Annotated in this window: 57 protein-coding genes, 1 tRNA gene and 1 pseudogene (2 of these 59 only partly in view); 25 read left to right on the top strand and 34 right to left on the bottom strand. The window is 64.2% G+C overall.

All coding sequences use genetic code 11. From position 1 onward, the window contains the following. Nucleotides 1-6: the final stretch of a hypothetical protein gene (locus ROSMUC_RS10700; RefSeq protein ID WP_037272793.1), read on the top strand. 753 nt of this gene lie to the left of the window's left edge; 6 of the gene's 759 nt are visible here — the last part of the coding sequence; its start codon lies beyond the left edge, outside the window; its stop codon occupies nt 4-6. Nucleotides 7-23: 17 nt separating this feature from the next. On the opposite strand, the gene ribD is transcribed toward ROSMUC_RS10700, so the two are convergent. The 4 genes from ribD to fabA form a co-directional block, all read right to left on the bottom strand. Beyond that, nucleotides 24-1,118, bottom strand: a complete 1,095-nt coding sequence (ribD, locus tag ROSMUC_RS10695; protein ID WP_052115315.1) for a bifunctional diaminohydroxyphosphoribosylaminopyrimidine deaminase/5-amino-6-(5-phosphoribosylamino)uracil reductase RibD — start codon at nt 1,116-1,118, stop codon at nt 24-26. Then, nucleotides 1,115-1,597, bottom strand: a complete 483-nt coding sequence (nrdR, locus tag ROSMUC_RS10690; protein WP_037272790.1) for a transcriptional regulator NrdR — start codon at nt 1,595-1,597, stop codon at nt 1,115-1,117. The genes ribD and nrdR overlap by 4 nt, the downstream gene beginning before the upstream one ends. Before the next feature lie 146 nt (nt 1,598-1,743). Continuing rightward, on the bottom strand, nt 1,744-2,175 hold the full coding sequence (locus ROSMUC_RS10685) for a hypothetical protein (protein WP_037272788.1): 432 nt from the start codon (nt 2,173-2,175) through the stop codon (nt 1,744-1,746). 26 nt (nt 2,176-2,201) lie between these two features. Continuing rightward, complete coding sequence (gene fabA, locus ROSMUC_RS10680; RefSeq protein WP_008280595.1) at nt 2,202-2,711, bottom strand: bifunctional 3-hydroxydecanoyl-ACP dehydratase/trans-2-decenoyl-ACP isomerase; 510 nt, start codon at nt 2,709-2,711, stop codon at nt 2,202-2,204. 189 nt (nt 2,712-2,900) lie between these two features. Between fabA and irrA the strand changes: the two genes are divergently transcribed. From irrA to ROSMUC_RS10665, 3 genes are all read left to right on the top strand, one after another. Next, nucleotides 2,901-3,320 (top strand): iron response transcriptional regulator IrrA, encoded by a 420-nt coding sequence (gene irrA / locus ROSMUC_RS10675; protein ID WP_037273014.1) that lies wholly within the window; start codon nt 2,901-2,903, stop codon nt 3,318-3,320. Nucleotides 3,321-3,331: 11 nt separating this feature from the next. Then, nucleotides 3,332-4,321, top strand: coding sequence for an NADPH:quinone reductase (locus ROSMUC_RS10670; RefSeq protein WP_037273012.1), 990 nt, complete (start codon nt 3,332-3,334; stop codon nt 4,319-4,321). A gap of 163 nt (nt 4,322-4,484) precedes the next feature. Continuing rightward, nucleotides 4,485-5,123: a hypothetical protein gene (locus tag ROSMUC_RS10665; protein ID WP_102105931.1), complete on the top strand. Its 639-nt coding sequence runs from the start codon at nt 4,485-4,487 to the stop codon at nt 5,121-5,123. A 181-nt stretch (nt 5,124-5,304) separates the two neighbouring features. Here the strand turns inward: ROSMUC_RS10665 and ROSMUC_RS10660 are convergent, their stop codons facing one another. Continuing rightward, entirely contained in the window at nt 5,305-5,733 is a 429-nt protein-coding gene (locus ROSMUC_RS10660; RefSeq protein WP_037272783.1) for an FKBP-type peptidyl-prolyl cis-trans isomerase, read from the bottom strand. 202 nt (nt 5,734-5,935) lie between these two features. Between ROSMUC_RS10660 and ROSMUC_RS10655 the strand changes: the two genes are divergently transcribed. The 6 genes from ROSMUC_RS10655 (at nt 5,936) to ROSMUC_RS10630 (ending at nt 11,716) form a co-directional block, all read left to right on the top strand. Continuing rightward, nucleotides 5,936-6,622: a haloacid dehalogenase type II gene (locus ROSMUC_RS10655; protein ID WP_037272781.1), complete on the top strand. Its 687-nt coding sequence runs from the start codon at nt 5,936-5,938 to the stop codon at nt 6,620-6,622. Continuing rightward, nucleotides 6,622-7,455, top strand: a complete 834-nt coding sequence (locus ROSMUC_RS10650) for an alpha/beta fold hydrolase (RefSeq protein WP_037272779.1) — start codon at nt 6,622-6,624, stop codon at nt 7,453-7,455. Before ROSMUC_RS10655 ends, ROSMUC_RS10650 begins: the two co-directional genes overlap by 1 nt. Continuing rightward, nucleotides 7,452-8,426 (top strand): threonine ammonia-lyase, encoded by a 975-nt coding sequence (locus ROSMUC_RS10645; RefSeq protein ID WP_037272777.1) that lies wholly within the window; start codon nt 7,452-7,454, stop codon nt 8,424-8,426. The genes ROSMUC_RS10650 and ROSMUC_RS10645 overlap by 4 nt, the downstream gene beginning before the upstream one ends. Before the next feature lie 10 nt (nt 8,427-8,436). Continuing rightward, the gene (gene pcaD, locus ROSMUC_RS10640; protein ID WP_037272774.1) at nt 8,437-9,237 is read left to right on the top strand and encodes a 3-oxoadipate enol-lactonase; all 801 of its coding nucleotides are present in this window, start codon (nt 8,437-8,439) and stop codon (nt 9,235-9,237) included. A 66-nt stretch (nt 9,238-9,303) separates the two neighbouring features. Further along, nucleotides 9,304-10,389: a zinc-binding dehydrogenase gene (locus tag ROSMUC_RS10635; RefSeq protein ID WP_037272772.1), complete on the top strand. Its 1,086-nt coding sequence runs from the start codon at nt 9,304-9,306 to the stop codon at nt 10,387-10,389. A gap of 94 nt (nt 10,390-10,483) precedes the next feature. Beyond that, complete coding sequence (locus ROSMUC_RS10630) at nt 10,484-11,716, top strand: mandelate racemase/muconate lactonizing enzyme family protein (protein ID WP_037272769.1); 1,233 nt, start codon at nt 10,484-10,486, stop codon at nt 11,714-11,716. A gap of 3 nt (nt 11,717-11,719) precedes the next feature. Here the strand turns inward: ROSMUC_RS10630 and ROSMUC_RS10625 are convergent, their stop codons facing one another. Further along, nucleotides 11,720-12,640, bottom strand: a complete 921-nt coding sequence (locus ROSMUC_RS10625) for a LysR family transcriptional regulator (RefSeq protein ID WP_037272766.1) — start codon at nt 12,638-12,640, stop codon at nt 11,720-11,722. Between the two features lie 105 nt (nt 12,641-12,745). Here ROSMUC_RS10625 and metF point away from each other — a divergent pair, with 105 nt between their 5' ends. The 4 genes from metF to ptsP all read left to right on the top strand — a co-directional run bounded on the left by metF (nt 12,746) and on the right by ptsP (nt 17,798). Next, nucleotides 12,746-13,612, top strand: a complete 867-nt coding sequence (metF, locus tag ROSMUC_RS10620) for a methylenetetrahydrofolate reductase [NAD(P)H] (RefSeq protein ID WP_037272763.1) — start codon at nt 12,746-12,748, stop codon at nt 13,610-13,612. 61 nt (nt 13,613-13,673) lie between these two features. Further along, complete coding sequence (locus ROSMUC_RS10615; protein WP_037272760.1) at nt 13,674-14,165, top strand: PaaI family thioesterase; 492 nt, start codon at nt 13,674-13,676, stop codon at nt 14,163-14,165. Nucleotides 14,166-14,248: 83 nt separating this feature from the next. Next, nucleotides 14,249-15,487, top strand: a complete 1,239-nt coding sequence (locus tag ROSMUC_RS10610) for an aspartate kinase (protein WP_037272756.1) — start codon at nt 14,249-14,251, stop codon at nt 15,485-15,487. A gap of 67 nt (nt 15,488-15,554) precedes the next feature. After that, complete coding sequence (gene ptsP, locus ROSMUC_RS10605) at nt 15,555-17,798, top strand: phosphoenolpyruvate--protein phosphotransferase (protein WP_037272753.1); 2,244 nt, start codon at nt 15,555-15,557, stop codon at nt 17,796-17,798. A gap of 10 nt (nt 17,799-17,808) precedes the next feature. Here ptsP and ROSMUC_RS10600 read toward each other — a convergent pair whose 3' ends face one another. From ROSMUC_RS10600 to ROSMUC_RS10585, 4 genes are all read right to left on the bottom strand, one after another. Beyond that, a complete protein-coding gene (locus ROSMUC_RS10600; RefSeq protein WP_037272750.1) occupies nt 17,809-19,005 on the bottom strand; it encodes an HlyD family secretion protein in 1,197 nt (398 codons plus the stop codon). Then, nucleotides 18,998-19,372, bottom strand: a complete 375-nt coding sequence (locus ROSMUC_RS10595) for a hypothetical protein (protein WP_037272748.1) — start codon at nt 19,370-19,372, stop codon at nt 18,998-19,000. The genes ROSMUC_RS10600 and ROSMUC_RS10595 overlap by 8 nt, the downstream gene beginning before the upstream one ends. 109 nt (nt 19,373-19,481) lie before the next feature. After that, nucleotides 19,482-20,252 carry an EcsC family protein gene (locus ROSMUC_RS10590; protein WP_037272745.1) on the bottom strand — a complete coding sequence of 257 codons (771 nt, stop codon included), beginning with the start codon at nt 20,250-20,252 and terminating at the stop codon, nt 19,482-19,484. 54 nt (nt 20,253-20,306) lie between these two features. Next, nucleotides 20,307-20,792, bottom strand: coding sequence for a GNAT family N-acetyltransferase (locus ROSMUC_RS10585; RefSeq protein ID WP_037272742.1), 486 nt, complete (start codon nt 20,790-20,792; stop codon nt 20,307-20,309). An 89-nt stretch (nt 20,793-20,881) separates the two neighbouring features. On the opposite strand from ROSMUC_RS10585, the gene ROSMUC_RS10580 reads away from it, so the two are divergent. Continuing rightward, the gene (locus ROSMUC_RS10580; RefSeq protein WP_206018443.1) at nt 20,882-21,487 is read left to right on the top strand and encodes a flavin reductase family protein; all 606 of its coding nucleotides are present in this window, start codon (nt 20,882-20,884) and stop codon (nt 21,485-21,487) included. 65 nt (nt 21,488-21,552) lie between these two features. On the opposite strand, the gene ROSMUC_RS10575 is transcribed toward ROSMUC_RS10580, so the two are convergent. Both ROSMUC_RS10575 and cobT read right to left on the bottom strand, forming a co-directional pair. Beyond that, nucleotides 21,553-23,217 (bottom strand): ABC transporter permease, encoded by a 1,665-nt coding sequence (locus ROSMUC_RS10575; protein ID WP_037272737.1) that lies wholly within the window; start codon nt 23,215-23,217, stop codon nt 21,553-21,555. Nucleotides 23,218-23,294: 77 nt separating this feature from the next. Then, nucleotides 23,295-24,311: a nicotinate-nucleotide--dimethylbenzimidazole phosphoribosyltransferase gene (cobT, locus tag ROSMUC_RS10570; RefSeq protein ID WP_037272735.1), complete on the bottom strand. Its 1,017-nt coding sequence runs from the start codon at nt 24,309-24,311 to the stop codon at nt 23,295-23,297. 78 nt (nt 24,312-24,389) lie between these two features. Here cobT and cobS point away from each other — a divergent pair. Continuing rightward, nucleotides 24,390-25,150: pseudogene (gene cobS, locus ROSMUC_RS10565) on the top strand (adenosylcobinamide-GDP ribazoletransferase). 57 nt (nt 25,151-25,207) lie between these two features. Here the strand turns inward: cobS and ROSMUC_RS10560 are convergent. The 5 genes from ROSMUC_RS10560 to ROSMUC_RS10540 all read right to left on the bottom strand — a co-directional run bounded on the left by ROSMUC_RS10560 (nt 25,208) and on the right by ROSMUC_RS10540 (nt 30,279). Further along, nucleotides 25,208-25,717: a CarD family transcriptional regulator gene (locus ROSMUC_RS10560; RefSeq protein WP_008280623.1), complete on the bottom strand. Its 510-nt coding sequence runs from the start codon at nt 25,715-25,717 to the stop codon at nt 25,208-25,210. Nucleotides 25,718-26,008: 291 nt separating this feature from the next. Further along, nucleotides 26,009-26,347 (bottom strand): ferredoxin FdxA, encoded by a 339-nt coding sequence (fdxA, locus tag ROSMUC_RS10555; RefSeq protein ID WP_037272731.1) that lies wholly within the window; start codon nt 26,345-26,347, stop codon nt 26,009-26,011. Between the two features lie 52 nt (nt 26,348-26,399). Beyond that, a complete protein-coding gene (locus ROSMUC_RS10550; RefSeq protein ID WP_052115314.1) occupies nt 26,400-26,780 on the bottom strand; it encodes an RNA-binding S4 domain-containing protein in 381 nt (126 codons plus the stop codon). Between the two features lie 4 nt (nt 26,781-26,784). Continuing rightward, the gene (locus ROSMUC_RS10545; RefSeq protein WP_037272728.1) at nt 26,785-29,697 is read right to left on the bottom strand and encodes a helicase-related protein; all 2,913 of its coding nucleotides are present in this window, start codon (nt 29,695-29,697) and stop codon (nt 26,785-26,787) included. Nucleotides 29,698-29,718: 21 nt separating this feature from the next. Then, nucleotides 29,719-30,279, bottom strand: coding sequence for a tetratricopeptide repeat protein (locus ROSMUC_RS10540; RefSeq protein ID WP_052115313.1), 561 nt, complete (start codon nt 30,277-30,279; stop codon nt 29,719-29,721). Between the two features lie 71 nt (nt 30,280-30,350). Between ROSMUC_RS10540 and ROSMUC_RS10535 the strand changes: the two genes are divergently transcribed. After that, nucleotides 30,351-30,641 carry an SCP2 sterol-binding domain-containing protein gene (locus ROSMUC_RS10535; protein WP_037272726.1) on the top strand — a complete coding sequence of 97 codons (291 nt, stop codon included), beginning with the start codon at nt 30,351-30,353 and terminating at the stop codon, nt 30,639-30,641. Next, nucleotides 30,641-31,630: an alpha/beta fold hydrolase gene (locus ROSMUC_RS10530; protein ID WP_037272723.1), complete on the top strand. Its 990-nt coding sequence runs from the start codon at nt 30,641-30,643 to the stop codon at nt 31,628-31,630. Before ROSMUC_RS10535 ends, ROSMUC_RS10530 begins: the two co-directional genes overlap by 1 nt. Here ROSMUC_RS10530 and ROSMUC_RS10525 read toward each other — a convergent pair. After that, complete coding sequence (locus tag ROSMUC_RS10525; RefSeq protein ID WP_037272721.1) at nt 31,584-32,414, bottom strand: fumarylacetoacetate hydrolase family protein; 831 nt, start codon at nt 32,412-32,414, stop codon at nt 31,584-31,586. The genes ROSMUC_RS10530 and ROSMUC_RS10525 overlap by 47 nt on opposite strands. Nucleotides 32,415-32,538: 124 nt before the next feature. On the opposite strand from ROSMUC_RS10525, the gene ROSMUC_RS10520 reads away from it, so the two are divergent. After that, complete coding sequence (locus ROSMUC_RS10520) at nt 32,539-34,359, top strand: M3 family oligoendopeptidase (RefSeq protein ID WP_037272719.1); 1,821 nt, start codon at nt 32,539-32,541, stop codon at nt 34,357-34,359. 110 nt (nt 34,360-34,469) lie between these two features. Here ROSMUC_RS10520 and ROSMUC_RS10515 read toward each other — a convergent pair whose 3' ends face one another. The 4 genes from ROSMUC_RS10515 to ROSMUC_RS10500 all read right to left on the bottom strand — a co-directional run bounded on the left by ROSMUC_RS10515 (nt 34,470) and on the right by ROSMUC_RS10500 (nt 38,032). Next, complete coding sequence (locus tag ROSMUC_RS10515) at nt 34,470-34,739, bottom strand: DksA/TraR family C4-type zinc finger protein (protein WP_037272718.1); 270 nt, start codon at nt 34,737-34,739, stop codon at nt 34,470-34,472. A 63-nt stretch (nt 34,740-34,802) separates the two neighbouring features. Then, nucleotides 34,803-35,882 carry an alpha/beta hydrolase gene (locus tag ROSMUC_RS10510; protein ID WP_037272715.1) on the bottom strand — a complete coding sequence of 360 codons (1,080 nt, stop codon included), beginning with the start codon at nt 35,880-35,882 and terminating at the stop codon, nt 34,803-34,805. Nucleotides 35,883-35,949: 67 nt separating this feature from the next. Continuing rightward, nucleotides 35,950-36,846 (bottom strand): RNA polymerase sigma factor RpoH, encoded by an 897-nt coding sequence (gene rpoH, locus ROSMUC_RS10505; RefSeq protein WP_037272713.1) that lies wholly within the window; start codon nt 36,844-36,846, stop codon nt 35,950-35,952. Nucleotides 36,847-37,003: 157 nt separating this feature from the next. Continuing rightward, nucleotides 37,004-38,032 (bottom strand): RluA family pseudouridine synthase, encoded by a 1,029-nt coding sequence (locus ROSMUC_RS10500; RefSeq protein WP_037272711.1) that lies wholly within the window; start codon nt 38,030-38,032, stop codon nt 37,004-37,006. Here ROSMUC_RS10500 and ROSMUC_RS10495 point away from each other — a divergent pair. Then, complete coding sequence (locus ROSMUC_RS10495) at nt 38,031-38,342, top strand: DUF6476 family protein (RefSeq protein WP_052115312.1); 312 nt, start codon at nt 38,031-38,033, stop codon at nt 38,340-38,342. The genes ROSMUC_RS10500 and ROSMUC_RS10495 overlap by 2 nt on opposite strands. A gap of 14 nt (nt 38,343-38,356) precedes the next feature. Here ROSMUC_RS10495 and ROSMUC_RS10490 read toward each other — a convergent pair. Together ROSMUC_RS10490 and ROSMUC_RS10485 are read right to left on the bottom strand one after the other, a co-directional pair. Continuing rightward, nucleotides 38,357-38,433 (bottom strand) — tRNA-His (locus ROSMUC_RS10490). Nucleotides 38,434-38,474: 41 nt separating this feature from the next. Next, entirely contained in the window at nt 38,475-38,960 is a 486-nt protein-coding gene (locus ROSMUC_RS10485; RefSeq protein ID WP_037272708.1) for a GNAT family N-acetyltransferase, read from the bottom strand. A 78-nt stretch (nt 38,961-39,038) separates the two neighbouring features. On the opposite strand from ROSMUC_RS10485, the gene ROSMUC_RS10480 reads away from it, so the two are divergent. Continuing rightward, complete coding sequence (locus ROSMUC_RS10480; RefSeq protein ID WP_008280662.1) at nt 39,039-39,227, top strand: DUF6324 family protein; 189 nt, start codon at nt 39,039-39,041, stop codon at nt 39,225-39,227. Here the strand turns inward: ROSMUC_RS10480 and ROSMUC_RS10475 are convergent. The 6 genes from ROSMUC_RS10475 to ROSMUC_RS10450 all read right to left on the bottom strand — a co-directional run bounded on the left by ROSMUC_RS10475 (nt 39,222) and on the right by ROSMUC_RS10450 (nt 43,551). Further along, nucleotides 39,222-39,665, bottom strand: a complete 444-nt coding sequence (locus tag ROSMUC_RS10475) for an MmcB family DNA repair protein (RefSeq protein ID WP_037272704.1) — start codon at nt 39,663-39,665, stop codon at nt 39,222-39,224. The two genes, ROSMUC_RS10480 and ROSMUC_RS10475, sit on opposite strands and share 6 nt — an antisense overlap. A gap of 267 nt (nt 39,666-39,932) precedes the next feature. Then, a complete protein-coding gene (locus ROSMUC_RS10470) occupies nt 39,933-40,262 on the bottom strand; it encodes a hypothetical protein (RefSeq protein WP_037272703.1) in 330 nt (109 codons plus the stop codon). Between the two features lie 149 nt (nt 40,263-40,411). Next, on the bottom strand, nt 40,412-40,894 hold the full coding sequence (nusB, locus tag ROSMUC_RS10465; RefSeq protein WP_037272701.1) for a transcription antitermination factor NusB: 483 nt from the start codon (nt 40,892-40,894) through the stop codon (nt 40,412-40,414). Further along, on the bottom strand, nt 40,891-41,436 hold the full coding sequence (locus tag ROSMUC_RS10460) for a 6,7-dimethyl-8-ribityllumazine synthase (RefSeq protein WP_037272699.1): 546 nt from the start codon (nt 41,434-41,436) through the stop codon (nt 40,891-40,893). Before ROSMUC_RS10460 ends, nusB begins: the two co-directional genes overlap by 4 nt. A gap of 4 nt (nt 41,437-41,440) precedes the next feature. After that, on the bottom strand, nt 41,441-42,592 hold the full coding sequence (ribB, locus tag ROSMUC_RS10455) for a 3,4-dihydroxy-2-butanone-4-phosphate synthase (RefSeq protein ID WP_037272698.1): 1,152 nt from the start codon (nt 42,590-42,592) through the stop codon (nt 41,441-41,443). Nucleotides 42,593-42,660: 68 nt separating this feature from the next. Beyond that, nucleotides 42,661-43,551, bottom strand: a complete 891-nt coding sequence (locus tag ROSMUC_RS10450; RefSeq protein WP_037272697.1) for a LysR family transcriptional regulator — start codon at nt 43,549-43,551, stop codon at nt 42,661-42,663. Nucleotides 43,552-43,652: 101 nt separating this feature from the next. Between ROSMUC_RS10450 and ROSMUC_RS10445 the strand changes: the two genes are divergently transcribed. Beyond that, nucleotides 43,653-44,969: a serine hydroxymethyltransferase gene (locus ROSMUC_RS10445; RefSeq protein ID WP_037272696.1), complete on the top strand. Its 1,317-nt coding sequence runs from the start codon at nt 43,653-43,655 to the stop codon at nt 44,967-44,969. A gap of 116 nt (nt 44,970-45,085) precedes the next feature. Here the strand turns inward: ROSMUC_RS10445 and ROSMUC_RS10440 are convergent, their stop codons facing one another. The 4 genes from ROSMUC_RS10440 to ROSMUC_RS10425 form a co-directional block, all read right to left on the bottom strand. Next, complete coding sequence (locus tag ROSMUC_RS10440) at nt 45,086-46,366, bottom strand: DUF3422 family protein (RefSeq protein WP_037272695.1); 1,281 nt, start codon at nt 46,364-46,366, stop codon at nt 45,086-45,088. A gap of 227 nt (nt 46,367-46,593) precedes the next feature. Continuing rightward, entirely contained in the window at nt 46,594-48,027 is a 1,434-nt protein-coding gene (locus ROSMUC_RS10435) for an NAD(P)(+) transhydrogenase (Re/Si-specific) subunit beta (protein WP_037272693.1), read from the bottom strand. Between the two features lie 13 nt (nt 48,028-48,040). Next, nucleotides 48,041-49,615: a Re/Si-specific NAD(P)(+) transhydrogenase subunit alpha gene (locus ROSMUC_RS10430; protein WP_037273004.1), complete on the bottom strand. Its 1,575-nt coding sequence runs from the start codon at nt 49,613-49,615 to the stop codon at nt 48,041-48,043. 127 nt (nt 49,616-49,742) lie between these two features. Next, entirely contained in the window at nt 49,743-50,195 is a 453-nt protein-coding gene (locus ROSMUC_RS10425) for a methyltransferase family protein (protein ID WP_037272691.1), read from the bottom strand. 74 nt (nt 50,196-50,269) lie between these two features. Between ROSMUC_RS10425 and ROSMUC_RS10420 the strand changes: the two genes are divergently transcribed. From ROSMUC_RS10420 to ROSMUC_RS10410, 3 genes are all read left to right on the top strand, one after another. Beyond that, nucleotides 50,270-51,022 (top strand): SDR family NAD(P)-dependent oxidoreductase, encoded by a 753-nt coding sequence (locus tag ROSMUC_RS10420; RefSeq protein WP_037273002.1) that lies wholly within the window; start codon nt 50,270-50,272, stop codon nt 51,020-51,022. Nucleotides 51,023-51,214: 192 nt separating this feature from the next. Further along, entirely contained in the window at nt 51,215-53,461 is a 2,247-nt protein-coding gene (locus ROSMUC_RS21560; RefSeq protein WP_037272689.1) for a Hint domain-containing protein, read from the top strand. A gap of 332 nt (nt 53,462-53,793) precedes the next feature. After that, nucleotides 53,794-54,520: the start of a Hint domain-containing protein gene (locus ROSMUC_RS10410; protein WP_037272687.1), read on the top strand. 4,928 nt of this gene lie beyond the right edge of the window; 727 of the gene's 5,655 nt are visible here — the first part of the coding sequence; it begins with the start codon at nt 53,794-53,796; its stop codon lies off the right edge, out of view.

Genomic DNA, 54,520 nt, shown 5'->3' with positions numbered 1-54,520 from the left:
GAATAAGGCACCCACGCGGGGGATCAGGCGCGCGTCCAGCGGTGCATGACATCGCCGCCTAGGTCGCGTGTTTCGACCAGCCGGTAGCGCACAGCCTCGTCGAGGCGGGCAAGGCCCAGTGCCCCCACCCCCGGCAGCCCTTCGGCGCCAATGGCCAGACCGGCGGTAAAGCCGATCAGCTCATCCACAAGCCCCGCCGACAGGAGCGAGGCCGCGAGCGCGCCGCCGCCTTCGCAGAACACACGGGTCAACCCTTCGGCCCCCAGTGCATTGAGCACCGAGGCCGGATCGACCTGGCCTTGGGTCACCTCACAAGGCAAGAGCCGCGCGCCGATACCCTGCCAGGCCGTGACCAGCGCCGGATCGACATGCGGCCCGTGACAGAGCCAGAGCGGCACATCGCGCGCCGTGCGGGCGAGATTGGACAAGAGCGGCAGATCGAGGCGGCGCGATACCACGACCCGCACCGGCTGACGGCGCGGGCCCATGTCACGCACCGTGAGTTGGGGATCATCGGCGCGCGCCGTGCCCGCCCCCACCATCACCGCATCGTGGCGCGCGCGCAGGCCGTGGACCACGCGCCGCGCCTCTGGTCCGGTGATCCATTGGCTATGGCCGGTGGCGGTGGCGATGCGGCCATCAAAGCTGGACGCGAGTTTGAGCGTCACCAGAGGCCGCCCGATTTCATTGCGCATGAGAAACCCGGCCAGATCGCGCCCGGCCTCATTGGCCAGAACCCCGGTGCGCACCTCGATGCCTGCCGCGCGCAGCATGGCAAAGCCCCGGCCCGCGACGCGCGGGTCATTGTCGTCAAAGGGGGCCACCACCCGCGCGATACCTGCCGCAATCAGCGCATCGGCGCAGGGCGGGGTCTGGCCGTGATGCGCGCAAGGCTCAAGCGAGACATAGGCCGTGGCCCCGCGCGCCAAGGCCCCGGCCTGTGCCAGCGCCTGTGGTTCGGCATGGGGTCGCCCGCCGGGCGCGGTTGATCCGCGCCCAACGATGCGGCCATCCTTGACGATGACACAGCCCACGGCGGGGTTGGGCGCGCATTGGCCCATGCCCCGCCGCCCCAGCGACAGGGCCAGCGCCATAAAGCGGGCGTCGGCGGCGCTCACGCGTCCGGTTTGGGATTGAGGGCCGCGTCCTCGGGCCGCAATTCGCTGACGAAGCGGTCGAAATCATCCGCTTCCTGGAAATTCTTGTAGACGCTGGCAAAGCGGACATAGGCCACGGTGTCGATCCGCGCGAGGCTCTCCATCACGATCTCGCCCACGGTTTTCGAAGGAATGTCCGTCTCGCCCATGCTTTCCAGCCGCCGCACGATGCCGGAAATCATCTGTTCGATGCGCTCGGGCTCGATGGGTCGTTTCTGGAGCGCGATCCGGATCGAGCGTTCCAGCTTGTCGCGGTCGAAATCCTCGCGGCGGCCATTGGATTTGACGACGACCAGATCGCGCAGTTGCACCCGCTCATAGGTGGTGAAACGCCCGCCGCAACCGGGGCAAAACCTGCGCCTGCGGATCGAGACATGCTCTTCTGCGGGGCGCGAGTCCTTGACCTGTGTATCTATATTTCCGCAAAACGGGCAGCGCATTGGCCGTCCCCCTTTTCTGTCCTTGCCTCTTGGGTCATGGGTCTGATGCCCAGTTATCCACAGCCACTATAGGACAGCCGCAAGGTTTTGGGTAGGGGGGATTTTAGCGCCCCAGATCATGGGGCGCAGGCATCGGCAAAAAGGACTCAATAGGTGTATTTCACCGTTCCTGCACGGCATTTCAGATGCGCTATTTCGCCCTTGCCGTCCTGCAACACAACCACGCCGCCAAAGCGGCTGTCGGGTTTGTCGGGGTCCACAGCGTCAAATTTATCAAAGCCTGCGTAGACCTCATAAATCACGGCATTGTTGCGCAGGCGGATCGCCTCCCAGATGGTGCGGCCGATACCGGGCCAGGGCACGATGTCGGCCCCTGCGCCAATCGGGCGCGTGAGGGCGAGGTCCGGCGCGCCCATCCTGGGACCAAAGCTGTAGCTCACATGGGTCTCGTTCCGGCAGACACGCAGCGCCTTGCCGCCCCGTTCCATGTCGCAACCGAGGAAAAGCGTCTGGCCCTCCGGGCAGGCGGTGGCGGGCAAGGCGATGAGGCTCAGGAGTGCTGCTATCCATCTGCGCATCTGCGGCCCCCTGCCTTTGTGCCTGCTCAGTTTTCCGAGAGAGCCACCTTCATATCGGTGACCTGATAGATCACCTCGCCATCTGCCTCGACCCGGCCATTGGCGACCCCCATGGTCAGGCGCCGCGTCTGCACCGCCTTGGTGAAATCCACATAATAGGTCAGCATCTTGCGGTCCGGCCGCACCATGCCGGTGAGTTTCACCTCGCCCACGCCCAGCGCATAGCCGCGCCCCTGCCAGCCGCGCCAGCCAAGGTTGAAGCCGGTCAGTTGCCAGAGCCCATCGAGCCCGAGACAGCCGGGCATGATCGGGTTGCCGGGGAAATGGCATTTGAAAAACCACAGGTCCGGGGTGATGTCGAATTCCGCCACCACATGCCCTTTGCCATGCGCGCCGCCATCACCGGAAATCTCGGTGATGCGGTCCATCATCAGCATGGGTGGTTCGGGCAATTGGGCGTTGCCCGGTCCGAACAACTCGCCTCGGGCACATTTAAGCAGGTCGTCACGGTCGAAGCTGCTTGGATAATCGGCCATGCAGGCGGCCCCCTTTATTGCAAATACCGGTCTCTGCCCCCTCTATCATCCCGCAAAAGGCGCATGCAAGCCTGCGACAACACCGCCCCTCGATTTGGCCGGCGCAGGAAATTAATTGAAACCACCCCCATGCAGGCCCTATATTGGTGGAAACACGGGATGAACGACACGATGACAGCCAATGCCACGATGCCCACTGAGGCCGGAACGATTGCCGGAAAATGGCTTTCTGATGCAGGATTGAGGCCCACGCGGCAGCGCATGACGCTGGCCACGCTGCTGATCGGCGATGGCAAACACCGCCACGTGACCGCCGAGAGCCTCTATGCCGATGCGCAAAACAGCGATGAGGCGGTGTCCTTGGCCACCGTCTACAACACCTTGCGCGCCTTTTGCGACGCGGGTCTCTTGCAAGAAGTGACGGTGGATGGCTCGAAGAGCTATTTTGACACCAACACGGTCGATCATCCGCATTTCTACTGGGAAGACGAGAACCGGCTGAGCGACGCCCCGGCTGCCGAGTTGGAAATCGCCCGCCTGCCCAAGGCCCCGGACGGGGCCGAGATCACCTCGGTGGATGTGGTGATCCGCCTGCGCCGCACCAAGTGATCCCGCGCAGCATGCGTGCTGTCAGCTACACGCGCTTTGGCGCGCCCGGCGATGTTCTGGAATTGAGCGAATTGGAAACCCCCGCCCCCGAGGCGGGCGAGGTTCTGGTGCGACTGCATGTCTCGGGGGTCAACCCGTCGGATGCCAAGGCGCGGGCGGGCAACCGGCCCGGCGTCACGAAACCCGCCTATCCGCGAATCATCCCGCATTCGGACGGGGCCGGCGTGATCGCGGCGGTGGGGACGGGCGTCAATCCGGGCCGCATCGGTCAGCGCGTCTGGGTCTGGAATGGCCAGTGGCAGCGCAGCCACGGCACCGCCGCCGATTTCATCGCCCTGCCCGCAGAGCAAGCCGTGCCTTTGCCAGAGGGCGTGTCGTTCGACGTGGGTGCCACGCTCGGAATTCCGGGGCTGACGGCAGCGCAAACGGTGTTTGGCGGCGGCGATGTGGCGGGACAGACACTCCTGATCTCGGGGGGCGCGGGGGCGGTCGGGCATAATGCCGTGCAATTGGCCCATGCCGCCGGGGCTGAGGTGATCGCAACCTGCTCAGCCCCGGCGATGGAGCGGGTGCGCGCGGCGGGCGCGCGCCATGTGTTCGACTACGCCGATCCCGATCTCGCGGCGCAGATCATGGCGGCGACGGCTGGGCGCGGTGTTGCCCGTGCCATCGAGGTGGAATTCGGCCAGAACGCCGCTTTGCTGGCCGAGGTGATGGCCCCCAACGGCACCATCGCCGCCTATGGCTCGGGCAAGGACATGGCCCCGACGCTGCCCTTTGGCCCCTATCTTTTCAAGGCGCTCAAGATCGACATCACGCTGATCTATATTCTGCCGTGGCCCGCGCGCGAGGCGGCAATTGCACGTCTGCATGCCGCCCTTGAGGCGGGCACGCTGCGCCCGGAGATTGCGATGCGCCTGCCGATGGCGGACTGTGCCGCGGCGCATGAGGCGGTGATGACACCGGGACGCGCGGGCGCGGTGCTGCTCGATATCGGCTAAACGGCCCTGAGCGGCGGGCGCGCCGCAAACCGCCTTGATACGCTTACATTTTATCAAAATTTGACAAGAATCCGCTCCCCGCCCGGGAATATGTTCCGGGGCGGCACGTTTCCACACAACGAGATCATCAACACGCTCATTGAATGACGAAGAGGAACGGATCATGACGACATCAGAACTCAGCAGGCGCTTTTTTCTTGCGGCGCTCGGCGGCGGCGCGTTGACGGGGGCCGCCGGATGCATTCCGGATATGCCGGTGACGCGCCTGCCGGGGGCCTCGGCGCAGCTTGGGTTTGGTCTATGGGCGGGGGTGCCGGGCGCGAAATTCGGGGATCGGGTAGACCGGACCGTCGGGGTGCGCCGGATCGTGGGGCCGCGCACATGGACCCATCCGGTGACAGGCCAGCGGATGACGGTCTATGTGCGCACGAAACAGGAAAGTTCCGGCACCAAGACAAGCTATTATACGCTGCGCCCGGATGGCACGGCGCTGGCGCGGGTTCTGGACAAAAGACCGGGGGCCGCCGACAGGTACTTCACCGGCGATGCCTTTGTGCCGGTCGGGCCATGGCGGAGCGGGATGGCCAAGAGCTATGCGATGGCGCAACACTCAAGCGGCACGGCGACGCAGTTCACGGTAACGATCCGCGTGACGAAAGCGACCTTTACCCACAAGGGGCGTTCCGGTTCGATGGAATATATCTGGACCGAGCGGAACCAATCGGGGCGCAAGACAAAGGAACTGCGCTATGTCTACAGCCCCGGCATCGGCATGGCGGATGTCAAAAACCTGATGAAATGAGCGGGGGCGCGACCGGGATCAGAGCAGATTGCGCATGATCGGGGTCACATCGCCCCGGCCGTCGAGCCGGGGCCTCCACGCTGCTGCGGTGAGGTCCCGGGTCAAGTCCGGAACGGGTGTGGGTTCGATCAGCGCAACACGCCCCGGAAAACTCCGGTCGCGCCCCTTGGCACGTGGAGGCCTAGGCGATGGCCACCAGTTCGATGGCAAAGGTCAGGTCCTTGCCCGCGAGCGGGTGGTTGGCGTCGAGCACGACCTCGGTGTCGGACACTTCGGCCACCGTCACCGGCAGAACCTGACCCTGCGGCGTCTGCATCTGCAACTGTGTGCCCGGATCAAGCGGGATTTCCGCCGGAATGTCCGCGCGCGGCACGGCCTGACGGGCGTTGGGATCAGGCTGGCCATAGGCCATGTCGGCGGGCACCTCTACCATCTTCTTGTCACCCACGACCATGCCGGGGATCGCGGCATCGAGGCCGGGGATGATCTGGCCGGAGCCCACGGTGAATTCGAGCGGATCGCGGCCCGCGCTCGAATCAAAGGTGGCACCATCGGCCAGCGTGCCAGTGTAGTGAATACGGACGGTATCGCCCGGTTTGACCTGCGTCATGGGATTTCCAATCTGTTGGGGGGGATGGGTTTGCAAGGCCACGCAGAATTGCGCGGGTGCTTGATGCGACTGAGGGGTAATTTAGGCAACCCGATCCGGATTTGCAAACCAAAGCCTGCCGCTCACGCGCCCGTGTGCGCCGGGCCCTTCCCTTTTCCTGCAAATCCGTGACAGTCTGCGCGCAACCATCGAGGGGGATACCATGCCGATTACCACCTGCATTTTCGATGCCTATGGCACGCTCTTTGACGTGGCCGCCGCCGCGCGCAATGCCGCGACGGAACCGGGCCGCGAGGTCTTTGCCCGGCATTGGCCCGCGATTGCGGAAAAATGGCGGCTGAAACAGTTGCAATACACCTGGCTGCGCGCGGTGATGGGCCAGCATACCGGGTTCTGGCAAGTGACACAGGACGGGCTGGATTGGGCGCTGGAATCGGAGGGGTTGCAAGACGATACCGACCTGCGCGACCGCCTCCTGCAGCTCTATTGGGAGTTGGAGGCCTATGCAGAGGTGCCCGCCATGCTGCGCGCCCTGAAAACGGCGGGGATGAATACCGCGATCCTGTCGAATGGCGCGCCGGATATGTTGCAGGGGGCGGTGAAATCGGCCGGGATTGGCGATCTGCTCGACGATGTGCTGTCGGTCGAAAGCGTGGGCATCTTCAAGCCTGCGCGCGTGGTCTACGATCTGGTGGGGCAGCGGTTTGGCTGTGCGCCGGACGAGGTGCTTTTTGTCTCGTCGAATGGCTGGGATGCCTCTGCCGCGTCGGGCTATGGGTTCACAACCGCATGGGTCAACCGCGCGGGCGATCCGGTGGACCGCCTGCCCGCGACACCGCACCGGCAGCTGCGCGACCTGACCGGCATTCCCGATCTGGTGCGCGGCTGATGGCGCGGTTTACCACGTCCGATGGTCTCTCGCTGTATTTCACCGATGAGGGTGCCGGCGCGCCGGTCCTCTGCCTGGCCGGGCTGACACGCAACAACGCCGATTTCAGCTTTGTCTTGCCCCATCTGGCGGGGCATCGCGTGATCTGCATGGATTATCGCGGGCGCGGGCAATCGGATCATGCGCCCGATTTCATGTCCTATAACATCCTGCGCGAAGGACAGGATGCGATCGAACTGATGGATCACCTGGGCCTGGATCGCGTCACGCTGATCGGCACCTCGCGCGGCGGGCTGATCGGCATGGCGCTGGCCTATGGGCACCCCGCGCGCCTGAGCGGTGTCGTGCTCAATGACATCGGGCCAGAGGTGGCCCCGATCGGGATCGAACGGATCATGGATTATGTGGGCAATGAGCCGGCGCAGCCCGATCTGGACAGTTGCGCCGCCGCCCTTGCCCATGTCCATGCCGAAGGATTTCCCGGTGTGCCGCTGGATCGCTGGCGGCAACAGGCAGAATTCATGTTCCACGAGAAACCGGGCGGGGGCCTTGGCCTGCGCTATGATGCGCGGCTGCGCGATGCGCTGGTGGGCCAGGCGGGCGCGGGCGAGGCGGTGGACCTCTGGCCGCTGTTCGACGCGCTCAAGGATATTCCCACCGCCGCCATCCGGGGGGCGAATTCCGACCTCTTGAGCCTTGAAACCTTTGCCAAAATGCAGGAGCGTCATCCGGGGCTGATCACCGCCACGGTGCCCGACCGGGGCCATGTGCCCTTTCTCGATGAACCCCACGCGCTTGCCGCAATTCACGCCCTCCTGGACCAGATAAAATGACCGACATCACGATGATCCGCGCCGCCGCCGCCCGTCTGGCGGGCCATGCAAGGCGCACGCCGCTTTTGTCCTCGCCCTTTCTCGACGAGATCGCCGGACGGCGCGTATTCGTCAAACCAGAGTGCCTGCAGCACACAGGCAGCTTCAAGTATCGCGGCGCGCGCGCGGCCGTTTCGGCACTCGATGAGGGAACCCGCGCGCGGGGCGTGATCGCCTTTTCCTCGGGCAACCACGCGCAGGGCGTGGCGCTGGCGGCGCGGCAATTCGGGGTGCCCAGCGTGATCATCATGCCCGCCGATGCGCCGCGCATGAAGATCGACAACACCCGCGCGCTGGGGGCAGAGGTTGTGCTCTATGACCGCGCCACCGAGGATCGCGACGCCATCGGCGCCGCGCTGAGTTCTGAACGCGGTCTGACGCTGATCAAACCCTATGACGAGCCGGAGGTGATCGCAGGCCAAGGCTCTGTCGGTCTTGAGATTGCCGAGGATGCGGCAGCCATGGGCATCACCCGCGCCGATGTGCTGGTCTGTTGCGGCGGCGGCGGGCTGACCTCGGGCATCGCCCTTGCGCTGGAGGCGGAAGGCCCGGGGCTTCGCGCGCGCCCCTGCGAGCCGGAGGAGTTCGACGATGTGACCCGCTCACTGGCATCGGGGCAGGTGATGCGCAACGCGCGCACCTCAGGCAGTCTCTGCGATGCCATCGTGACACCGCAACCGGGCAATATCACCTTTCCGATCCTGCGGCGGCTCTGTGGCCCGGGGCTGGTCGTGAGCGAAGACGAGGCGCTGCACGCCGTGGCGCTGGCCTTTGCCCGGCTCAAGCTGGTGGCGGAACCGGGCGGTGCCGTGGCGCTGGCGGCGGCGCTCTTTCGCCGTGACGAGATCGAGGGCGACGCGGTGTTCGTCACCATTTCGGGCGGCAATGTGGATGCCGATGTGTTCCAGTCGGCGCTCACCCGATTTGCCTGAGGGGGGGACAATGGCATTTCTCGAACTGGACGATGTGACCCTGCATTACCTCGACGAGGGCGACCCCGAGGGCGCGCCCCTCGTCTTTGCCCATGCGCTGGGCACTGGCACATTTCTCTGGGATGCTGTGGTGCCGCTCTTGCCCGCCGGCCTGCGGATCATCCGTTATGACGCGCGCGGGCATGGGCAATCCTCGACCCCGCCCGCGCCCTATGCCATGGGCGCGCTCATCCGCGATGCCGAGCGGCTGTTGGATCATTTGCAGGTGCGTGAGGCGATGTTCGTCGGCCTCTCGATTGGCGGCATGGTCGCGCAGGGGCTGGCGGTGAAGCGCCCGGACCTCATTCGCGCGCTGGTGCTGTCCAACACCGGGGCCAAGATCGGCACGCCCAAGCTCTGGGCCGAACGGATCGCCACGGCGCGCCGTGCGGGTGGCATGGCAGAGCTGGCGCGCGGATCGTGCGAGCGCTGGTTCACGCGCAGCTATCTCAAGGAAAACAAGCACCTGCCGTGGTTCGAGCGGCTCTGCCAGCACGACCCGGAGGGCTATGCCGGTTGTGCCGCCGCGATTTCCGGCACGGATTTCTACACGCCCACCTCGGGCTTGCGTATTCCGACGCTGGGCATTGCCGGGGCCGAGGATGGCTCGACCCCGCCGGACCTTGTGCGCGAGACGGTGGACCTGATCCCCGGCTCGCAATTCGCGCTGATGCGCCGAACCGGGCATGTGCCGCCCGTGGATCAGCCTGCGGACTATGCGCGGCTGCTGTCGGACTTCCTGCACGCCACCGGGCATATCGGTGCTGCCTGACAGAAACCCGCTTGCGGTGGTGGGCGAATTCGGATCACCTGCGCATAGCATCGGAAGGGAGGCCCCATGCAGACCATAAAAGCCGCCGTTTGCCATGAGTTTGGCGCACCCCTCGTGATCGAAGAAGTGCATCTGCGCGCCCCCGAGGCGGGTGAGGTGCAGGTCGAGATCAAGGCCGTGGCGATTTGCCACTCGGATATTTCCTATGCGATGGGTGGCTGGGGCGGCGCGCTGCCCGCAGTCTATGGCCATGAGGCCGCAGGCCGGGTCAGCGCCGTGGGCACGGGCGTCAGCGGTTTTGCGCCGGGCGATCCGGTGGTGGTCACGCTCATTCGCGCCTGCGGGCAGTGCGCGCCCTGTGCGACAGGCCGCCCCACGGGCTGCGAGACACCGCAGGACGACGGCAATGGCCCGCTTTCGACCCTTTCGGGCGGCGCGCTGCATCAGGCCATGGCCTGCGGGGCCTTTGCCGCATCCGTGGTTGTGCATCACAGCCAGATCGTGAAGATTCCGCAAGGGATCGACATGGCGGCAGCCAGCCTTCTGGCCTGCGGCGTGATCACTGGCGTGGGGGCCGTGATCAATGCGGCGCAGTTGCGCGCTGGGCAGGACGTGGTTGTGATCGGCGCGGGCGGTGTCGGGCTCAACGCCATTCAGGGCGCGCGCATCGCGGGCGCACGGCGCATCGTGGCCGTGGACATGACAGAGGACAAGCTGGCCGCCGCCCGTGAATTCGGGGCGACCGATGGTGTCTTGGCGAGTGAAGAAAAGCCGTGGCGCAGCGCCAAGGCGGCGATGGGGCGCGGGGCCGATGTGGTGCTTGTGACCGTGGGCGCGGCCAAGGCCTATGATCTGGCGCCGCGCTATCTGGCAAACGGGGGCCGGGTGATCATGGTCGGCATGCCCCACAGCGGCCACGCCTCGAGCTATGAGGCCGCGAGTTTTGCCGCCATGGGGCAATCCATGATCGGCTCCAAGATGGGCGAGGCGGTGATCCGCCGTGACATCCCTTGGATGGTCGATCTTTATGCCCAGGGGCGGCTCAAGCTCGACGAGTTGATTTCGCGGCGGTGGCGGTTTGACCAGATCAACGCCGCCATCGAAGACACCAAATCCGGTCACGCCCGGCGCAATGTAATCGTATTCGAATGACCGGCCTTCATCTGGCCTGAAATACCTCGGGGGTCGGGGGGCAGCGCCCCCCGCGCTCTCCACCTCGACCACCCTCCACGGAGTCTGACAAGACATGAAGCTTAAAGACCTCGATATCATCGTGACCTCACCCCCCGCGCCCGGCTGGGGCGGGCGCTATTGGATCCTCGTCAAGCTGACCACCGATGACGGGATCACCGGCTGGGGGGAGTGCTATGCCGCGAGCGTCGGGCCGGACGCCATGCGCGCGGTGATCGAGGATGTGTTCGCCCGCCATATGGAGGGCGAAAACCCCGAGAATATCGAACTGATGTTCCGCCGCGCCTATTCGTCCGGCTTCACGCAGCGCCCGGACCTGACGGTCATCGGGGCGTTCTCCGGGCTGGAAATCGCGTGCTGGGACGTCTTAGGCAAGGCGCGGGGGCGTCCTGTCTGGGCGCTCTTGGGCGGCAAGATGAACCCGCGCATCCGCGCCTATACCTATCTCTATCCCCTGCCCCATCATCCTATCACGCCATTCTGGACCTCGGCCGATATGGCGGCCGAGAGTGCGGCGGACTGCGTGGCGCGCGGCTATACGGCGGTCAAGTTCGACCCCGCAGGCCCCTACACCCTGCGCGGCGGCCATATACCCGCGATGACGGACATATCGCTCTCGGTCGAGTTCTGCCGCAAGATCCGCGCGGCGGTGGGCGACAAGGCCGATCTGCTCTTTGGCACCCATGGGCAGTTCACCACGGCGGGCGCAATCCGTCTGGGCCAGGCGCTCGAACCCTATTCGCCGCTCTGGTACGAAGAGCCGGTTCCGCCCGACAATGTGGGCGCGATGGCGCAGGTGGCGCGGGCGGTGCGCATCCCTGTGGCCACAGGCGAGCGGCTGACCACCAAGGCCGAATTTGCGCCTGTGCTGCGCGAGGGTGCGGCGGCGATTCTGCAACCGGCCCTGGGCCGTGCGGGCGGTATCTGGGAGATGAAGAAAGTCGCCGCCATGGCCGAGGTCTATAACGCGCAGATGGCCCCGCATCTCTATGCCGGGCCGGTGGAATGGGCGGCAAACGTGCATTTTGCCGCCTCAATCCCCAATATCCTGATGTGCGAGAGCATCGAGACCCCGTTCCATGACGCGCTGATCAAGGGCAGCATCCGGGTTGAGGGCGGCTATATCACCCCGCCCGAGACCCCCGGTCTGGGGATCGAAGTGGATGAGGATCTCGCGCGCGCCAACCCCTATCGCGGCACCGGCCTGCATCTGGAAATGCAGGAGGCGCCTTGCGATTATACCAATGGCAACGCCTTTGCCGGAGGGGCACCACACGAAGAGGGCTGATGCTCAGCCCCCGATCTTGTCGCCACGTTGCAGGCGCACCGGGATTTCGCGGGCGAGTTTCAGCAGATGGGCCATATAGGGTTTGTCTGCGTCATCGTCGCGGATCGCGGCATAGAGGCGTTTGGTCTTGCCTGTCGCGGTGAGCGGGCGGGTGACATAATCCGTGCTGGTCTTGACCTCGCGCACCACCCAATCAGGCAGCACGGCGACACCGCGGTTGGAGGCGACGAGCAGCAGGATCACCGCCGTCAGTTCGACCTGTCGGATGCTCTTGGGTTCGACCTTGGCGGGGGTCAGCAATTCGGTAAAGACATCCAGCCGCGAGCGGTCCACCGGATAGGTGATCAGCACCTCGTCGCGAAAATCCGCCGCCTCGACATAGGGTTTCTGCGCCAGAGGATGCTGGCTCGAGGCGACAAAGACCGGCTCGTAATCAAAGAGCGGCTTAAAGCTGATTCCCGGCAGATCCTCGGGGTCGGACGAGACCACAAGATCCACCTCTTCCTTTTGCAGCGCGGGCAGCGCGTCAAAGGCCAGACCGGGGCGAATATCGACATCGACCTCGCCCCAAGTCTTGCGAAAGCGCTCCAGCACGGGAAAGAGCCATTCGAAACAGGCATGACATTCAATGGCGATATGCAGCCGTCCGGCGCTGCCTTCGCGTAGCCCGTCGAATTCAGCTTCCAGCGCCTCGATCTCGGGCAGGATTTTTTCCGCCAGCCGCAGCAGGCGCTGACCGGCAGCCGAGAGGCGCAAGGGCTTGGAACGCCTCACAAAAAGCTCGACGCCGGTCTGATCCTCAAGCCCCTTGATCTGGTGGCTGAGCGCCGATTGGGTGATGTGCAGCAGGTCCGCCGCCCGCGCCAGCCCCCCGGCCTGATGAATGGCACGGATGGTTTTCAGGTGCCGGAACTCGATGTGCATTATTAGCGAACCTCATTCAAACCATGAATTTAATGAAGTTGTCTCACATTGCTGCGCCTGCAACAAGGGGACAACAGATAGCACGCCTGCACAGGATGACCCCAGATGAAAACGCCGCGTATCTCTTTTGAATTCTTCCCGCCCAAGACCTTGGAGGCCTCGTTTCGCCTTTGGGAGACGATCCACACGCTTGCCCCGCTCGATCCGCGCTTTGTCTCTGTGACCTATGGCGCAGGCGGCACCACCCGCGAATTGACCCGCGAGGCGGTGGGCACGCTGCACAAGGCCACGGGCCTGAATGTGGCGGCGCACCTGACCTGCGTCGATGCCAGCCGCGCCGAGACACTGGAGATTGCCGAGCAATTCGCCGCAGCAGGCGTGTCCGAGATTGTCGCCCTGCGCGGCGATCCGCCCAAAGGCGCGAACGGGTTTGTGCCCCACCCGCAAGGCTTCGCCAATAGCTGCGACCTGATCTCGGCCTTGGCCGACACCGGCAAGTTCACCATTCGCGTCGGCGCCTACCCTGAAAAGCACCCCGAGGCTGCGGATCGACGCGCCGACATCGACTGGCTCAAGCGCAAGATTGACGCAGGCGCGTCCGAGGCGATCACGCAGTTCTTCTTTGAGGCCGAGACCTTCTTTCGGTTCCGCGACGCCTGCGCGGCGGCGGGGATCAATGCGCCGATCATTCCGGGCATCCTGCCGATTGAAAACTGGGTCGGTGCGCGCAAATTCGCGCTCTCCTGCGGCACGCAAGTGCCGGCTTGGCTGGATGAGGCGTTTGACAAGGCCATCCGCGACAACCGGCATGACCTTTTGGCAACCGCGCTCTGCACGGAACTGTGCAGCGACCTGCTAGAGGGTGGGGTCGAAGACCTGCATTTCTACACGCTCAATCGCCCCGAATTGACCCGCGACGTCTGTCACGCGCTGGGCGTGACACCCAAGGTGACGCTGCGCGACGTCGCCTGAGCGCTTGCCGCCCGCGTCGGCCCCGCCTACCCTGAGAGGAGCAGGGACAGGAGGGGCCGACATGCCGTCACATCACGCCACATCGCTGGAAGAGCTGCCGGATCTGGCGGCGGTCTTGGTGCGGTCCGGCCTGGACTTCATCCAAGACATGATCGCAGGCCGCCTGCCCGGCCCCCCGATCGGAGCCACGCTGGGATTTTCGGCCATCGAGGCCATGCACGGGCATGTGGTGTTCGAAGGGGCAGCACGGTTTGACGTGACCAACCCGATGCGCGGCGTGCATGGTGGCTGGTACGGGGCGATCCTCGACAGTTGCATGGGCTGTGCGGTGATGACGGCACTCGAGCGCGGCGAGACCTACACGACCCTCGAATACAAGGTGAACATCATTCGCGCCCTGCCGCTTGACGTGCCGGTGCGGGCCATTGGCACGCTCGAGCACAAGGGGCGCTCGACCGCCGTCGCGCGGGGGGAATTGCGCGGGCGGGACGATGGGCGGCTCTATGCCACGGGCACGACCACCTGCCTGGTGATGCGCCCGGACAGCGCATAGGTGCCCGCCTGCGCAGCACCCCCTTGCACAGCGCCTTGCCCGCGCGTAAACCGCGCCCGATACATCGGCTCAGGACTGCACCCATGCCCGTTCTCGTGATGAAATTCGGCGGCACATCGGTCGCCAATATCGACCGCATCCGCCGCGCTGCCAAGCGCGTGGGGCTGGAAGTGGCCAAGGGCTATGACGTCATCGTCATCGTCTCGGCCATGTCGGGCAAGACCAACGAACTGGTGGGCTGGGTGAACGAGATTTCGCCGCTGCATGACGCGCGCGAATATGACGCCGTGGTCAGCGCGGGCGAGAATGTGACGGCGGGCCTGATGGCGCTCACGTTGCAGGAAATGGACATCCCGGCGCGCAGTTGGCAGGGCTGGCAGGTGCCGCTCAAGACCAATTCCGCGCATTCCGCCGCCCGGATCGAGGAGATTCCGACCGACAACATCAATGGCCGCTTTGCCCAAGGCATGCGCGTGGCCGTTGTCGCCGGGTTCCAGGGCATCAGCCCCGAGGGGCGGATCACCACGCTGGGCCGGGGCGGGTCGGATACCACCGCCGTGGCCTTTGCCGCCGCCTTTGACGCAGAGCGCTGCGACATCTACACCGATGTGGACGGGGTCTATACCACCGACCCACGCATCACCTCCAAGGCGCGCAAGCTCGAAAAGATCGCCTTCGAGGAAATGCTGGAACTGGCCTCGCTGGGGGCCAAGGTGCTGCAAACCCGTTCCGTGGAACTGGCGATGCGCTATAATGTGAAACTGCGCGTGCTCAGCAGTTTCGAGGAACCATCTGATGAAGCCGGCACACTGGTCTGCGCCGAGGAGGAAATCATGGAATCACAGGTTGTCAGCGGCATCGCCTATTCCCGAGACGAGGCGAAAATGACGCTTATCTCGGTGGCGGACCGTCCCGGCATCGCCGCCGCCATCTTTGGACCCCTGTCCGAGGCGGGGGTCAATGTCGATATGATCATCCAGAATATCGCCGAAGAGGGGCGCACCGACATGACCTTTTCCTGTCCGACGGATCAGGTCATACGCGCCGAAAAGGCGCTGCGCGAGGCCAAGGAACGCGGCGACATCAACTATCACGACCTGATCGCCGATACCAATGTGGCCAAGATTTCGGCCGTGGGCATCGGCATGCGCAGCCAATCGGGCGTTGCCGCCAAGATGTTCAAGACGCTCAGCGATGAAGGAATCAACATCAAGGTGATTGCAACCTCCGAGATAAAGATTTCCGTGCTGATCGACCGGAAATACATGGAACTCGCGGTGCAGGCGCTGCATGATGCCTTCGAGTTGGACAAAGCGGCCTGACCCGGCCCCAATTTTATCCCTGCCGGGTCTGGCCAATCCCTGAATCCGCCCCGGGGGACCGCCGCCTATGACCGAGCATTTCAAGACCGACAGCCGCCAGATGCTGGGCCGTTTGCGCGCCATCATGGCCGAGGATGCGGGCGGGCAGACGCGACTTGACCAGATCACGCGCCTCATTGCCGAGGAAATGCGGATCGAAGTGTGTTCGATCTATCTCTTCCGCGATGAGGATACGCTGGAACTTTGCGCGACCGAGGGTCTGAAGGCCGAGGCCGTGCACCAGACCCGGATGCGCATGGGCGAGGGTCTGGTGGGCCGTGTGGCGCGCACCGGCGAGGTGATCAACACCGACAATGCCCCGGCAGAGCCCGGATTTCGCTACATGCCGGAAACCGGGGAAGAGGCCTATTCGTCCTTTCTGGGCGTGCCGGTCCAGCGGCTTGGCGAGAAACTGGGCGTTCTGGTCGTGCAATCGAAACAGGCGCGGCTCTTTTCGGAAGAGGAGATCTATGCGGTCGAGGTGGTCGCCATGGTTCTGGCGGAAATGGCCGAACTGGGTGCCTTCGTGGGCGAAGGGGCGGCCATGTCGGCGCGCCACCAGCAAGCGGTGCTGTTTCGCGGCACCAGCGCGCAGGAGGGCACGGCGCAGGGCCGCGTCTGGCTGCACGAGCCGCGCGTGGTTGTCACCAACCCCATCGCCGACGATCCGGTGCGCGAGCTGGCGCGGCTGAATGAGGCGGTCGAGACGCTGCGCGTGGGCGTGGACCGGATGCTGAGCTCCGCCAAGGGTGGCGACAAGGATCAGACCGAAATTCTGGAAGCCTACCGCATGTTCGCCAATTCCAAGGGCTGGATGCGCCGGATGGAGGCCAATATCGACAGTGGTCTGTCGGCAGAGGCCGCCGTGGAAAAGGAACAATCCGCCGCCCGCGCCCGCATGACCCAAGTGACCGATGCCTATCTGCGTGAGCGTCTGCACGATCTCGACGACCTCTCGAACCGGCTGTTGCGCATCCTGACCGGACAGGGCAACGAGACCGGCGCCGACATGCCTCCCGATCCCATTCTCATCGCCCGCAACATCGGCCCGGCGGAGTTGCTCGATTATGGCCGCAGCCTCAAGGGGATCGTGCTGGAAGAGGGATCGGTCGGCTCTCATGCCGCGATTGTCGCGCGGGCGCTGGCGATTCCGCTGGTGATCCATGCCAATCGCATCACCACCGAGGCGCTGAATGGAGATCCGATCCTTGTTGATGGCGATCAGGGGATTGTCCATCTACGGCCCGACGATACCGTGGTATCGGCCTTTCGCGACAAGATGGCGATGCAGGCCGAAGCGCAGCAGCGCTATGCCTCGATCCGCGACAAGCCTGCCGAAACGCTGTGTGGTCAGCGGATAAAGCTCAAGATGAATGCGGGCCTCATGGCCGACCTGCCCAGCCTTGTCGGGTCGGGCGCCGAGGGCGTTGGCCTTTTCCGCACAGAATTGCAGTTCCTGATCCGCAACCACATGCCCAAACGGGCCGAATTGTCAGAACTCTACGCGCGGGTGATGGATGCCGCGGGGGAGCAGCGCGTGGTGTTTCGGACGCTCGACATCGGCTCGGACAAGGTGCTGCCCTATATGAAGCCCAATGACGAACCCAACCCTGCGATGGGCTGGCGGGCGATCCGGGTGGGGCTGGACAAGCCGGGCGTCATGCGGATGCAGCTTCAGGCGCTCATTCGCGCGGCCAAGGGGCGCCCCCTGACCATCATGTTCCCGTTTGTGGCGCAACGCGACGAATTCACCGCCGCCCGCGCCGAAATGGACAAGGCACTGGAGCGCGAGCGTATTCTTGGCCATCCGATCCCCGAACAGATCGAAGTGGGCGCGATGCTGGAAACCCCGTCGCTGGCCTTTGCGCCGGATACCTTTTATTCCGAGGTGGATTTCATCTCGGTGGGGGGTAACGACCTAAAGCAGTTCTTTTTTGCCGCCGACCGCGAGAACGAGCGCGTGCGCCGCCGCTATGACACGCTCAACATCAGTTTTCTCAATTTCCTCGAAGGTATTGTCTATCGCTGTGCAACGCTGGGCACACCGCTGAGTTTTTGTGGCGAGGATGCGGGTCGCCCCATTGAGGCCGCCTGTCTGGCCGCCATCGGATTTCGCACCCTGTCGATGCGCCCCGCCTCGATCGGTCCGGTCAAAAGCCTGTTGCGACGGATTGATTTGGGGGGATTGCGGGATGTGATCCATGCCGAGCGCGCCGGCGGCGCGCAGACCGTGCGCCCGGCGGTGATGGACTATCTGCGCGAACAGATGTGAGGTGTTTACCTCAGTGGCCCCCACCCCCGGCAAGGCCCACGCCCGACACCAGCGATCCCCAAACCTTGATGCGCAGCCCCGCTGCCTTGACCACCCCGGTGGCCGCGATGACATGGCCGAAAAAGCCGGGCAGATTGGTGGTATAGGTCTGCACCATGCAGCCGCTGCCATCGAGCATGATTTTTTCATGTTCGGGATGGACCAGTTCGAGATAGACGAGGATCGAACCGCGCCGCAGCATTTCTGCGGGGTCCATCAGGCGGCCACCGGGTACGATTTGCCCCGTGGAAATCGCCGGCTGGACCGAGACCACCCGCGCAGGCAGGACCGCATTGCGGAACGAAAGGCTGAGGTTGCTGTCACAGGCAATCTCGGCGGGCATGCCGGGATAGATCGTGTTGTTCGCTGCCTGCGCGAAACCCGCTACCGTCCGCACTGGCACCCCCTCGTCGCGATCCGGGATGATCACCATTGCCGGGCTGAGGATCAGGGTCGACGCGGGGCTGCCCACGCTCAGCGCGAGCTGAGTGATCACGCCACCCGTGTAGCTATGGACTTCGGTCTGCGCCAAGGCGGCCTCTGCGCTGTGTAATGCGGCCTCGGCCGCACGGCGCTGCGCCGGAAGAGTTTCGGAAATATCGGTCTCGGCCAGTGCCACCTGTGCCTCTGCCGCCGCAACCCCGGCTTCGGCAATGGCAACCGAGGATTCCAGTTGGCGCACCGCATCGCGCGTGCCCACATTGCGTGTGACCAGCGTCAGTGCATTCTCCAGATCGACCTTGAGCTTTTCAAGCGACGCCTCAGCCTCGACCACCGAGGCCTGCGCCACCTTGAGCGTCTCGGCGGCCTTGCTCTCGGCGGCCTTGATCTTGGCGAATTCCGCCTCTGCCTGCTCTAGGCTGGCGCGCTGGCTGCGGTCGTCGACCCGGAACAGCAGATCGCCCGCCTCGACCCTCTGACCATTCCGCACGTTCAGCTCTGTCACCGGCCCGCTGGCCTGAGCCACCACGGAAATGGTGCGAAAGGGAACGATGCCCGAATAGGATTTGGGGTGGAAATAGAAGATGACGAGGAACAGCAGAAACGCCAGCACTGCCCAGATCAGGACTGCCGTGCGCATGTTCCAGACGCTCATCGCCTCACCCCGGCGCTTGAGCTGGAAATAGCGGATGATGACCGGGAAGGACGTCAGGAGAAGCTCAAGCATGGTCTCCCCCGTCTGTTTTGGAGGTCTCTGCGTGGGGCTCGTCTTGGCCCAGGCCACGCAGGTTGAACCGCGACCAATCTGCCATGAGCGCAATCAGAATGGCGCTGATCGGCAAGAGAATGTTGAAATGCCCGAGCGGAAAGATCTCGTAGAGCAGGGCGATTGTCAGCATGGTAGGGATGGTCTTGGCCAGTGGCGTGCCGTGCGATTGTCGCTCTGCCCAGCGATCAAAGGCCGCGTAGAGCGTGACCAGCCCGTAGATGACGCCAATCATCAGCGCGAGCGAGACCCAAGCCAGCGTGTCACCCTCGCCCGGTGACGCGAACCATCCGGGCAGCGCGGCACCATGTTCCCCTGTCGTTGCCATAGCTGAAATCCATAGTGACCAATGGATTCAGCCTATGGGCTGCGCTCACAAGATCAAGAAAATTATCGGCGGGGCTGCTCTTATTTGGGTCCGTGCGGCAGGGCCTGGATCAGGTGACGCGCCCCTGCGCGTCTTCGGCCCGGGCGCGAAACTCGGCGATCAGCGCCGCGTGGTCGCGGCCCGAGTCTATGGCCAGCCGCCGCAGCCCGAAATGCACCTGCGCCATATCCTGATAATAGCGGGTATAGGCATAGTTGGTCGCGGCCCCCGCTGCGGCCCCCAGAATGGGCACCGTCTGCGCCGCAAGCTTTTGCCCCATGACCGCCGCCAGACGCGGAGCCACCCGTGCAATCAGCGCATTGAGCGCGGGGCCCGTGACCGTCATCCGGCTGCCCAGAAAGCCCAGATTGGCCCCATCGTCACGCTCAAGCGGCCCTGCCGCCCCAAAGACCTGCACCGAGTCGAATCGCACGCCCGGCTCGGACGGATCAAACCCATGTTCCGCCGCCACATCCTGAATGGCGCGCAAGAGCACCGTGACCGTGACCGGCAATTCCGCCAGCGCCGTGGGCAGTCCGCCCATGCCGCCCATCGCCCCCATCGAGGTGGTCAGCGCGCGGGCCATCCAGCCTGGCTGATCGCCCACCACCCCGCGCGTGCGGTGCGCCATTTCGGCGGCCCGGCGCAGCGCCTCTTCGGTGCTCTCGTTGAGCCGCGCGCGTAGGGCAGGCGGCAGACGGTCGAGCAGCCCCTCGGCGCGGCCGCCCACGAGGTTGAGCAGGTCGATCACGCCATTACCCGCCTGCGCGTTGCGTGCCACCAGCGCGCGCAAGCGCCGCTCGGTCTCGGCCTCGTCAATCGGTCGGCCCAAAAGCTCCATTCGCGTGCCTCACCCTTGTTGTCCCGATTGAACTGGCCACCGCAGAGCCTGAATTCAAGCGTCGCGGCCCACTTTACCGGCCACATCCTCCCACGCGCCGGGGCGCAATTCCAGCCCCAGAACGCGCTCGGGGTTGGTGGGGGGCGGCATTTCCACGGCCTCCAGCTTGGTGAAACCAAAGCGGCTGTAATAGGGCGCGTCGCCCACGAGGATCACCCGCTCCCAGCCCAGCGCGGCCGCACGTTCCAGACTGTCGCGCATCAGCAGCGCGCCCAGCCCCTCGCCCTGATGGGTGGGATGCACCGCCACCGGCCCCAGCAAGAGCGCCCGCGCCGGGCCGATCCGAACGGGCCAATAGCGGATCGCCCCCGCCAGAATGCCCGCACCATCACGCACGACGCGGCACAGATCGCGCACGGGCGGCACATCGTCGCGCAGCCGGTAGGACGACAGCGCCTCGCGCCCCGGCGCGAAACACAGGTCATAGAGGGCCTCAACCTCCCAGTAATCAACGGGTTGCTCCGTCTCGAGGGTGAACATGCCGCGCGTTGCCCTTGCCAAAAATCGACTGGCCATGCGCCTAGCACGACGTTACGACAGGCACAAACCCGATGACCAAGGAGAAGCGGATGTTTTACCGACCCGAAGAGGGCCATGGCCTGCCGCATAACCCGTTCAATGCCATCGTGACACCGCGCCCGATTGGCTGGATTTCGACCCGTGGGGCCGATGGGCAGGACAATCTGGCGCCCTATTCATTCTTCAACGCGGTGGCCTATGTGCCGCCACAGGTGATGTTCGCCTCGACCAGCGCCAAGCCGGATCGCGGCGATACCAAGGACAGCGTCGCCAATATCCGCGAGACAGGCGTCTTTTGCGTCAATATCGTGAGCGAAGCGTTGCGCGATGCGATGAACCAGACCTCTGGCGCATGGGGGCGTGAGGTGGATGAATTCACCGATGCGGGGTTGGAAAAGGCGACCTGCGAAACCATCGCGTGTTCCCGCGTGGCGGCAAGCCCGGCCAGTCTGGAATGCAAGCTGACCCAGATCGTGCAATTACCGGGTGAGGCGAATTTCGTGGTCTTTGGCGAGGTGACAGGCGTGCATATGCGCGATGACTGCATGGCCGAGGGCCGGTTCGACGTGACCCGGTTCAATCCGCTGACGCGGCTCGGGTATCAGGATTATTCCGTGATCCGCGAGACCTTTAGCCTGAAGCGACCGGGGGAGTAATGCCGCAGAACGTTGGTTTCAGGAAAGTTTAAAACTTTCCTGACCGGAATTTTTTAAAAATTCCGTCACCCCGCCGAAATCGCTGTGCCAAGCTTGGCCGCGCGCCGCCCCATGCTCTCGCGGCCCAGCGTGCGGCAGAGGATCAGCACCGGAATGAGGCCAAAGCCCACCAGCACCAGCGAGGGCACCGCCGCCTCTGACAGACGTTCATCGGCGGCAAGGCGATGCGCCTGCACCGCCAGCGTCTGAAAATCGAAGGGATGCAGGATCAGCGTGGCGGGCAATTCCTTCATCACATCGACAAAGACGATCAACAGCGCCGTCAGAACCGAAGTGCGCGCCACCGGCAGATGCACCCGTGTCAACAGCTTGGGTCCCGGCTGACCCAGCGAACGGCCAATCGCATCGAGATGCCCCGGCACCGTCGCCATGCCACTGTCATAGGCGTTGAGCGCCGCCGCCATGAACCGCACCACATAGGCCATGATCATGAGCCAGATTGATCCGGTGATCAAAAGCCCGGTGCGGATGCCGAATGTCTCGTCCATGAAGGCGTCAATGGCGTTGTCCAGCCCCGCCATCGGCACCATGAGGCCCACCGCAATCACGCCGCCGGGCACCGCATAGCCCAGACCCGCCCCCATCACCAACCAGCGCGCGCTGCGCCCCGGACGGGTGCGGGCGCGAAACCCCACGAGGATGGCCCCCGCCACCGTCAGCACCGCCGCCACACTGGCCAGGAGCACGGAATTGGACATGAACCCCAGGTAGCGCGCCGAGAGGATATTCTGGCCCGAGCCGATGGCCATTTCCCCCAGCATGATCACCGGGATGATGAACCCCAGCAGCACCGGCAGGAAACAGAGCGTAAAGGCCCCCCAGCCTGCCGCACCGCGCAATTCGGGGCGTTCCATCGTCTCGAACCGCGCGCCGCGTCCAGCGGTGCGTGATCGCCCCCGGCTTGCCCGCTCCAGCCCCGCCAAGAGCAGCGCGAAACTGAGAAGGCAAAGCGCCAGTTGCGCCGCCGCTGCCCGGTCGCCCAGGCTGAACCACGCCTGATAGATGCCGGTCGCAAAAGTCTGGACGTTGAAAAACGCCACCGTGCCGAAATCGGCGATGGTCTCCATGATCGCCAACAGCGCGCCGCCCGCAATCGCCGGGCGCGCCATCGGCAGGGCCACGCGCCAAAACGCCTGCATCGGCGAACGGCCAAGCGTGCGCGCCACGAGGAAGGCATTGCCGGATTGCTGCCGGAACGAGGCCCGCGCCAGCAGGTAGACGTAGGGGTAAAGCACGATGGTCAGCATCAAGGCCGCCCCACCCAGGCTGCGCACCTCCGGAAACCAATAGTCGCGCGGCCCCCAGCCGGTCACGGCACGCAGGGCGGTTTGCACCGGGCCGGGATGATCCAGAAAATGCGTATAGGCATAGGCCATCACATAGGCCGGAAAGGCCAACGGCAGCGCCAGCGCCACCTCCAGCACTCGCACACCGGGAAAGCGGTAAACCGTCACCAGCCAGGCCGTGACCGATCCGATCACAGCCGTGCTGACGCCGACAATCGCCACCAAGGTCAGCGTCGTTGCGGTGTAGCGCGGCAGGACCGACGCCAGCACCTCGCGCCAAGTCTGCAAATCCCCCGCAAAGGCCGCAAGCGCCGCAGCGAGGATGGGCGCCACGCAGAGCGCGACCACGACCCAGGCAAGGCGGTGCAATAGGGTTTCGCTCATGGGGCTGATGCTCCGACATAATCCGACGGTTTTTATCAGTATTCCGCGGCGACAGGCGGGTCAAGCCGATGCGGCGCTTACGCGCCCGATACGCCCGCCTCGGCAAAAGTGGCCATGCCGGAATGACAGGCGAGCGCCGCCTGCACCACGCCGATGGCCAACGCCCCGCCTGATCCCTCGCCCAAACGCAGACCCAGCGACAAGAGCGGCACCTTGCCCAGTTCCTGCAACAGACGCGCATGGCCCGGCTCGGCGCTGACATGGCCCGCCACCGCGTGATCCAACGCTCCGGCGAAGTCCGCCTCCAGACAGGCGGCGGCAGCGGTGCAGATAAAGCCGTCGAGAACCACCGGAATGCGCAACTGTCGCGCCCGCGCCATCGCCCCCGCCATCGCCGCCAGTTCGCGCCCGCCCAAGCGGCGCAAGATCTCCAGCCCGCCCGCGCCGTCGGCGGCGTTGACAGTGACCGCCCGCGCCACGATCTGTGCCTTATGCGCCAGCGCCGCATCCGCGAGGCCCGTGCCGCGCCCTGTCCAGTCCACGGCCTCCCCGCCATAGAGCGCCAGCGCAATCGCCGCTGCGCTCGTGGTGTTGCCAATGCCCATTTCCCCCACGACCAAGAGATCGCAAGCAGGGTCCACCGCAGCCCAACCGCTGTTGAGCGCGGCGACAACCTCGGTCTCGGACATGGCCGCAGAGAGGCTGATGTCGCCCGTGGGCCGCTCGAGATCGAGCGCCACCACATCCATCCGCGCGCCGACCTGCGCCGCCAATTGATTGACCGCAGCACCCCCTGCGCGGAAATTGGCGACCATCTGCGCGGTGACGGCTGCGGGAAAGGCGGACACGCCCTGCGCCACCACCCCGTGATTGCCCGCAAAGACGATCACTTGCGGGGCTGTCACCCGCGCCCGCGCATCGCCACGCCAACCGCAATACCAAAGCGCCAGCTCCTCGAGCCGCCCCAGCGCGCCGGGGGGTTTGGTCAATTGCACATCGCGCGCTTGCGCGGCCTGCGTCGCAGCTGCATCCGGGCCGGGTGCCCCGCGCAAGAGTGCGCCGAATTCCGAGAGCGAAGAGAAGGCGGGCACCATGCAAAGCCTCATTGATTGTGCTGCCCCCATTCTGTATCGCAGGCAGAGCCCCCGCCCCAGACGAAAAAGGGCACGCCCATGGCAGAAAACGACAAGGCCTTGATCCGGCTTGGGGATATGCCCCTTGCGCTGAGCCTGCTCAGCCGTTTGCCGGTGCCGCTGCGGCGGTTCGACCGGGGGGCACGTGCGGCCTGGGCCTATCCGCTGGCGGGGCTGGTGCTGGGCGGAATTGCGGGCCTTGGCGGGATAGCGGCCTTGGCGCTGGGACTGCCCACGCCGCTTGTGGCGCTGATTGCCCTGACCCTTCCGATCATTCTGAGCGGCGCGATGCACGAGGACGGGCTGGCCGATACCGCCGACGGTCTCTGGGGCGGCTGGACGCGCGCGCGGCGGCTGGAGATCATGAAGGACAGCCATATCGGCAGCTATGGCGTGATCGCGCTTATCCTGTCGTTGGGCGCGCGCGGCGTGGCGCTCTGGCTGCTTTTTGAGGCCAGCCCGGCCACGGCGGCAACCGCCCTTCTGGCGGCCGCCCTCTTGTCGCGCGCCATGATGACGGGGGTCATGTGCGCCCTGCCCCATGCGCGCGCCACTGGGCTGTCGCAGGCGCAGGGCCGTCCGCCGCGGACCACGGCCCTCTTGGGGCTGGGCGTTGCGGTGGTGTTGACCTTTGGCCTTGTCGGGGGCGGCGGGGGCTGAGCGCTCTTGTTGCCGCCGGGATCGTCACCTGTGCAATCGCCCTCATTGCCCGCGCCAAGATCGGCGGGCAGACGGGTGACATCCTCGGCGCCACGCAGCAACTGGCGGAAATCGCGGTGCTGGTCAGCCTCTTGCCGTGAGTGACGAAAAAAGCCGCGTCCTCGGACGCGGCCCTTTCCAAATCTTTGTGGTGTGGTTCACGCGGCGCGCGATACCAGCACCTCGTCCACTTTGCGTGCGGCAAGCACCTCGTCCCCGCCCGAAACGGCAGCGACTTCGCGCGTCAGACGCTCGAGCGCGGCCTCGTAGAGCTGGCGCTCGGAATAGCTCTGCTCGCGTTGATCATCCGAGCGGTGCAGGTCGCGCACCACCTCGGCAATGGCAATGAGATCGCCGGAGTTGATCTTTTGCTCGTATTCCTGTGCCCGACGCGACCACATGGCGCGCTTGACCTTGGCTTTGCCCTTGAGCGTGCTCATCGCCTTGGACACGACATCGGGGCTGGACAGGCCACGCATCCCGATTTCGGTGGCCTTGTTGGTGGGCACCCGCAGGGTCATCTTGTCCTTTTCAAAGGAGATCACGAAAAGTTCCAGCGTGATGCCGGCGATTTCCTGCTCTTCGATCGAAACGATCTGGCCTACGCCATGGGCGGGGTATACAACGTAATCATCGGGGCGAAATTCGGACTTCTTGGTCTTCGACATTCAGGTCTTCCTCGCAGGGCTGCCAGCTCGGACGCACAAAAACACATGCCAAGGGCCAATACGGTCCACGGAATATGTGTATCTGTCGCAGAGAAATCCACCCCCGGGCAGCAACGCGGGTGAATGGATATCAGGCACATTTGATCTTGTCATGAAACTGTATCACAAAAAACCGCCCAATGAAAGGGCGGTGTTCTGGCTGGGGGCATTCCACCCCGCAAATCAAGGGCTTATCCAGTTCACGTTTTCGCGCGCAGCCAGCTTTCACCGACTCGCCGCGCGAATCGGATCTTAGCCGCCCTGTCCGGGTGCCTCGGAAAAGTATTTCTCAAGCTTACCGGCCTCGCCGTCGCGCTCTTCCGCCTCGGGCAGCGGGTCTTTCTTGGTGATGATCACCGGCCATAGTTCCGCGTATTTGCGATTGAACTCGACCCATTTTTCCATGTCCGGTTCTGTATCCGGGCGGATCGCATCGGCGGGGCATTCCGGTTCGCACACACCACAGTCGATGCATTCATCGGGATGAATGACCAGCATGTTCTCGCCCTCGTAAAAACAGTCGACCGGGCAGACCTCGACACAGTCGGTGTATTTGCAGGCGATACAGGCGTCGTTCACGATATAGGTCATGGCCGTCTCTCATTCTTGCCGAATTGCGCCTCACCTAATCCAGTGGGGCGGATCAATCAAGCGGTCCCGATTCATTGAGGTCGAGTTTGCGACGGTCGCGCTTGGTCGGGCGTCCTTTTCCCTCATATTTGGGCGCGGGTGGAACGCTGTCCTGCGTCACCGGGTCGCTGAGATCGTCATAGAGCGTCTGTGCCTCGGGGGCGGGGCCGCGCCGCGTGCCGATCTCGACAATCCGCACCACCCGGACGCGCGTCGCCTGCGCAAAGGTCAGAACGTCGCCCGGTCCCACCGCCTGCGCAGGCTTGGTCGCACGCACACCATTCACACGCACATGCCCGGCGGTGATTTCCTTGGCCGAAAGCGTGCGCGTCTTGAAGAACCGCGCCTGCCAGAGCCATTTGTCGAGGCGGATCTTGGCGGTGATTCCGTCCAAGACCTCAGCCCTTGGTCCTCAGCCCCATCAGTGCTGCGGCAAAGGGATTGTCCGGGTCGATCCGATCATTGCGTTTCTCGGGCTTGGCGGCGTAGGTCTTGGGCTGCTCGTCGCGGGTCTCGCGCGGTTTGCCCTTGCCGGGTTTGCCGCGCGGTTTGCCACCTTGGCGTTGCGGACGATCGCGTTTCTGCGCCGCGTCGCCATCGCCTTGGGCGGGCTGTCCACCCTGAGCACCACGCGGGCCGCGCCCGCCCTGTGCCGGGCGCTCGCCACGCGAGCGATTGGCGCGGGGGGCCCAGGTAAAGGTATAGTAGACCTCGAGTTCGGGGGTCGCGACCTCTGGGCTTTCGCCGGGGAGCACCTCTTCGGCCGGGGTCTCGTCGAGCGCCGCAGGCACTTCGGCCTCGCCAACAGGCTCTGCCGCGACGGGGGCAACGCCCTCGTCGGGGATTTCGTCCACGACATCCGCGACCGGCGTTTCTGCCTCCGTCGCCTCCGCCGCATCGGCAGGGGCATCCACGATGGCCTGATCCACCGGCTTGACCTTTTCACGCTCCCCGCGCTCGGCCTTGTAGCCCAGCCCCTGCATGAGCAGCGCGAACTGCTCCAGCGTCATGCCGGTGATCGAGAGCATGTCGGGCTTGGCCTCGAACCCGGCGCGGGTATCCTCGCTGCGCAGCATGTCGGCCAGACGTTCCAGCATGTCGATGCGGATCGCCCGATCCCCTGCGGCGCGGTAGCCCGCCATCGTGAAATAGCCCTTGGGCGCGTCGCTACGCGCGGGCACCGTCACCAGACCAGGGGGCGGTGCCTCGGGGAAGTCGTCCATACCTTGTGCCAGCGACCACAGCACCAGCCGCAGGCGTGTCGGCGCAGGCTTGAGCAGGAGCGGCAGGAAGACCGTGAACTGGCCAAAGCGGATGCCATGCTTGCGCAATGCGCCACGCGCCTCTTGATCCAGCGCCTTGACCTCGTCAGCCACCTCACCGCGCGGAATGAGGCCCATCGCCTCGACCATGCGAAAGCCAAAGCCGCGCGCCAGACCGTTCAGTGTCTCGTCGCGCTGGATGTTCAGGAGCGGCTCGAACAGGGTGGCAATCCGGCGGTCGATGTAATGCTGCAAGCGGCGCTGCACCTTGGCGGCGACATCCGGACCCGCCTCGTCATCGACAAAGGCCACGATCTGCGGCTTCAAAGGATCGGCACCGGGTGTGAGCTTGCCCACCGCCTCCTTGCCCCACAAGAGGCCGCCCTGCTCGGTAAAGTCGATCTCGGTGTCGGGGGCGTTGTAGAACCGATCCGCCTTGAGATGGAAATGCGGGGCCAAGGCCGCAACGCTCGCCTGTTGCAGCGTCCGGGCCTCTTTGCCCACTGCCGCGCGGTCCTGCATGAAGCGGAACCCTTCGAGCCGTCCGACGAATTCGCCCTCGACGGTCACATCACCTTGATCGTTTACTTCGGCCACCATGGCTTCCTTCTGCTTGAGCCGGCGCAACAAAACCGAGGTGCGCCGATCCACAAATCTCTGGGTCAGAGCGCCATGAAGCGCATCCGACAGGCGGTCTTCTACAGCGCGTGTCGCGCCGCGCCAATGGTTTTCGTCATCCAGCCAGCCTTTTCGCTGCGCGACATAGGTCCATGTGCGGATATATGCCAACCGTTTGGACAGCGTGTCGATGTCGCCATCGGTGCGGTCGATGCGCGCCACCTGCTGTGCCAGCCAGTCATCGGGCACGCGGCCATAGTCGGTCAGATCGCAATAAATCCGCTCCAACAGGCTGGCATGTTCTGCGGCGCTGATGCCGCGAAAGTCGGGAATGCGGCACACATCCCACAAGAGTTTCACCGCGTTGCCGCCGATTGCGCGCTGTGCCACGTCGGGCTGTTCCGCCAGCGTCTTGAGCGCGCCCAGATCGTCCGCTTCGCGGGCGCGCACCAGCAAGTCGTGATCCGGTCGCGCCTCGAGGCTGCCGATGAGTGCCGCCGTGGTGCCGAATTGCAGACGCGCATTGCGCCATTCCAGCTTGCGGATGGGGGCAAAGCGATGTTCCATGATCGCCTCGGCCAACTCGGGATCGAGGTCCGGTGCCTCGCCGGTCACACCAAAGGTGCCGTTGTTCATCCCCCGCCCCGCGCGCCCCGCGATCTGCCCCAACTCATTGGGCTGCAAATAGCGCATCCGCCGCCCGTCGAATTTGCTGAGCGACGAAAAGGCCGCGTGGCTGATGTCGAGATTGAGCCCCATGCCGATGGCATCGGTCGCCACGAGATAATCGACATCGCCATTCTGATAGAGCTCGACCTGCGCATTCCGGGTGCGCGGGCTGAGGGCGCCCATGACCACCGCAGCGCCGCCCTTTTGCCGGCGCAAAAGCTCGGCCATGGCATAAACGTTTTCCACGGAAAAACCCACGATGGCGCTGCGGGCGGGCATCTTGGCGATCTTGCGCGGGCCGGTATAGGTCAGTTGCGACATGCGTTCGCGGCTCAGGAACTCCACCCCCGGCACCAGCGCGGCAATGGTTTGGCGCATGGTGTGGCTGCCCAGAAACTGCGTCTCGCGCAGCCCGCGCATCCGCAACAGACGGTCGGTAAAGACATGGCCGCGCTCGGGATCGGCACAAAGCTGAATTTCGTCCACCGCCACGAAATCCGCACCCATCCCCTCGGGCATCGCCTCGACGGTGCAGACCCAGTATTGCGCGCGCTCGGGCATGATCCGCTCTTCGCCCGTGACCAGCGCCACGACAGAGGGTCCGCGCACCGCGACGATCTTGTCATAGACCTCGCGCGCCAAAAGGCGCAGCGGCAGGCCGATGATGCCCGTGCGATAGCCCAGCATCCGCTCAATGGCATAATGCGTCTTGCCGGTATTGGTCGGGCCCAGAACCGCGAGGGTTCTTGACTGCTCGGACATCCAGAGCGCTCCTTGATCGTGTCAGAGATCCGCGCCGCCCAGGTCCCGGGCGACGCTCTCCCGGGCCTTGGTTACGTCCTCGTGATGGGGATGTATAGCCAGCGCGCGCGAAAACGCCTCTTCTGCCAGATCGGGCTGCCCCAATTCCTTGAGCAGGACGCCCAAGCCGTAGATCACGTTGAAATGGCGCGGTTCAATCGCCAGCGCCCGCTCGATGTCATGCAGGGCAAGACCATATCGCTCTTGCCGGAAAAACGCGACCGACCGCAAATGCCACGCCTCGGCAAAGTCCGGCGCATGGTCGATGGCGGCGCTCAGATGTTCGACCGCCGCCGCCAGATCGCCCGCCTCGATCGCGTCCTCGCCGCGTCGCAACAAGAGGTCCATCGCGGGCGACCCGGACCGCGACAACTCGAGTTCGATCTCTGCGGCAATCTTGCGCGCCTCGGGGGCTTCGGCCTGAGAAAGCTGGGCAAACAGCCCATCCAGCCGCGTCTCCTGTGCCAGCGCAGGTAGGGAAAACGTGACTATCGCGACAATTGCCGCGACGATACGGTTGAGATTGAGGTTCGCTGCACCCATAACAGGGCTGAGTTTAGCGCAGATTGTCCGGTTGCACAGCCCCGGCATCGCAAATGTGAAAGGAAGCGCAGATGAGCGACGTGATCACCGCAGCGGTAACCGCCTTGAATGAGAAACTGGGCGGCGAGGGCCTGGAGGGAAGCGCGAAATTCGTAATCGAGGACGAGGGGTCCATCGTGATCGACGCAGGGGGCGCGCGCGCAGGCGATGACGACACCGACGTGACCCTCAGTGCCAGCCGCGACACGTTCGAAGCGATTCTCGCGGGCGATCTCGATCCTGCCGCCGCCTTCATGTCGGGCCGCCTCAGCGTGGATGGCGATATGGGCATGGCGATGAAACTGGGCAGCGTGCTGGCCTGATGCACGCGGCGCCGCTCTTTGACGATGTGGCCCAAGGGCCGGAGGGCGGCACCGCATGGTGGATTTCGGCCTCGGACGGGGTGAGCCTGCGGGTAGGCCTATGGAACCGGGATGCAAAGGGGGGCACGGTGCTCCTCTTTCCCGGTCGGACCGAATATATCGAGAAATATGGGCGCGCCGCAGCACATTTCGCGGACTGCGGCTATGCCACGCTGGCCCTTGACTGGCGCGGTCAGGGTCTGTCGGACCGCCTGACCACCGATAGCATGGCGGGCCATGTGCATGAATTCGCGGACTACCAGCGGGACGTGGCCGCGATGGTCGAGGCGGCGAGACGCCTTGATCTGCCGCGCCCTTGGCATCTCTTGGCGCATTCGATGGGCGGCTGCATCGGCCTGCGCGCGGTGATGCAGGGGCTCGACGTGCAAACCTGCGCCTTTTCCAGCCCGATGTGGGGCATCCACATGGCGCAGGCCCTGCGGCCCGTTGCCTGGTCACTTTCCTGGGGCAGTCGGCAGTTGGGGATGAGCCATCACTACGCCCCCGGCACCGCAGGCGCGCATTACGTGCTGGAAGAGCCGTTCGAGACCAACAAGCTGACCAATGACCGCGAGATGTATGAGTACATGGCTCAGCAATTGAAGGCCCATCCCGAATTGGGACTGGGCGGGCCCAGCCTGCGCTGGCTGCACGAGGCGCTGCGCGAGACCCGCATTCTGGCGCGCGCGCCCTCTCCCTCCCTGCCCTGCCTCACCATTCTGGGCAGCGACGAGCAGATTGTGGATGTGCCCCGCGTCATTGACCGTATGGCGCATTGGCCGGGCGGGCATCTCGAAATGGTCCCCGGCGGGCGGCACGAAACGCTGATGGATACGCCCGACACGCGCGGGCGACTGCTGCGCCAGCTCTGCGATTTCTACGGCGGCGCGTGGCGCGCGTCGGCTACGGATCGCGCCTCACGGGCGAGCGCTGTTCCCCAAGCCCGCTGATCCGCACCACCATTTCATCGCCCTCGGTCAGATAGCGCGGCGGCTTGCGCCCCATGCCCACGCCCGGCGGCGTGCCAGTGGCGATCACATCGCCCGGCTCGAGCGTCATCAACGCGCTCAGATAGGCCACGATATGCGCCACGGAAAAGATCATCCGCGCCGTCGTGCCAGTCTGCATCCGCGCGCCACTGAGGTCGAGCGAAAGATCAAGCGCCTGCACATCCCCCAACGCATCGGGCGTCACCAGCCACGGCCCCATGGGCGCGAAGGTGTCACAGCTTTTGCCCTTGGTCCATTGCCCGGCCCGCTCCATCTGAAAGGCGCGCTCGGACACATCGTTGACGATCGTGTAGCCCGCGACATGGTCCAAGGCCTCAGCCTCGGTCACATATTTGGCGCGTTTGCCGATCACCACGCCCAATTCCACCTCCCAATCGCCCTTATCCGCGCCGCGCGGCAGGTATACGGGGTCTTGCGGCCCACAAATGGCAGAGGTCGCCTTGAGAAACACCACCGGCTCTGGCGGGGCGGCCACGCCCACCTCTTCGGCATGGTCAGTGTAGTTGAGACCGATGCAGATCAGCTTGCCCACCTGCCCCACCGGCGGCCCGATCCGGGGATTGCCCGCTACGAGCGGCAGACTCTCGGGGTCGATCCGGGGCAGATCGGCAAGCACCGCCCCGGCCAAATCGGGCACCACACCCGACAAATCCCGCAGGCGTTCCTGATCGTCCAGAACCGCCGGGCGTTCCTGACCAACATCTCCATATCGTGCAAACTTCATCTGCGCGTCCCCTCTCGTATCGCGCCCCACCCTAGTCAGCCGCACACGAAGTGCAAGCACCGCGCCCCTTGTGGCCCCCGCCCCCCCGGCCTATGTCTGGGCCATGTCAACACGAGGTGCCCCCATGCTCAACCTGCCGTTTCCCGTCCGCGATGCCAATGCCAGCTCTGGCAACAAGAACCTGGGACAGCTGCCGGAATGGGACCTGAGCGATCTCTACACCTCCGAGACCGCGCCCGAACTCAAGCGCGACCTCGACTGGCTGCACAAGGCCTGCGCCGACTTCGCCGCCGATTACGAGGGCAAGCTGGCCACGCTCGACGCGGCAGGTCTCTTGGAGTGTATCCGCCGCGACGAGGCGATCAGCACCACGGCGGGGCGCATCATGTCCTACGCGGGCCTGCGCTATTACCAGCTGACCACCGATGGCGGGCGGGCAAAATTCATGTCCGATTGCCAGGAGAAGGTGACGAATTCGACCACGCCGCTGGTCTTTTTCTCGCTCGAACTCAATCGGCTCGACGAGGGCGCGCTGACGGCGATGTATGCCGAGAATGCCGAACTTGCCCGCTACAAGCCGGTGCTCGACCGCATCCGCGCGATGAAGCCCTATCAGCTTTCGGATGAGCTGGAAAAATTCCTGCATGACCTCGGCGTTGTCGGCGACGCCTGGGAGCGCCTCTTTGACGAGACCATCGCGGGGCTGACCTTTACCGTGGATGGTGACGACCTCAACATCGAGGGCACGCTCAACCTTCTGACCGAACAGGACCGCTCCAAGCGCGAAGCCGCCGCGCGCGAACTGGCACGGGTCTTTGGCGAGAACATCCGCACCTTTGCCCGCGTCCACAACACGCAGGCCAAGGAAAAAGAGGTGATCGACCGCTGGCGCAAGATGCCCACGGCCCAGACCGCGCGGCACCTCTCGAACGATGTGGAGCCGGAGGTCGTCGAGGCGCTGCGCAATGCGGTGGTCGCGGCCTATCCGAAGCTGTCGCATCGCTATTACGAGCTCAAGCGCAAATGGCTGGGGCTGGAGCGTATGCAGGTCTGGGATCGCAACGCGCCCCTCCCGATGGAGGCCCCGCGCCTGGTCGATTGGGACGAGGCGCGCGACACGGTGATGGGGGCCTATGCCGCATTTGATCCGCGCATGGCCGATCTGGCGCAGCCGTTTTTCGAGCGGGGCTGGATCGATGCCGGCGTGAAACCGGGCAAGGCGCCGGGGGCCTTTGCCCATCCGACCGTGACGACCGTGCACCCTTACGTGATGCTCAACTACCTTGGCAAACCGCGCGACGTGATGACGCTGGCGCATGAGCTTGGGCATGGCGTGCATCAGCGTCTGGCGGCGGATCAGGGCGAATTGCTGTCCTCCACGCCGCTCACCCTGGCCGAGACCGCCAGTGTTTTCGGCGAAATGCTGACCTTCCGCCGCATGCTCGAGGGGGCCAAGACCCAGGCCGAACGCAAGGTCCTGCTCGCAGGCAAGGTCGAGGACATGATCAACACGGTCGTGCGCCAGATCGCGTTCTACGATTTCGAATGCAAACTCCACGCCGCGCGCCGCGAGGGCGAACTGACCCCCGAGGACATCAACGCCCTCTGGATGAGCGTGCAAGCCCAGAGCCTGGGCGACGCCTTTGATTTCATGGAGGGCTACGAGACCTTCTGGGCCTATATCCCGCATTTCATCCACTCGCCCTTCTATGTCTATGCATATGCCTTTGGCGATGGCCTCGTGAATGCGCTCTACGCGGTCTACGAGGAAAACCCCGACGGCTTCCAGGACAAGTATTTCGACCTGCTCAAGGCGGGCGGCTCCAAACACCACAAGGAGCTTTTGGCGCCCTTCGGCCTCGATGCCAGCGATCCCGCCTTCTGGGACAAGGGCCTCAGCATGATCTCGGGCATGATCGACGAGCTGGAGGCGATGGAGGGCTGAGCCTCAGCCCCGGCAAGAATGAGTATTTGAGCCATAAAGAAGCGCCTGCGCCTTCATCTGGCTGAAAATACCTCGGGGGGCACGGGGGGCAGCGCCCCCCCGCCGATGCCTCATTTCAACTGGCTGTCCTTTGATCCGCGCCGGTTGATGCCGCCGCGCTGGGCCTGAACCGAGTCACGCTCTTGCTGGCAGTCGATGCAGAGCTTGACGCCCGGAATGGCCACGCGCCGCGCCTCGGGAATGGGTTCCTCGCATTCCGCGCAATGGGTCAGGCTCTCGCCCTGCGGTCCGCGCCGCGCCTTGAGCCGCGCCAATTCATCCGAAATCGACGCCTCGATCTGTTCGCTTACCGCGCCGTCGCGCGCCCATCCACCGGCCATGGCCTCTCTCCTCTGACAAGGCTTAGTCTACGCCTTGTACGCAGCCCGTCAATTCCGCTCCGCTCAGGGCAGCAAGACGCGGGGCTTGGGCAAGCTCAGCGTCATGTCGCGCACGAAGTCCCCGCTGAGACCCGCGGCTCCAGCCATGATGTCCCGCAGAAAGTCGATCGCGGCGGGCGAGGTCACCGGCACAAAATGATTGAGACCTGACCCATCCGAGAGCGCCGTAAAGTCGATCACCATCACATCGGGGCGCTGCACCTTGTCGGCGCGGTAGATCATGCCGAGGCGCGGCTTGCGCCCGGTGATGAAGCCCGAGAGCGACAGGGCACGATCCGCCTTGGTGATGAAAATGAGAAAGGGTTGCGGCAGGCGGCCAATCGTCTCGGCCTGCCGGTCGAAGACATCGGGATCAATGTCGGGTGACATCAGCACCACACCGCTGATCCGGGTCAGCAGAGCGCGATCCTCGCTGAGCGCAATGCTGCGCAGCGCCTCCATCACCAGACTCGATCCCATCGAATGGGCCAGCAGAAACACCTTGTCGCCCGGCCCGCCGGTCAACTGGCGCAGCACCGCCGTCAGATCGTCGCGTGCATAGAGCACCGAATCGCGGTCATAGATATAGCCGCGCGGATCACCGGCCGAGGGCCAGGAAAAGAGAACCCCCGGCATGGCCGTGTCAAAATCGGTCTGGATTTGAGCCAGCCGATACATCGCCTCGGAAAGGGTGTTGTTATAGCCGTGCACGAAGAGCAGCGTCTCGCGCGTGCCGGGATGGTTGCGTCGCATGGCGCGTTGCATGTCGGCCACCCCGTCAAACACCTCGGTGCCTGTGACCACGAAATCGGTGGCGGCATCGGGCGGACCTTCGGGCCATTCGATCTGTCCCGGCGCATGGGTTGGCGGCACCGACACATCAGCACGGAAGAACCGCAGCCCCTCGGGCCGCTCCAGCCCAAAGATCGGCCCGGTCTGATCCAGTTTGCGCCCGGTGGCCACATAGACCGGCTGTATCGTGGCGGCGGGGTTGGGGGCCGCACGCTCGGCGGTGACACGCGGCGCACAGGCCCCAAGAAGCACAATCGCGCCGCCCAGCATGGCGCGCCTGACATTGCCTGCCCAGTTGTCACCCAGTCCCATGCCACACCTCACCCGCACTCATTTCGCAGTGAGAGATACGCGCAAAGACCGCCCGCGCCAAGGGACCTCAGGCGGAGGTGAGCATGCCTTTTTCCTGCGCCAAGGCGCGCATACGCTTTTGCAGCTTTTCAAAGGCGCGCACCTCGATCTGGCGAATACGCTCGCGGCTCACGTCATAGGCGGCGCTCAGATCCTCGAGTGTCACGGTCTCGTCACTCAGCCGCCGCTGGGTGAGGATGTCGCGCTCGCGCTCGTTGAGCACATCCATCGCCTGAACCAGCAGTTCGCGGCGTGCATCAAGTTCGTCGCGCCGCTCATAATCGCCGGCCTGATCGGCATCCTCATCCTCGAGCCAGTCCTGCCATTGCATCGAGCCTTCGCCCTCTGCGCCGACCGTCGCATTGAGCGAGGCATCGGCCCCCGCCATGCGCTGATTCATGCTGATCACTTCGGCCTCGGTCACGCCCAGATCGGTCGCGATCTTCTTGACCACTTCGGGGCGCATATCACCGTCTTCCAACGCGCCGATCTTGGCCTTGGCCTTGCGCAGGTTGAAAAAGAGTTTCTTTTGCGCCGAGGTGGTGCCCAGCTTCACGAGGCTCCAGGACCGCAGGATATATTCCTGGATCGAGGCGCGAATCCACCACATCGCATAGGTCGCAAGCCGAAAGCCGCGCTCGGGGTCAAAGCGTTTGACCGCCTGCATGAGGCCCACATTGGCCTCGGAAATCACCTCGGCCTGCGGCAGCCCATAGCCGCGATAGCCCATGGCGATCTTGGCCGCGAGGCGCAGGTGGCTCGTGACCATCTTGTGCGCGGCCTCGGTGTCCTGCTCTTCGGCCCAGCGCTTGGCCAGCATATATTCCTCTTCCGGCTCCAAGAGCGGAAACTTGCGGATTTCCTGCATATAGCGGTTGAGGCCACCTTCCGGCGTCGGGGCTGGCAGATTGTTATAATTTCCCACGCTGTCGTCCCTCCAGATGTTTGCATCGTTAACATTCAACTAGGTAGAAGCGGGCACCCTTTCAAGGTGCTTACACTGATGTAACTAACGCAGAGTTAGGATGGTTCCGTCGCCGCGCTCGTTTTATGACAGAAAGTCACGCGATCTTGCGCCGCTGTCACGCAGCGCGCAAGGCAGAGAGCAGCGATTGCATGTCCTCGGGTAGCTCCGCCTCGAACCTGAGCGCGGCCCCGCTGACCGGGTGCGTGAACCCCAGCACCGCCGCATGAAGGGCCTGACGGGGAAAGTCCTGCGCCGCCGCCGCACCCGCAGGCGCCAGCGCCTTTTCCTTGAGCTTGCGGCGCCCGCCATAGACCGGATCCCCGATCAGCCCATGGCCCGCATGGGCCATATGCACCCGGATCTGATGGGTGCGCCCGGTCTCCAGCCAGCACTCCATCAGCGCGGCAACGGCGGGCGTGCCGAAACTCTCGATCACCCGCGCCCGCGTCACCGCATGCCGTCCGCCCTCGAACAGGACCGCCTGCCGCTGCCGGTCGGTCTTGTGCCGCGCAAGGCGGGTGGCGATGCGCAGGACATTGCCAGCCTCGAAACTGATCCCCGGCAGGCCACGCAGCCGTGGATCGCTCGCATCAGGCACACCGAAAACCACGGCCAGATACTGTCGCGCGACGCTATGCGCCTCGAATTGCGCGGCCAGACCCTGATGCGCGGCATCCGACTTGGCCACCACCAAGAGGCCACTGGTATCCTTGTCGATGCGGTGGACAATCCCCGGCCGCTTGGCCCCGCCCACACCCGAGAGGCTGTCACCGCAATGATGCAAAAGCGCGTTGACCAGCGTGCCCTCGGGGCTGCCGGGGGCGGGATGCACCACCATGCCCGCAGGTTTGTTGATCACGATGAGGTCGTCATCCTCATGGACCACCTCGAGCGCAATGGCCTCTGGCATCATATGGCTCTCGCGCGCCTCCGGCAGGGCAATCTCGATCAGGTCGCCCGCCTGCACCCGCGCCTTAGCCTCGGTCACAACCGCGCCATTGACCCGCACCGCCCCCTCTTCCAAGAGCCGCGCCAGTCGCGTGCGCGACAGGACCGCCGCCTCTGGCACATCCCGGACAAGCGCCTTATCAAGGCGCTGAGGCGGATCATCCCCGATCCGGAAAACAAGCGGGTCCAATCCCATGGATGACAACTCTCCGCCGGTCGCCCCGGCCACACTGAAGTTTCTGGCGCGGCTGGTCACGCTCTTGACCGCCACGATGGTTGTCGGCCTCATAGTGATGATCGGCCTCTTTGTCACCCGCTTCTGGGGCGACGAGGCGGGTACGCTGGCCCTGCCCGACAGCGTCACCCTTCCGGCGGACACGCGCGCCACCGCCGTGACTCAAGGGGCGGACTGGTTTGCCATCGTGACCGAGGACAACCGCATCCTCATCTACGACCGCCAGAATGGCAGCCTGCGGCAAACCGTGACCATCGAGACGCAAAACTGATTTTTTTTGAGGGATGGTACCGCCTCCCTGGCTTGAACAGGGGACCTCTGGATCCACAATCCAGCGCTCTAACCAACTGAGCTAAGGCGGCACTGGGGGGCGATTTAGCTTTACCGTGTTGGGATTGCAAGTCTAATGCAACGCGATTTCCCAGGTTTGTTCCACCAGATCACAGCCATAGGCGCGCACCGGGCGCTCCGCTGCGATCCGCCAGCCGTTGCGCGCGTAGAGCGCACAGGCGGCGCGGTGGCTCTCGTGGGTGGCCAGCGTCATCCGCGCATAGCCTTTGGCCCGCGCAAAGGCCATGCAATGCCCCAGCATCCGCTGGCCAAGCCCCTGCCCCCGCGCCTCTGGCTCCAAGAGAAAGAGCCGCAGCTTGGCCACCTCCGCGCTCTGCGCCACGCAGAAAATCGAGCCAAGCGGCCGCCCATCCGCCTCGGCGATCCACCCCGCCTCACGCGCAGGGTCATGGCGCGCCAGATAGTCCGCGATAATCTCGGCCACCAGCGGCGCGAATGTGGCGTCAAACCCCGCCTCACGCGCGTAGAGGGTCCCGTGGCGCTCTGTCAGCCAAGGGGCGTCCTCTGCTCGAAACAGGCGCAGCGCGATCTCATCCATAGCGCCCAGCAAAGCGCTAAGACGCTTGTCAATCAAGGGGGAAACAGATAGCACGCCCTCTGTTGCAAGGAGAGCGCCATGGGTATCAATTCAGAGAGCGACATCGAGGCCAACCTCCAGATCGGGCCGACCGATCAAGGCATGGTGCGCCTCTATATCGAGGCGCAGGGCATTGACCTTCCTATGGATTTCACCCCGGAAGAGGCCGAAGAAATCGCGCAGGAAATCATCGCCTCCGCGCAGGCGGCGCGGGCCAAGGGCTCATAGGCGCGGATCAAGCACCGATTGCAACCGCCGCGCCGCATGGCGGGCAAACTTGCGTGTGAGCGCCGCGCGCCGCGCGCCCGCAAGGCGGGTCTCCGGCCCCATGCGGATGATTTCCGCGCCATAGCCATCCGCGAGAATCAGCCCCGTGCCCTCGGGCAACAAATCCACCGGAAAATCCGCGTCCACCGCCCAGAAATAGCGGTCACACCATTGCAGATAGCCCTGCCACTTGGCATCGCCCATGAAATCGGCGCGGCTCGACTTGCACTCGATCACCCAGATTTCGCCCTTGGGGCCAAGCGCCATCACATCCACCCGCCGCCCCCGTTCGGGCACGAATTCCACAATCGAATCAAAATCATGGCTGCGCAGGTGGCGACACACCCCGCGCGCCAGAACCTGCCCCGGTTGCAGCATCTGATCTGTCCCAAACTCCATGGGTGGAATTATGAACAAACCGCGAACGCGCGCAACCCCTTGTCGAAGGCTCGGGAAAGACTTACCTGTGGGGCGTGACGGGTGCTGTTCTTCTCGACAACGGTTGCATTCCAGTGGCCTTAAGCAATTCCGAGGGAATTGGCTCTGTCTGGACCCTGGTCCAGTTATCCGATGCCCACCTGTACATACAGGTCCTCGGGAATCATACCACCGAACGGTTGCTACGGGCCCGTCACACCCATCGACCGTGTTGGAATTGCGCCGCGCTCAGCGCCGCTGAACCGGGCGCCGCCGGCCATCAACCCGCACCGGAATCGCCATATATTCCCGCACCATCGCCCGCTGACGGTGCCCGCCACGCGGCTCATCGTCGTCGTCATCCTTCATCCGCATCACCGCGATCGCGAATTGCACGCCGGCAAACACAATGCCATTGGCGAACCACAGCACGACCACCGCCAATAGGCCCTTGTCGGAATGCGTCACCAAGTGCCACAGGTTCGCGACATTGAACCACAGAAGCATGGCCACAAAGGCCCCGGCGATGCCGAATCCGATGGCAACCTGCGTGATATAGAGGCGGACAAGCTTGGGCATATTACGACTCCTTTGCTTAGGGTCCGATTCTACGCCTTTGCCACAGGATTACAAGTCAGCGCCCCGCGACCCTTTCGCCCGATGGCATCATCTGGCCCAAAATACCTCGGGGGTTTGGGGGCTGGCCCCCAATTTGTGCAATCCGCCGATCAAAACGCCTCGGGTCGCGCCTCGTGTGCCATGTGATCCAGTACGGCATTGACGAATTTCGATTCCTTGCCGGACGGATAGAAGGCTTTGGCGACGTCGACATATTCCATGATCACCACTTTGGGCGGTGTGTCGGATTGCACCAATTCTGCCCCTGCCGCCCGAAAGAGCGCACGCAGTGTGGGATCAATCCGCCCGATCGGCCATTTCGCCACCAGCGCCCGGTCGGTCATCTGGTCGATCTTGGCCTGCCAGCTGACCGCATCGTCAAGCAGCTTGCGAAAGAGATCGACATCACCCTCGGCCATATCGACGCCCTCATCGACCTCGGCCCCAAAACGGAAGTCGACAAATTCCTCGCGCACCGCGTCAGAGGTCTGGCCGGAATGTTCCATCTGAAACAGCGCCTGCACCGCGTATAGGCGGGCGGCGGATTTCATCTGGCGCTTGCGATTGCCCGAGAGGGCGGGATCGGTGGTCATGCGACGGGTTTGCCTTTTGCTGCGCCTGCGATCTGGATCTCCTCGGTCGCGGGCTTGAATCCCACGCCCTTGCGCGGGCCGCCCCATTTACGGGCGAGCGCCACCAGATGCAAGGCCGCCGCCGCCGCACCCGCGCCCTTGTTCATGCGCGCGGGATCGGCGCGCACCTCGGCTTGGGCGCGGTTTTCGACCGTCAGGATACCATTGCCGATGCACAGGCCTTGCAAGCCCAGCAGCGTGATACCGCGCGAGCTGTCATTGCAGACGGTGTCGTAATGCGTGGTCTCGCCCCGGATCACACAGCCCAGCGCCACATAGGCGTCGAAATTGGCCACGCGTTCCGCGATACCGATGGCTGTGGGCATTTCCAGCGCGCCAGGAACTTCGGCAATCTCGTAGGTGCCGCCCGTGGCCTCGATCTCGGCCGTGGCCCCGGCAATCAGATTGTCGGCAATGTCGCGATAAAACGGCGCCACCACGATCAAGACCTTGACGGGCTTGTCAAACTCAGCGCGCGGCAGGGAATATTCATGCTCGGCCATGCTCTTACTCCTCGGTCAGGGGGCGGGTGCCGGTGATCGAAATGCCATAGGCATCAAGGCCCAGATAGCGGGTTTTCGGGCTATCTGTCAGCAGGATCAGCTCGCGAATGCCCATGGTTGACATGATCTGCGCGCCAAGGCCGGTGTGCTTGATGGTACGCGGCGCATCCTCATCCTCCATCTCACCCGCCAGTTTGGGCCGGGGTTGACGGAATAGAAACACCGCGCCGCGCCCCTCGCGTGCGATGATCTCCATCGCGCGCGGCAGCTTGCCGGTCGGCCCATCACTGCGCTTGCTCAGGCCAATGCCCAGCACATCTTCCAGCGCGTTCAGCGCATGGGTGCGCGCCAGCACGGGGCGGCCATCGGTTACATCGCCCTTGATGAGCACGACATGCTCGGTCTGGGTGATCTGATCGGCAAAAATCCGCATCTCCCAATCGCCCCCATGGCTTGAGGAGACGGAGTCCCGACCCACCTCGGTGATCAGGTTGTCATGCTTGTGGCGATAGGCGATGAGATCGGAAATCGTGCCGATCTTGAGGTCATGCTTGGCGGCAAATTCGATCAGGTCGGGCAGCCGCGCCATGCTGCCGTCCTCTTTCATGATCTCGCAGATCACCCCTGAAGGGTTCAGCCCCGCCAGCCGCGCGATATCCACCGCCGCCTCTGTATGGCCCGCGCGCACCAGCACGCCCCCGCGCCGCGCCCGCAAGGGAAAGACATGACCCGGCGTGGCAATCGCCGCCATGGTGTTTTGCTCGTTTATCGCGGTGGCAATGGTCAGCGCCCGGTCGGCTGCGGAAATACCGGTGCTCACCCCCTCTCGCGCCTCGATGGACACGGTAAAGGCGGTCTCATGCCGCGAGGAATTGTTGACCGCCATCATCGGCAGGCCCAGCCGGTCGATCCGCTCGGCGGTCATCGGCAGGCAGATCAGGCCGCGGCCATGCATCGCCATGAAATTTACCGCCTCCGGCGTGGCGAACTCGGCGGCGATCACCAGATCGCCCTCGTTCTCGCGGTCCTCGTGGTCCACGAGAATGAACATCCGGCCCTTGCGCGCCTCCTCGATGATCTCTTCGGTGGGCGCAATCGCATGGCGCAGATCGGCCTCGACGGGGCCGGGTTTCTCGAATGGAACGGTGTCGGACATGGGCGCGCCCTCCGGGGTGTTGCAACCCGGCCCGGATACCGCAGCCGCGCGGCAATGGCCAGAGGGGATCAGCCCGTGACCTGTTCGCCAAGCAGCGTGACCACCCGCGCCAGATCGGCGCGCGGTGGATCAAAGGCGGGATGTTCCAGCATCAATGCCTTGCCGGACGGCACAGATACGGTAAAGGGCGCGATCAGGCTCCCCTCGTCCAGTGCGCTCTGAACCAGGCTCTGATGCCCCATCAGCACCCCTGCCCCGTGCCGCGCCTCTTCCAGCGCAATGGCATAGAGCGAATAGCGCGGCCCGTCGGTGGGCAGGCGGAGATCCGGCATCATCACCCGCGCCCAGAGCGCCCAGTCCTCGGGCCAGAGTGCATCGTGCAACAGGGTCTCTGCTGCCAAATCGGCGGGGCTGCGCAACCGCGCGGCAATCTCGGGCGCACAGACCGGCAGGATCATATCCTGCGCCAGCACCCGCTCGCCCCGCGCGCCGGTCGGCGGGCGGATAAAGAGGCTGAGATCAAAAAGATCACGCGCCAGGTTGGGTGGGGCCTCGATGGCTGAAACGGAAATGCGCAGCTCTGGCAAGGCCGCGCGCACCGCCGGCAGGCGCGGTGATAGCCAGAGCTGCGCCACCGATGGCAGCGCCGCGATATGCAACGTCCGATGCCGGGCCGCCCCCCGCAGGCCATGCACCGCCGCCCCCATCGCGTCAAAAGCCGCGGCGAATCCCGGCATCGCCTCTGCCCCCAGCGCCGTCAGCCGCACCCCCTGCGACCGACGCTCAAAGAGGTCCGCGCCGATCCAGTCCTCCAATGCCCGGATATGTTGCGATACTGCGCCAGGCGTGACGCACAGCTCTTCGGCAGCATTGGCAAAACCGCCCAATCGGGCGGCCGCCTCAAACGCGCGCAACGCATTGAGCGGCGGCCCCTTGGGGCGTGGTGGCGACACGGACATTTTCTAGCCTTAGTTTTTCTATGCTGATTTTTACATAATCTCGTTTGCACCGTCCATCCCCGCGCGCCATCTTGCCGGGAACAAACCCGCAGGAGACCACCATGACACTTGCCCGCCGCCCTTGGGTGCCCAGCCTTTGCGAAGACCTGATCCAGACCCTTGCCACACGCACCGCGCATCAGGACGCGGGCACCATCGCCGCGCGCATCGAGGCGCTGGCAAGTGACAACCGGCGCATCCACGAGGCCCAGTGTTTCAACCTCAACCCCGCCACCAATGTGATGAACCCGCGCGCCGAGGCGCTTCTGGCCTCGGGGATAGGCTCGCGCCCGTCGCTGGGCTATCCGGGCGACAAATACGAAATGGGGCTCGAGGCGATCGAGGAAATCGAGGTCATCGCGGCGGAACTCGCCGCCGAGGTGTTCGGTGCGAAATACGCTGAAATCCGCGTGCCGTCGGGCGCGATTGCCAATCTCTACGCCTTCATGGCCACCTGCCGCCCCGGCGACACGATCATCGCGCCCCCCGCCTCTGTCGGCGGCCACGTCACCCATCATGCACCGGGCTGCGCCGGGCTCTATGGCCTGCGTATCCTTGAGGCGCCGGTGAATGCCGATGGCTACACGGTCGATGTCGCGGGTCTGCGCGCGCTGGCCCTGGCCGAACGCCCCCGGCTGATCACACTGGGCGCAAGCCTCAACCTACAGGAGCACCCCGTGCGCGAGGTGCGCGCGATTGCCGATGCGGTGGGGGCCAAACTGCTTTTCGACGCCGCGCATCAATGCGGCATCATCGCGGGCGGCGCGTGGAAGAACCCGCTCGATGAGGGCGCGCATCTGATGACAATGAGCACCTACAAGAGCCTTGGGGGCCCTGCCGGGGGGCTCATCGTCACCAACGAGGCGGATCTGGCGGAACGTCTGGATGCCATCGCCTTTCCTGGCATGACGGCCAATTTCGACGCGGCGAAATCCGCAGCACTTGCCATCACGCTCTGCGATTGGCGCAGCCATGGCCGCAACTATGCCGCGCAGATGATCACGGTGGCTCAGGCGCTTGCAACGGCGCTCGAAGCCGAAGGCCTGCCCGTCTTCAAGGCCGGGGGAATCGCCACCGCCTCGCACCAATTCGCCATCGCGGCGGCGGGGTTCGGCGGCGGTCAGGCGGCGTCCAAAACGCTGCGCCGCGCGGGCTTTCTCGCCTGCGGTATAGGCCTGCCGATTGCGCCCGTGGCGGGCGATATGAACGGGTTGCGCATCGGCACGCCCGAACTGGTCCGCTGGGGTGTCACACCAGAGCATGCCCCGCGCATGGCGGCGCTTATCGCGCGGGCGCTGCGCGGCAATGACCCCGATGCGCTCTTGCCCGAGGTCTCAGGCTGGCGTCAGAGCTTTGACCGGCTGCATTACATCACCTGAACCGCATTAGAGCGGGTTCACATCGCCCCGGCCCCCGCGCCGGGGCCTCTACCCTGCCTCGGCAAGGTCCCGGATCAGGTCCGGGACGGGTGTGGTTTGATGGGGCGCCACACGCTCTAATGCAGCTTCTTGCGAATGCGCTGCACCATCCACCACACGAGGGCGATGACAGGTAAAGTCACGGCAGCGGTCACGCTGCCCTTGCTCATGCCCAGCACCTCCGCCAACGGATAAAGCAGATAAGAGGCCAGCGACACCGCGTAATAGCTGATCGCCACCACGGACAGACCCTCGACCGTCTTTTGCAACCGCAGTTGCAGATCGGCGCGCTTGTCCATGCTCTCGAGCAGCGCCTGATTCTGTGCGCTCCGCTCCACATCCACCCGCGTGCGCAGCAATTCGCCCGCCCGCATCGCCCGGTCGGCCATGGCGGCCAGCCGATCCTTGGTGGCGCGCACGGTGCGCATCGCCGGATCATAGCGGCGCATCATGAATTCCGCGAAGGTCTGCCGCCCCTCAAAGCGTTCCTCGCGCAAGACCGCAATCCGCTGGTTGACGATCTGCTCATAGGCCGCCGTCGCGCCAAAGCGGAAGGACGAGCGCGCCACCAGCGCCTCCAACTCGGCCGAAACCCGCAAGAGGCTTTGCAGCGTTTCCTCCGCTGGTTGGCTGCCCCCCGTCATGTCATTGATCAGGCGGCTCAACTGGCTATCGGTCTCGCCCATCTGGCGGCCCATTTCGCGCACGCGGGCAAAGCCCAGCATCGACATCGCCTTGTAGGTCTCGATCTCGCACAGGCGCTGCACCACGCGGCCAATCCGCCGCGCGCCGGTGCTGGGGGCCACGTGCAGCGAGAACCGCAGATGCCCCGCCGGATCAATCCGAAAATCGCCCGCCATAACGGCCGCATCATCCAGCACGCGCGCCACCGCCACGCTCTCGGACACGAACCACTGGTCAATCTCGTCACGCGTCGCCTCGCGGCTCTTCCACGGGATCACCCGGATCATCGCCGAGGTTACGCGCAGCCCTGGCGCGTCCGCCAGCCAATCGGCCGGAAACACCTCGAAATCCGCCGGATCAAAGGGCCGCGCGCTGACCCCGTCGGTAAAGACGGTATAGGTCACCATCTCGGTATGGCTTTCCCATTTCAGGCTGTGCCGCCCGATCTGGCCGGAATAATGCGTGGCCCCCGGCTGCGGATGCTTGGCCCCGTAGCGATCGAGAAGTGCGATCAGATGCGCCAAATCCGCCGCCCGGTCCCGCTTGGCAGCGTCATGCGGCTGCTTGACCGCCAGATAAACGGCGGTGCAGGGCGCATTGAGCGAGGGAAAGGGGCGCGCATGCAGCTCATTGGCCAACTCATAGCGCAGCGGGTGGTCCTGAATGGGGGGCATGCGCCGTTCTCCTGTTCCTCCGCGCTCCATACCGCGTGCCGCGCCCGCGAAAAAGAGGTTTTTCGTTCAAACCCAATGATTTAGCGGAACACAAGTGTATACCGCGCAAGCTTTGGGCGTCATCGTTCCCAAAATACTCAAATTCCAACCTTTGCCAAAGGGAAAGCAGAACACGAAAGGGCGCAGCCTCTCGGCCGCGCCCTCTGCATTCTCACATCCCGAAACGATCAGTCGATCTTCGGCAAAAGGCTCGACAGGCTCGCCTTGGCATCGCCATAGAACATCCGCGTGTTGTCCTTGTAGAAGAGCGGGTTCTCGATCCCCGAATAGCCGGTGCCCTGCCCGCGCTTCGAGACAAACACCTGCTTGGCCTTCCAGCACTCCAAGACCGGCATCCCGGCGATGGGGCTGTTGGGATCGTCCTGCGCCGCCGGGTTCACGATGTCGTTGGAACCGATGACGATGGCCACATCCGTGTCGGGGAAATCCTCGTTGATCTCGTCCATTTCCAGCACGATGTCATAGGGCACCTTGGCCTCGGCCAAGAGCACGTTCATATGCCCCGGAAGACGGCCCGCAACCGGATGGATGGCGAAACGCACGTTCTTGCCCTTGGCCCGCAGTTTCGCGGTCAGTTCGGAAACCGCCCCCTGCGCCTGCGCCACCGCCATGCCATAGCCCGGAATGATGATGATGCTGTCGGCCTCGTTCAGCGCCGTGGCGACACCATCGACGTCAATCGCCACCTGCTCGCCTTCGACCGCCATCTGCTCGCCCGCCGGGCCGCCAAAGCCGCCCAGAATGACCGAGATGAACGACCGGTTCATCGCCTTGCACATGATGTAGCTCAGGATCGCACCAGAGGAACCGACCAGCGCCCCCACCACGATCAAGAGGTCATTGCCAAGGCTGAAGCCGATCGCTGCCGCGGCCCAGCCCGAGTAGCTGTTGAGCATCGACACCACCACGGGCATGTCCGCGCCGCCGATCCCCATGATCAGGTGATAGCCGATGAAGAACGCCAGAAGCGTCATCACCACCAGCGTCCAGATGCCGGCGTCATTGAAATACATGATCCCCAGCACGGTCGACAGGATCGCCGCCCCGGCATTGAGCATGTGCCCGCCCGGCAGCTTCTTGGCGGCGGTATCAACCTTGCCCGCCAGCTTGCCAAAGGCGATGATCGAGCCGGTAAAGGTCACCGCCCCGATAAAGACGCCCAAGAACACCTCGACCCGCAGGATCGCCACCTCGACGCTGGTTTTCTTGGCCAGCACGGCGGCAAAGCCCTCAAGCCCCTTACGCGCGGTGTCGTCCATCGCCAGCACGCGCCCCAGTTCGATATCGGCGTTAAAGCCGACAAAGACCGCCGCGAGGCCCACAAGGCTGTGCATCGCCGCCACAAGCTGCGGCATCTCGGTCATCTGCACCCGCGTGGCCACCACATAGCCAATCGCACCACCGGCCGCGATCAGCACCAGCGACAAGAGCCAGAGCCCGGCACCGGGGCCAATGAGCGTGGCGACAACCGCCAACGCCATACCGGCCATGCCATACCACACCGCGCGCTTGGCGCTTTCCTGCCCCGAGAGCCCGCCCAGAGAGAGGATGAAGAGGATGGCCGCCACCACATAGGCGGCCGTCGTGAAACCGTAATCCATGATCCTCTACTCCTTATGACTTCTGGAACATGGCGAGCATGCGCCGGGTGACGAGGAAGCCACCGAAAATATTGATCCCGGCCATGAAGACCGACAGCGCCGCCAGCAGGATGACCAGGAAAGACCCCGATCCGATCTGCATGAGCGCACCCAGAATGATGATCGACGAGATCGCGTTGGTCACGGCCATCAGCGGCGTGTGCAGGCTGTGCGACACGTTCCAGATCACCTGGAAGCCCACGAAAACGGCCAGGACGAAGACGATGAAATGCTGCATGAAGCTGGCCGGGGCCACCAGACCCACCCCCAAGAGCAACGCAGCACCGACCACCAGAAGCGTGACCTGTTGCTTGGTCTGCGCCTTGAACGCCGCCATTTCCGCCGCGCGCTTTTCTTCGGCCGTCAGTTCCTTGGCCTTTTCCTTGGGCTTGGCAGCAGCAATCGCCGCAACCTTGGGCGGCGGCGGCGGGAAGGTAACGGCACCCGCATGGGCCACAGTGGCCCCCCGGATCACGTCATCCTCCATGTTGTGATTGACCTTGCCATCCTTCTCGGGCGTGAGGTCCGACATCATGTGGCGGATGTTGGTGGCATAAAGCGTCGAGGATTGCGCCGCCATCCGGCTCGGAAAATCGGTATAGCCGATGATGGTCACGCCGTTGTCGGTGACGATCTTTTCATCCATCACCGTCAGCTTGCAGTTGCCGCCCTTTTCGGCGGCCAGATCCACGATGACCGAGCCGCGCTTCATCGCCTTGACCATATCCTCGGTCCAAAGCTCGGGCGCTTCGCGGTTGGGGATGAGGGCGGTGGTGATGACGATATCCATCTCCGGGGCCAGTTCGCGGAACTTGGCCAACTGCGCCTCGCGGAATTCCGGGCTAGAGACAGAGGCATAGCCACCGGTGGCGGCCCCATCCTGCTGCTCTTCCTTGAAATCGAGATAGACGAACTGCGCGCCCATGGATTCGACCTGCTCGGCCACTTCGGGCCGCACGTCAAACGCATAGGTGATCGCACCGAGGCTGGTCGATGTGCCGATGGCCGCAAGCCCCGCCACGCCCGCGCCGACGATCAGAACCTTGGCCGGGGGCACCTTGCCCGCCGCGGTGATCTGCCCGGTAAAGAAGCGGCCAAAGTTGTTGCCGGCCTCGATCACCGCGCGGTAGCCCGCGATATTGGCCATTGAGGACAGAGCGTCCATCTTCTGCGCGCGGCTGATGCGCGGCACCATGTCCATGGCGATGACCGATGTGCCCTTGTCGGCGAGTTGTTTCATCTGCGCCTCATTCTGCGCAGGCCAGAAGAAGGAGATCAGAAGCTGGCCTTCGCTCAGGCGCTTGGCCTCTGTCTCGCTGGGCGGGCGCACCTTGGCCACGATATCCACGGCCTTGTAGAGGGCCGCAGCGGTCTTGATCACCTCGACCCCGGCAGCCTCATAGGCCGCATCCGAGAACCCGGCAGCGGCCCCGGCCCCGGCCTCGATGGCGCAGTCATAGCCCAGCTTTTGCAATTGCAGGGCCGAATCGGGCGTCATGGCGACCCGATTCTCGCCCTCATGCACTTCCTTTGGCGTTCCGATCTTCAATGCTGTCTCCCCCTTTGGCAGATGACGTGTTTTGGTGGCCCCGCAGCGCGGCATGCCGGTTTCCTTGTCCCGAAAGTCGTTATTTCACACTATTTCGTGAGTGACGAGATCAAGATTGTCGCGGTTTCTACAACCAACGTCTGGTTTTTTCACAATATCGCGCAAAATCCATGCGGAACTTGCGCCGCATCCGGTCCTCTTCCGGTATAACGAAGCGTTTTTCGATCACCCAGACGAAAACGGGAATCAGTGGCAGCGCCAGAACCGCGTCCCAGCGCAGAATCAGCCCCGCGAGAATCAGCGCATCCCCCAGATAGATGGGGTTGCGCGAACGCCGGAAAATGCCCGACTGAATCAGCCGCTCGGGCGTTTCATGCGGCACGATGCTGGTCTTGTGCCGGCGAAATTCCATGGCCGCCATCAACACCAGCAAAATCCCCCCACCCACGAGCACCCCGCCCAAGAGATCGGCCCAGGTCTCGCCAAAGCTGAGGCCCATGCCATAGAGGCTGGATTGCAACCACGCGAGTGCAAGAAACCCCGCCAGCCAAACAGGCGGCATGTCGATCCATTTCAGCATGGGCCTGCGATCCCTCTCGAGGTTGTCACTTGGTCAAGAGCGGCTACAGTAGCGCGAGTCAAGGTGGAGGCAAGATGACAATCGCGGGCAAACACGCATTGGTGACGGGCGGCGGCAGCGGCATTGGCCTTGCTATCGCCCGCGCGCTGGCCGAGGCGGGCGCAGAGGTGACAATCACCGGACGCCGCGCCGCGGTGCTGGAGGCAGTCAGCGGCGCAGGCCTGCATCCCGTCGTTATGGACGTCTCCCGAGAGGCCCATGTCGTCGCCGGCGTGGCCGAGGCGGTCGCCGCGCGCGGCCCGATCCAGATCTGCATAGCCAATGCCGGCATCGCCGAGGGGCGCGCCCTGCACAAGACCGACGCCGAGTTCTGGCGTCAGATCATGGCCACCAATCTCGACGGCGCATTCTACACCTTGCGCGAATGTCTGGGCGGCATGCGCCAGACCGACTGGGGTCGGGTCATCGCCATTTCCTCGATTGCCGGGATCAAGGGGCTCAAGGGCGCGGCCGCCTATACCGCTTCGAAACACGGGATGATCGGCCTCATCCGCGCGCTGAGCGAGGATTATCTTGGCACAGGCCTGACCTTCAACGCGATTTGTCCCGGATATGTGGACACTGACATCGTAAGCCGAAATGCCACCGCCATTTCGCAGCGCGCAGGCGTCTCAGAAGAGGCCGCGCGCGCCATGATGATCGAGGCCAACCGCCACAAACGCCTGATCGCCCCTGAAGAAGTGGCGCAAGCAGTGCTCTGGCTCTGCGGTCCGGGCTCGTCCAGCCTCAATGGCCAGACCATCGAGATCGCAGGCGGTCAGGTCTGATCCAAGGCTTCGCGGCCTGCATGGTTTCTTTATGGTGGAAATACTCCGGGGGTCCGGGGGCAGCGCCCCCGCCTTACGCCGGACATGATTGACCCGCTTTTAGACACAATCGTCTAAAATTCTCCCGAATGCGCGCCCATTGCCGCCGCACACTCTGTGTATCCAGCTTGGAAACAACAGGGTGCCGTAACTATGCCAACGACGTTCAACTGGATCTTTTTAGGGACCGAGACGGATTTTCTTGATCCGACCGAAGGCAACAGCAATGCCGAAAACGCCGCCCTCTTCGAAAACCGCACCTACGGCAGCGCATTAGACCCGCTTTACCAGCGCATCACCAGCACCACGACCATCAACAACGGTGGCGCAGGCGGTGCGCTCGACATGAACAACACTGCGGCCAATGACGCCTTTACCACCGACATAGGCGCGGGCACGCAGACGTTTATCTTTGACGGGCTCAGCGTTTTCAACGCGACCATCACCTATGCCAATGGCACCACCGCGCTTGTCACGGCGGTTCTGGCGCAATCCACCACCGGCGAGTTGTTTCTGGCGCCCGAAATCGGCTTCAACGCCGATGTCACCGCCTTCGAGGCCGGACCGATTGTTTCCATCACCCTCGACAGCGTCAATGCCAGCACCAATACCAACCTCGGCGCGGACCGCGTGGCGCAGGCCTGGGATAACGGGATCGTCGAGGGCACCGGCGGGGCCGACCTCATCAATGGCAGCTATATCGAACCTGTCGCCAATGGCTCTGACCGGGTGGATAATGGCGACGGGCTCAGCGGTCCGGGCTTCAACGACGACGTCATCAATGCGGGCGCAGGCAATGACACCGTGCTCGCTGGCCTTGGCAACGATTCCGTGCAGGGTGGCACCGGCGCCGACAGCCTGAGCGGCGAGAGCGGCAATGACACGCTGCTGGGCCAGGGCGGCACCGACACGCTGATCGGCGGCGCAGGAGATGACAGCCTTGAGGGCGGCGCAGGCAATGACGTGCTCTACGGCGATGGCGGCACCGCCGCACGCTGGAGCTATGATGTCTATACCCGCGACTTCACCTCGGCCAATGGTCAGGCGTTCACCATCGAGAGCGGCACCTTGGCGGGGTCCGGCACCTCTGCGGGCTTTGACGTCACGGGTCATGGCCAGCAGGCGACAGGTCAGTTCGATCCCAATGACTACGGCATTATCTATACCTCCAACCTCATCGCCTCCGCGGATGGGGTCTATCGCTTTACCACCACCTCGGACGATGGCTCGACCATCCGCATCCTCGACAGCAACGGCAACCCGCTGACCTTTACCAATCAGATCGGCACCACCGGATCGTTTCTCGACAACGATTTCCACCAGGCCGCGACGACACGCTTTGGCGATGTCACGCTCGAGGCGGGCCAAAGTTACACCATCGAAGTGCGCTATTGGGAAAACCTTGGCGGCAACGTGCTCTCGGGCACGGTCACCCTGCCCGGCGGCGCGGTGCAGGATCTGGCCAGCAGCCCGCTCATCGTGGGCAGCGATGCGATTGCGGGCAACGATTTCCTTGACGGCGGCGCAGGGGCCGACCTGCTCTTTGGCGAAGGCGGCAATGACACGCTGATCGTGGGCGAGAATGACACGCTTTTTGGCGGCGATGGCGACGATCTCTTTGTCATCGAACCGCCCGCCGAGACCGGCACCGGCACGATCACCATCGTCGGCGGCGAAGGGGGCGAAACCAACGGCGATACGCTCTTCCTGTCACCCGAGGCGCGCAAGGCCGACATCACCTTTACCAACACCGATGACGCGGCGGGCGGCCTCTCGGGCAGCTTCACGCTCAGCGACGGCACCCTCGTCAACTTCTCGGAAATCGAGAACATCATCTGTTTCACGCCCGGCATCGGCATCCTGACCCCGCGCGGCGAGCGTCCGGTTGAGTCCTTGCGCGCAGGCGATCTGGTGATCACGCGCGATCATGGCCCGCAACCGATCCGCTGGATCGGGCGGCGCACCGTGCCGGGCATCGACCGCTTCGCCCCGGTGCGCGTGGCCGCCCATGTGCTCGACGGGGCGCGCGCGCCGCTTCTGGTCTCGCCGCAGCACCGCTTTCTCTTCACCGGCTACAAGGCAGAGCTGCTCTTTGGCTGCGACGAAGTGCTGGTCGCCGCACGGCATCTGGTCGACGGCCTGGCCGTCACCCAAGAGGAACAGGCCGCCGTGACCTATATCCACGTCATGTTCGATCAGCACGAGGTGATCTACGCCGAAGGCGCTGCGACCGAGAGCTTTCACGCAGGCGACATCGGCATATCGGCCATTTCGGATCAGGCGCGCGAAGAGATGTTCAGCATCTTCCCGGAACTGCGCAGCAATCCCAATGCCTATGGTGCCACCGCGCGCCCCTGCCTCAAGCGCCACGAGGCCAAACTTTTACAACCCTGCGGATAACGCCCCTAAATTATGACGCGCACGGGCCGTTAAAATGCCTGAATCCAGCCAAAGTAACAGCACGCTGGGACTTTAACACTATTCCAAAGGGTACGTCTTATGATCGTCAAGACTGACCTTGCCCGAGTGTTATCTTACGTGGAAAGCAGGTTTTATGTTTAAAAAACATATATTTAAGACACGCACATCTTTCCCCCGCGCGCGTGAGCGCTGGGGGCGGCACGGGGTGTCTGCGCGCCCCTTGGACTGTCTGCCCCTCTGATCGGACGATCCTCCGCCGCCTGGCCCGTCACGGCCACACCCACGACCAGAAATCTGACGAGTAACCGAATATGGCCACGACCTTTGATCTCTTCCGCCTTGGGACCGCCCCGCAAATCGACACGATCGAAGGCAATCTCACCTCCGAGAATCATCAGGCCCTTGAGGGACTCGTTTTCGGCAGCACCTCCGATCCGCTGGCGAGCAATGTTGCGTCGCTCTCACCCGACATCGACCTGCTGCTGTTTCCCGATTATATCGGCGGGGCTACATCCAACGCCTACGATTCCAACAACTTCCTGAGCAACGAACAATTCGTCATCGGCGGCGTGCGCTACACGCATGACGCCACGATGATCTACAACAATACGATCATCACCTACACCGATGGCACCACGGCGACCGTCTCCGCGATCGTGATGCAGGATACGAGCGGCAATCTTTACCTGCTGCCGCCGCCCTCAGGTCCTAACGCCTATTCCGACGCGCTTGAGGCCAAACCGATCCTGTCGGTCACGCTCGGCACCGCCGCCCCGACCAATGGCACCGATGTCTATGCCATGACGGCAGACCGCTACGACCTCACGTTCTCGGATTACGTGGTCGAGGGCACGACCGGCAACGACCTTATCGACACCAATTACACCGGCGACCCCGAAGGCGACCGGATCGACGACACGGACAATCTGGCCGGAACAAACGACGATCTGGTCACGGCCGGCCTGGGCAATGACACCGTGCGCGCGGGTGCGGGCAACGATACCGTGTTTGGCAGTGACGGCAACGACCTGCTGGATG

Origin of the sequence: Roseovarius mucosus DSM 17069, assembly GCF_000768555.3 — a bacterium.
Lineage (GTDB): Bacteria > Pseudomonadota > Alphaproteobacteria > Rhodobacterales > Rhodobacteraceae > Roseovarius > Roseovarius mucosus.
Note: the sequence above shows the minus strand (reverse complement) of the source record. Positions and strands in the feature narration are given on the sequence as shown.

What these genes read in the sequence shown, in the direction of transcription:
- ROSMUC_RS10595 (WP_037272748.1), bottom strand. Translation starts at nt 19,372, where the DNA reads ATGGCAACGACAGGGGAACATGGTGCCGCGCTGCCCGGATGGTTCGCG.
- ROSMUC_RS10610 (WP_037272756.1), top strand. Translation starts at nt 14,249, where the DNA reads ATGCCCGTTCTCGTGATGAAATTCGGCGGCACATCGGTCGCCAATATC.
- ROSMUC_RS10655 (WP_037272781.1), top strand. Translation starts at nt 5,936, where the DNA reads ATGCCGATTACCACCTGCATTTTCGATGCCTATGGCACGCTCTTTGAC.
- ROSMUC_RS10485 (WP_037272708.1), bottom strand. Translation starts at nt 38,960, where the DNA reads ATGGATGAGATCGCGCTGCGCCTGTTTCGAGCAGAGGACGCCCCTTGG.
- ROSMUC_RS10515 (WP_037272718.1), bottom strand. Translation starts at nt 34,739, where the DNA reads ATGGCCGGTGGATGGGCGCGCGACGGCGCGGTAAGCGAACAGATCGAG.
- ROSMUC_RS10665 (WP_102105931.1), top strand. Translation starts at nt 4,485, where the DNA reads ATGACGACATCAGAACTCAGCAGGCGCTTTTTTCTTGCGGCGCTCGGC.
- ptsP (WP_037272753.1), top strand. Translation starts at nt 15,555, where the DNA reads ATGACCGAGCATTTCAAGACCGACAGCCGCCAGATGCTGGGCCGTTTG.
- nusB (WP_037272701.1), bottom strand. Translation starts at nt 40,894, where the DNA reads ATGACCACCGATCCCGCCCTCTCGGGCAATCGCAAGCGCCAGATGAAA.
- nrdR (WP_037272790.1), bottom strand. Translation starts at nt 1,597, where the DNA reads ATGCGCTGCCCGTTTTGCGGAAATATAGATACACAGGTCAAGGACTCG.
- ROSMUC_RS10480 (WP_008280662.1), top strand. Translation starts at nt 39,039, where the DNA reads ATGGGTATCAATTCAGAGAGCGACATCGAGGCCAACCTCCAGATCGGG.
- ROSMUC_RS10525 (WP_037272721.1), bottom strand. Translation starts at nt 32,414, where the DNA reads ATGAAGTTTGCACGATATGGAGATGTTGGTCAGGAACGCCCGGCGGTT.
- ROSMUC_RS10495 (WP_052115312.1), top strand. Translation starts at nt 38,031, where the DNA reads ATGGATGACAACTCTCCGCCGGTCGCCCCGGCCACACTGAAGTTTCTG.
- ROSMUC_RS10530 (WP_037272723.1), top strand. Translation starts at nt 30,641, where the DNA reads ATGCACGCGGCGCCGCTCTTTGACGATGTGGCCCAAGGGCCGGAGGGC.
- ROSMUC_RS10435 (WP_037272693.1), bottom strand. Translation starts at nt 48,027, where the DNA reads ATGGATTACGGTTTCACGACGGCCGCCTATGTGGTGGCGGCCATCCTC.
- pcaD (WP_037272774.1), top strand. Translation starts at nt 8,437, where the DNA reads ATGGCATTTCTCGAACTGGACGATGTGACCCTGCATTACCTCGACGAG.
- ROSMUC_RS10470 (WP_037272703.1), bottom strand. Translation starts at nt 40,262, where the DNA reads ATGCCCAAGCTTGTCCGCCTCTATATCACGCAGGTTGCCATCGGATTC.
- cobT (WP_037272735.1), bottom strand. Translation starts at nt 24,311, where the DNA reads ATGGTGCCCGCCTTCTCTTCGCTCTCGGAATTCGGCGCACTCTTGCGC.
- ROSMUC_RS10585 (WP_037272742.1), bottom strand. Translation starts at nt 20,792, where the DNA reads ATGTTCACCCTCGAGACGGAGCAACCCGTTGATTACTGGGAGGTTGAG.
- ROSMUC_RS10500 (WP_037272711.1), bottom strand. Translation starts at nt 38,032, where the DNA reads ATGGGATTGGACCCGCTTGTTTTCCGGATCGGGGATGATCCGCCTCAG.
- ROSMUC_RS10575 (WP_037272737.1), bottom strand. Translation starts at nt 23,217, where the DNA reads ATGAGCGAAACCCTATTGCACCGCCTTGCCTGGGTCGTGGTCGCGCTC.
- ROSMUC_RS10625 (WP_037272766.1), bottom strand. Translation starts at nt 12,640, where the DNA reads ATGCACATCGAGTTCCGGCACCTGAAAACCATCCGTGCCATTCATCAG.
- fdxA (WP_037272731.1), bottom strand. Translation starts at nt 26,347, where the DNA reads ATGACCTATATCGTGAACGACGCCTGTATCGCCTGCAAATACACCGAC.
- fabA (WP_008280595.1), bottom strand. Translation starts at nt 2,711, where the DNA reads ATGGCCGATTATCCAAGCAGCTTCGACCGTGACGACCTGCTTAAATGT.
- ROSMUC_RS10445 (WP_037272696.1), top strand. Translation starts at nt 43,653, where the DNA reads ATGACACTTGCCCGCCGCCCTTGGGTGCCCAGCCTTTGCGAAGACCTG.
- ROSMUC_RS10545 (WP_037272728.1), bottom strand. Translation starts at nt 29,697, where the DNA reads ATGTCCGAGCAGTCAAGAACCCTCGCGGTTCTGGGCCCGACCAATACC.
- ROSMUC_RS10580 (WP_206018443.1), top strand. Translation starts at nt 20,882, where the DNA reads ATGTTTTACCGACCCGAAGAGGGCCATGGCCTGCCGCATAACCCGTTC.
- ROSMUC_RS10440 (WP_037272695.1), bottom strand. Translation starts at nt 46,366, where the DNA reads ATGCCCCCCATTCAGGACCACCCGCTGCGCTATGAGTTGGCCAATGAG.
- ROSMUC_RS10685 (WP_037272788.1), bottom strand. Translation starts at nt 2,175, where the DNA reads ATGCGCAGATGGATAGCAGCACTCCTGAGCCTCATCGCCTTGCCCGCC.
- ROSMUC_RS10510 (WP_037272715.1), bottom strand. Translation starts at nt 35,882, where the DNA reads ATGGGACTGGGTGACAACTGGGCAGGCAATGTCAGGCGCGCCATGCTG.
- ROSMUC_RS10535 (WP_037272726.1), top strand. Translation starts at nt 30,351, where the DNA reads ATGAGCGACGTGATCACCGCAGCGGTAACCGCCTTGAATGAGAAACTG.
- ROSMUC_RS10630 (WP_037272769.1), top strand. Translation starts at nt 10,484, where the DNA reads ATGAAGCTTAAAGACCTCGATATCATCGTGACCTCACCCCCCGCGCCC.
- ROSMUC_RS10600 (WP_037272750.1), bottom strand. Translation starts at nt 19,005, where the DNA reads ATGCTTGAGCTTCTCCTGACGTCCTTCCCGGTCATCATCCGCTATTTC.
- ROSMUC_RS10635 (WP_037272772.1), top strand. Translation starts at nt 9,304, where the DNA reads ATGCAGACCATAAAAGCCGCCGTTTGCCATGAGTTTGGCGCACCCCTC.
- ROSMUC_RS10660 (WP_037272783.1), bottom strand. Translation starts at nt 5,733, where the DNA reads ATGACGCAGGTCAAACCGGGCGATACCGTCCGTATTCACTACACTGGC.
- metF (WP_037272763.1), top strand. Translation starts at nt 12,746, where the DNA reads ATGAAAACGCCGCGTATCTCTTTTGAATTCTTCCCGCCCAAGACCTTG.
- ROSMUC_RS10670 (WP_037273012.1), top strand. Translation starts at nt 3,332, where the DNA reads ATGCGTGCTGTCAGCTACACGCGCTTTGGCGCGCCCGGCGATGTTCTG.
- ROSMUC_RS10475 (WP_037272704.1), bottom strand. Translation starts at nt 39,665, where the DNA reads ATGGAGTTTGGGACAGATCAGATGCTGCAACCGGGGCAGGTTCTGGCG.
- ROSMUC_RS10615 (WP_037272760.1), top strand. Translation starts at nt 13,674, where the DNA reads ATGCCGTCACATCACGCCACATCGCTGGAAGAGCTGCCGGATCTGGCG.
- ROSMUC_RS10425 (WP_037272691.1), bottom strand. Translation starts at nt 50,195, where the DNA reads ATGCTGAAATGGATCGACATGCCGCCTGTTTGGCTGGCGGGGTTTCTT.
- irrA (WP_037273014.1), top strand. Translation starts at nt 2,901, where the DNA reads ATGCCCACTGAGGCCGGAACGATTGCCGGAAAATGGCTTTCTGATGCA.
- ROSMUC_RS10650 (WP_037272779.1), top strand. Translation starts at nt 6,622, where the DNA reads ATGGCGCGGTTTACCACGTCCGATGGTCTCTCGCTGTATTTCACCGAT.
- ROSMUC_RS10560 (WP_008280623.1), bottom strand. Translation starts at nt 25,717, where the DNA reads ATGTCGAAGACCAAGAAGTCCGAATTTCGCCCCGATGATTACGTTGTA.
- ROSMUC_RS21560 (WP_037272689.1), top strand. Translation starts at nt 51,215, where the DNA reads ATGCCAACGACGTTCAACTGGATCTTTTTAGGGACCGAGACGGATTTT.
- ROSMUC_RS10450 (WP_037272697.1), bottom strand. Translation starts at nt 43,551, where the DNA reads ATGTCCGTGTCGCCACCACGCCCCAAGGGGCCGCCGCTCAATGCGTTG.
- ROSMUC_RS10420 (WP_037273002.1), top strand. Translation starts at nt 50,270, where the DNA reads ATGACAATCGCGGGCAAACACGCATTGGTGACGGGCGGCGGCAGCGGC.
- ROSMUC_RS10590 (WP_037272745.1), bottom strand. Translation starts at nt 20,252, where the DNA reads ATGGAGCTTTTGGGCCGACCGATTGACGAGGCCGAGACCGAGCGGCGC.
- ROSMUC_RS10540 (WP_052115313.1), bottom strand. Translation starts at nt 30,279, where the DNA reads ATGGGTGCAGCGAACCTCAATCTCAACCGTATCGTCGCGGCAATTGTC.
- ROSMUC_RS10520 (WP_037272719.1), top strand. Translation starts at nt 32,539, where the DNA reads ATGCTCAACCTGCCGTTTCCCGTCCGCGATGCCAATGCCAGCTCTGGC.
- ROSMUC_RS10460 (WP_037272699.1), bottom strand. Translation starts at nt 41,436, where the DNA reads ATGGCCGAGCATGAATATTCCCTGCCGCGCGCTGAGTTTGACAAGCCC.
- ribB (WP_037272698.1), bottom strand. Translation starts at nt 42,592, where the DNA reads ATGTCCGACACCGTTCCATTCGAGAAACCCGGCCCCGTCGAGGCCGAT.
- ROSMUC_RS10645 (WP_037272777.1), top strand. Translation starts at nt 7,452, where the DNA reads ATGACCGACATCACGATGATCCGCGCCGCCGCCGCCCGTCTGGCGGGC.